The 57,671-nt window shown below is 45.6% G+C and carries 24 protein-coding genes (1 of these 24 running past the window's edge); 2 read left to right on the top strand and 22 right to left on the bottom strand.

Annotated elements, in window-relative coordinates; all coding sequences use genetic code 11:
• The 8 genes from ABDW16_RS20470 to ABDW16_RS20435 all read right to left on the bottom strand — a co-directional run.
• Positions 1–1,885: the 5' portion of a TonB-dependent receptor gene (locus ABDW16_RS20470; protein ID WP_343672316.1), read on the bottom strand. Its footprint begins 1,271 nt before the window's first position; 1,885 of the gene's 3,156 nt are visible here — the first part of the coding sequence; it begins with the start codon at positions 1,883–1,885; the stop codon falls past the left edge of the window.
• Positions 1,886–2,447: 562 nt separating this feature from the next.
• On the bottom strand, positions 2,448–4,040 hold the full coding sequence (locus ABDW16_RS20465; RefSeq protein WP_343672315.1) for a RagB/SusD family nutrient uptake outer membrane protein: 1,593 nt from the start codon (positions 4,038–4,040) through the stop codon (positions 2,448–2,450).
• Between the two features lie 17 nt (positions 4,041–4,057).
• The gene (locus ABDW16_RS20460; RefSeq protein ID WP_343672314.1) at positions 4,058–7,177 is read right to left on the bottom strand and encodes a TonB-dependent receptor; all 3,120 of its coding nucleotides are present in this window, start codon (positions 7,175–7,177) and stop codon (positions 4,058–4,060) included.
• 19 nt (positions 7,178–7,196) lie between these two features.
• Positions 7,197–10,049: a TIM-barrel domain-containing protein gene (locus ABDW16_RS20455; RefSeq protein WP_343672313.1), complete on the bottom strand. Its 2,853-nt coding sequence runs from the start codon at positions 10,047–10,049 to the stop codon at positions 7,197–7,199.
• Positions 10,050–10,166: 117 nt separating this feature from the next.
• Entirely contained in the window at positions 10,167–14,249 is a 4,083-nt protein-coding gene (locus tag ABDW16_RS20450) for a two-component regulator propeller domain-containing protein (protein WP_343672312.1), read from the bottom strand.
• 169 nt (positions 14,250–14,418) lie between these two features.
• Complete coding sequence (locus ABDW16_RS20445) at positions 14,419–14,754, bottom strand: L-rhamnose mutarotase (RefSeq protein WP_343672310.1); 336 nt, start codon at positions 14,752–14,754, stop codon at positions 14,419–14,421.
• 15 nt (positions 14,755–14,769) lie between these two features.
• The gene (locus tag ABDW16_RS20440) at positions 14,770–15,786 is read right to left on the bottom strand and encodes an aldo/keto reductase (protein ID WP_343672308.1); all 1,017 of its coding nucleotides are present in this window, start codon (positions 15,784–15,786) and stop codon (positions 14,770–14,772) included.
• A 60-nt stretch (positions 15,787–15,846) separates the two neighbouring features.
• The gene (locus ABDW16_RS20435; protein WP_343672306.1) at positions 15,847–17,493 is read right to left on the bottom strand and encodes an alpha-L-fucosidase; all 1,647 of its coding nucleotides are present in this window, start codon (positions 17,491–17,493) and stop codon (positions 15,847–15,849) included.
• A 246-nt stretch (positions 17,494–17,739) separates the two neighbouring features.
• Between ABDW16_RS20435 and ABDW16_RS20430 the strand changes: the two genes are divergently transcribed.
• Positions 17,740–18,621: an AraC family transcriptional regulator gene (locus ABDW16_RS20430; RefSeq protein WP_343672304.1), complete on the top strand. Its 882-nt coding sequence runs from the start codon at positions 17,740–17,742 to the stop codon at positions 18,619–18,621.
• Between the two features lie 130 nt (positions 18,622–18,751).
• On the opposite strand, the gene ABDW16_RS20425 is transcribed toward ABDW16_RS20430, so the two are convergent.
• From ABDW16_RS20425 to ABDW16_RS20405, 5 genes are read right to left on the bottom strand one after another with little or no spacing between them, the layout of a single operon-like run.
• The gene (locus tag ABDW16_RS20425; protein ID WP_343672302.1) at positions 18,752–21,130 is read right to left on the bottom strand and encodes an ABC transporter permease; all 2,379 of its coding nucleotides are present in this window, start codon (positions 21,128–21,130) and stop codon (positions 18,752–18,754) included.
• Positions 21,131–21,156: 26 nt separating this feature from the next.
• A complete protein-coding gene (locus ABDW16_RS20420) occupies positions 21,157–23,265 on the bottom strand; it encodes a hypothetical protein (RefSeq protein WP_343672301.1) in 2,109 nt (702 codons plus the stop codon).
• A gap of 18 nt (positions 23,266–23,283) precedes the next feature.
• Positions 23,284–25,041 (bottom strand): carbamoyltransferase, encoded by a 1,758-nt coding sequence (locus tag ABDW16_RS20415; protein ID WP_343672300.1) that lies wholly within the window; start codon positions 25,039–25,041, stop codon positions 23,284–23,286.
• Positions 25,042–25,081: 40 nt separating this feature from the next.
• Complete coding sequence (locus ABDW16_RS20410) at positions 25,082–25,855, bottom strand: hypothetical protein (protein WP_343672299.1); 774 nt, start codon at positions 25,853–25,855, stop codon at positions 25,082–25,084.
• On the bottom strand, positions 25,855–26,817 hold the full coding sequence (locus ABDW16_RS20405; protein ID WP_343672297.1) for an aminoglycoside 6-adenylyltransferase: 963 nt from the start codon (positions 26,815–26,817) through the stop codon (positions 25,855–25,857). The genes ABDW16_RS20410 and ABDW16_RS20405 overlap by 1 nt, the downstream gene beginning before the upstream one ends.
• A 64-nt stretch (positions 26,818–26,881) precedes the next feature.
• Here ABDW16_RS20405 and ABDW16_RS20400 point away from each other — a divergent pair, with 64 nt between their 5' ends.
• Positions 26,882–28,012 (top strand): hypothetical protein, encoded by a 1,131-nt coding sequence (locus ABDW16_RS20400; protein ID WP_343672295.1) that lies wholly within the window; start codon positions 26,882–26,884, stop codon positions 28,010–28,012.
• A gap of 1 nt (position 28,013) precedes the next feature.
• Here the strand turns inward: ABDW16_RS20400 and asnB are convergent, their stop codons facing one another.
• From asnB to ABDW16_RS20355, 9 genes are all read right to left on the bottom strand, one after another.
• Complete coding sequence (asnB, locus tag ABDW16_RS20395; protein ID WP_343672293.1) at positions 28,014–29,882, bottom strand: asparagine synthase (glutamine-hydrolyzing); 1,869 nt, start codon at positions 29,880–29,882, stop codon at positions 28,014–28,016.
• 11 nt (positions 29,883–29,893) lie between these two features.
• The gene (locus tag ABDW16_RS20390; protein ID WP_343672292.1) at positions 29,894–30,604 is read right to left on the bottom strand and encodes an alpha/beta fold hydrolase; all 711 of its coding nucleotides are present in this window, start codon (positions 30,602–30,604) and stop codon (positions 29,894–29,896) included.
• Between the two features lie 11 nt (positions 30,605–30,615).
• Positions 30,616–32,271 (bottom strand): cyclic peptide export ABC transporter, encoded by a 1,656-nt coding sequence (locus tag ABDW16_RS20385; RefSeq protein WP_343672290.1) that lies wholly within the window; start codon positions 32,269–32,271, stop codon positions 30,616–30,618.
• Positions 32,272–32,280: 9 nt separating this feature from the next.
• Positions 32,281–33,903 (bottom strand): MBL fold metallo-hydrolase, encoded by a 1,623-nt coding sequence (locus tag ABDW16_RS20380; RefSeq protein WP_343672289.1) that lies wholly within the window; start codon positions 33,901–33,903, stop codon positions 32,281–32,283.
• Complete coding sequence (locus ABDW16_RS20375; RefSeq protein WP_343672288.1) at positions 33,900–41,705, bottom strand: amino acid adenylation domain-containing protein; 7,806 nt, start codon at positions 41,703–41,705, stop codon at positions 33,900–33,902. Before ABDW16_RS20375 ends, ABDW16_RS20380 begins: the two co-directional genes overlap by 4 nt.
• Positions 41,706–41,726: 21 nt before the next feature.
• The gene (locus tag ABDW16_RS20370) at positions 41,727–46,130 is read right to left on the bottom strand and encodes an SDR family NAD(P)-dependent oxidoreductase (RefSeq protein WP_343672287.1); all 4,404 of its coding nucleotides are present in this window, start codon (positions 46,128–46,130) and stop codon (positions 41,727–41,729) included.
• Positions 46,120–50,607 carry a MupA/Atu3671 family FMN-dependent luciferase-like monooxygenase gene (locus tag ABDW16_RS20365; protein ID WP_343672285.1) on the bottom strand — a complete coding sequence of 1,496 codons (4,488 nt, stop codon included), beginning with the start codon at positions 50,605–50,607 and terminating at the stop codon, positions 46,120–46,122. The genes ABDW16_RS20370 and ABDW16_RS20365 overlap by 11 nt, the downstream gene beginning before the upstream one ends.
• Before the next feature lie 26 nt (positions 50,608–50,633).
• A complete protein-coding gene (locus ABDW16_RS20360) occupies positions 50,634–55,094 on the bottom strand; it encodes an SDR family NAD(P)-dependent oxidoreductase (RefSeq protein ID WP_343672284.1) in 4,461 nt (1,486 codons plus the stop codon).
• Positions 55,081–57,671, bottom strand: a 2,591-nt coding sequence (locus tag ABDW16_RS20355; RefSeq protein ID WP_343672283.1) for an amino acid adenylation domain-containing protein, incomplete at its 5' end; no start/stop codon positions are given. The genes ABDW16_RS20355 and ABDW16_RS20360, both read right to left, overlap by 14 nt.

Here is a 57,671-nt window from a genome sequence, read left to right as displayed (position 1 = left end):
TTACTGCGCTTACATCTTTCAGGAATGACTCATTATTTAATTTCCAGGCAAAAGCACCGGAGTAGGTTGTTACCCAGCGGTTATCAGAAGCAAATTTTGATGAACCATCTGCCCTGACGTTAACAGTAAACAAATATTTATCATTGATACCAAAGTTTATACGGCCAAAATATGACTCCTGGGCACTTTGTCCCTTGCTGCCGGAGTTGGTAGCAGTGGTAGGATCGCCGCTACTGATCACCTGCACATTGTTGGAGGGAAAGTTACTTCTGCCGGCGGAAGAGTTTTCATTGGTACCCAGTTGTGCCTCATGCCCCAACAATACATTCGCATTAAACTTTTTATTAAACAGATGCTGATAAGTCAGGAAATTTCTTACAGTTGTAAATACGCTTTGGGAAAAATTATAAACTGCACTGTTGGTATTATTCTTTACCAGACCGAATGTATAAGTTGGATTAAACTTATCTTCCGTGGCCATGGAAAAACTTCCTGTAACCTCATTTCTCAGGCTCAGGTCCCTGGTAAAGGCGATTTCAGCATATAAATTGCCGAAAAGCTGGTTTCTCTTTGCTTCATCTTTATTTATCAGAGCAATGGCATAAGGATTAACGGTACTGTTCACCCATCCATTAGGGTTATAAGCGCCTCCCCAGCTACCATCCTCGTTCTTCACAGCAATATCTGGGGTCTGACTTAACGCCGTATTAATGACATTGGAGCTGGTGGAATTAACATTTTCCTTAATATTAACCAATTGCAGGCTGGTACCGATCTTTAGCCAATTGGTTGTTTTATTGTCCAGGTTTAATCTCAATGATATCCTACGGAAATCTGAGCCTAGCGCAATACCTTCCTGTTTAAAATAAGAACCGGATAACAGGTATTGTGTTTTGGAATCACCGCCGCTAACGGTGAGGGTGTGATTAGTCATCGGCGCATTCCTGAAAAGTTCTTTCTGCCAGTCAGTACCATTCCCCAGGTATTGGGGGTTCGCAAATTCCGGGCGGGTATCAAACCCCCAGCCCAAACCTGTATTTCTTACATTTATAAACGTGGCATACTCTCTCAGGTTCATCAATGGCAATCTCTTTGGTATCTGCTGATAGCCAGTATACATATCATAAGTGATAGTAGGCGGAGCTACCTGTCCCCGTTTGGTTGTGATCACAATAACACCATTGGTGGCCTGAGAACCATAAATGGCGGTTGCAGAAGCATCTTTTAAAACATCTATAGACTCAATTTCGGAGGGGTTGATACCTGCCAGGGGATTCACACCAGCACCTAATGTTGCGGTCCCGCCTATAATGATACCATCTATTACATACATCGGCGAGCTTCCACCAAAAGATGACAAACCCCGGATCTGTATAGACACGGCTCCACCAGGCTGACCTGATATCTGCTGAGCTACTAACCCAGACACTTTACCCTGAAGGGCCTGATCAAAGGTTACTGGCTGTGTTTTACGGATTTCATCGCCGGATACAGAGGATATAGCACCGGTTACATCACGACGCTTTACTTTGCCGTAGCCGATTACTACAACATCCCCCAGCTGGGAAATATTTTCACTCAATCCAATTTCGATGGAAGTACCATTATTAACAACGACTTCCTTTTTCTGATAACCTATCATCGAAACAACCAGGGTATTCCCGGCAGCAGCGTCGATAGTGAACCCGCCGGCATCGTTAGTTATCACAAAACGATTGGTATTTTTTAAAGTAATAGTAGCCCCGGGGATAGGTGAACCATTAATTGCATTCACAACTTTACCTGTTATTTTTAATGTTTGGGCAGAGAGATTAGCACTAAGGAACCCCAAAAGAATACCCAATAGCGGCAATATTCGCGAGCGAATCATTTTGGTTGACTTCATTTTGTACTTTTTTTCTTGAATAGAAGGTAAATCTCAACAGAAAGAGGTAATATTTCATAGGTCAGCACATGCATGACCTGTAACTGCACATCGAAGCAGGTCACTCCGGCTGCCAGTTTTTTCGGCCCCGTGTTAATGAGGCCGGACGATTGCCGATTTAGTTGTTTGAGGTAAAAGAAATTGAAAGGAAATAATAACAGCGAAAAGAAGAATTGATTCTGTCCAACGAACAGGATCACCCTCCGGTAAATTCCTTAAAGGAAAACCGGCAGGCATGTGGAATGACAGCAATTGAAATTTCATAAACGCGGATTAAGAGTATTAAAGTTATAGCTATCATGGCGTTATACAGGGCCAGGATTGATTCAACTATGGGGTCCAAATGTTTCAATGAGTCAATTTTGTCCCCTGGAATTGACCGTTTCAGGGAATGTATTATAGAAATAATACCTACTATTAATAATCAGGAAAACCGGGTGTCGCCAGTTTGCATTCATCCAACAGCTACATTTTCCCCAACCCGGCTTTCCTGACTGTATTTTTTTGAATTATTATTTAAAACCTACCATCCGGCATTTTGTTTCAATACATTATTGGACAAGGTAATCTGGGAGTTAGGTACCTGTACCAGTCCTTTTGTTTCCTGGATCTTCGATGCCAAAATAGTTTTGGTAGTATTCACCCCTCCGTTTTGGACGGTTGTTGATTCAGCTATAGTCGAAGCGGCAACACTCACACCCTGCCGAAGCAAATCCCAATAGCGGATACCCTCCGCAACAAATTCCAGTCTTCTTTCATTCATGATATTTTCCTGATTAACAGGCACTTGCATAAAATCAACCCCATAGGCCCTCTTCCTCACATCATCAAAGTAATTCTGGGCACCGGCAGATCCCAGTTCAGCTGCCATCAACAATACATCTGCGTAGCGGATGGACACATAATCCTGGTATTGGCTGATCATAAAGCTGACCCCGCCCATTTTTTCTGCCAGACTTCGTCCTGCCTCGTCCGCCATTGGTGTATATTTCTTAATGGTATAACCTGTATATTCCCGTTGGTCTTTTATATTCTGAAAATCAAGTTTCTCATCATTAATGGAAATAATGGAAGCGGTTCTTCGGCTGTCGTTCGGCGCAAAGGCATTCCAAAGTTTTGGATCAATGGTAGCGCCTCCCCAACCCATACCATAAGGATAAATGCTTTGGATACGAATACCATATAATACCATCCAGGTATTTCCATCCACATTTCCGTTCCAGTTGCTGGTATAAGTATATTTGATGGCAAATACCGTTTCCTTATTATCTTCTCCCACATAATTATTAAAAGAAGCAGCAGGCCACAGATTGGCAAACTTATCCACCAGACCAAAGCCGCCGTTATTAATCACATCTTCCAGAAATGCCAGTGCCTGAGCCTTTGATATCTCTCCTACTACATCTGGTTGACTATAGTAGCCAGTGTAATACAGGAATACACGACCGATCAGTGATTCAGCTGCCCATTTGGTTACCCTGCCATGTGTAGATGGGTCCTGACTGCCATAGCTGGTTGCAGGAAGGTTGGCTGCTGCAAATTTCAGGTCTTCGGCAATAAGCTTATATACACTGTCTGCATTGGCCTGTGGTACGTTGTCAGTGGTCGGTTTGGTAATCAGTGGAATATTACCCCATAACCTGACCATATCAAAGTAGCAATAGGCACGTATAAACCTGGTCTCTGCCTCATACGTATTACGCAAGTCAGTATTTCCTTTCCAGTCCACACCATCAAGGTGTGACAACAGCATATTGGCACGGTAAATAGCCTTATAATAAAGACTCCAGGAATCACCGAACAGATCCTGATCAGAAGGAGAACGGAGCTTGTCAAATTCATCCATCATCTGAAAACCAAAACCATCCGCATTTCCTGTAGCTCCAAAAGCTTCATCAGACATTATGGTAGATGCAACAGGAAAGGCTATACCACCCGACCAGACACGTTGCAATCCATCGTAAACCCCTACCAGCGCTTTCCAGGCGTCATTGGGTGTTTTATAAAAATTCTGTTCTGTTGCTGTGGTTACATCTTCTGTATCCAGAAAGTCCTTTTTACAGGCTATCATGGATATTAACGCAGTAACCAGTATATAATATTTAATGTTTTTCATCGCCTATTCATTTTAAATTAAAAACGGATGCTTGCACCTAACATGAATGTTCTGGGACGCGGATAATATCCCAGATCTACACCTGATGAAAACCCTTCATTATAGCCTACTTCAGGGTCCATCCCCTTATATTTCGTGAAGATGAAGGCATTTTGTACAGCTGCGTATACCCGCAGATTACCCAGGTAATTATTCTTCAGCAGTTTGGCAAAATCATAACCCAGCGTGATATTGCTGATACGCAGGAACTTTCCATCATATACATACAGGTCAGAGAACTGTGCCCAGTTGGCACCATCTTCTGTTACTCTTGGAATCCTGTTGGATGTTCCCTGGCCATGCCAGCGATCCAGTATTTCAGTACTGTAATTGCCAAAGCCTCCCGGACTTCTCCAGGACTTTACCAGCTGGTTACCCGATACGCCGGAGGCCTGGACCATGAAATCAAACCCTTTGTAATTGAGGCCGATATTAAAACCAAAAGTGAAGTCAGGATTAGGGTCACCAATTTTTGTCTTGTCTTTGGCATCGATAACACCATCTCCATTCAGGTCAGCAAAGCGAACATCGCCAGGCCTAGCATCGGGCTGGATAGGCGCTCCGGATTTATTTTTGTAGGCCAGTACGTCATCGGCTGTCTGGAAAACACCGTCTGTTTTGTATCCCCAGAAGTAGCCTACGGGTTCACCGTTGGCAGCACGGTAAAACTCGCCGGCATTGGCATAGAGTACATTGGTATTACCATGCAGTACATGGTCGTTAGTAGGAATATTTCCGATGCGGTTCTTATTAATTGCTCCGTTTACACCTACAGAATAGTGAAAATCTTTACCTATGGTATTACTATAGTTCAATGCAAGTTCAACACCGGTATTTTTAACATCTCCGCCATTGATCAATGGGGCATCAGCACCGGCAGTTGCCAGTACAGGAACAGTGATCAGCCAGTCTTTTGTTTTTTTGACATAATAATCAAACGTTACATTCAAACGCCGGAAGATGGTAGCGTCAAAGCCGATATTGGTCTGTTCAGAGGTTTCCCACTTAACATTGGGGTTAGCAATGCGATTTGGATAGGCACCCTGGGTATTTGCTCCTTCAACCGGGCCGAAAATATAAGCAGCGTTACTGAAACTGATGGGAGATAAAAACTGGTAGGCAGCTACGTTCTGATTTCCTACCTGGCCCCAGCTTCCGCGGATCTTTAAGAAGTCGAGCCAATGAATATTATCCATAAATTTCTCCCTGGTTGTAACCCAGCCTGCAGCCACAGATGGGAAATATCCCCAACGACGGTCCGGCGCAAACTTTGATGAACCATCCGCCCTGAAGGTCACATTCAATAAATACTTTTCCCGGAAGTCGTATTGAAGTCTGCCGAAGTAAGACATCAAAGCACTGGCAGTTGGCCCGCCACTAACGCTCATGTAAGGCGCCCCCCTGTCCACGTTCTGTGCTACAGACAGATAAGCATGGCTCATATCTGCCACACGAAGGTCCCAGTTATTACCACTCATGCCTACAGTCTGCGTTTTTAGTGAAGAAGTACCTGCCATTACGCTGAAATGGTGCTGGTGCACATCAAAATCATAGCTGAGTAAGTTATCGAACTGAATGGTCCTTCCACTGCCCATTGACTGACTCACCTTAGCAGTATCGTTTAAGGCATAAATAGACAGGTGATATACCGGTGTATAGCCATGGCTTTGATTGCTGTTGTAGTTTAAACCCAGGCTGGACCGGAACTTCAGTCCTTTAACAGGTTCAACCTGGACGTAAACATCGCCAAACAAACCCTGGCTGCTGTTACGGTTCCTGGTAGTATAGTCCATTACAGCATAGGGATTCGCTTCGGTATTATTCCATGACTGGTCAGGTTTTCCGGGATACCAACCTTTGGTGTCACTGCTGTAATAGTTACCGTTAGCATCATACATAGGCAGGAATGGACTTGTAGTGAAGGCGCTACGTAATGTGTTGTTGTATAGTCCATCTACTAAAATACCGTGATTATTTTGATAGTTGAATGTAAGGTGCTCTCCAACTTTCACAATATTCTGATATATATTGTGTTCGGAGTTAATTCTGAAGTTGTAACGGTCGAAGTAAGAAATATCGGAGCCTCCTACTATCCCGCCCTGGCTGGTATATCCAAGAGACATAGAATAGGCTGAATTTAAACCGCCGCCCTGCACTCCCAAAACATAATTTTGGGTAGGAACATTCTTCTTAAACATCTGATCAAGCCAGTTGGTATTAACCGGCAGGTTGTTCACCACATCATCACTAAAGTATGGCGCCTTTCCGGAGTTTACCGCCGCTTCATTAATAATAGTAGCATACTCCTTGGCGTTCAGTAATTTTGTTTTACGGGCCACCTGCTGCTCACCGTAATATACATCCAGGGTGATCTGTGGTTTCTGATTGACTTTCCCTGTTCTTGTTGTAACGAGAATTACCCCATTAGCAGCCTGGGAACCATAGATAGCAGCAGAAGCAGCATCTTTCAGGATGTCTATAGATGCAATATCGGCAGGATTCAGGTAAGAAATATCAGAAGTTTGCACCCCGTCAACAATATACAGTGGCGCAAAATTACCCACAGTACCTTTACCACGAATAACAACATTCATTCCTGATCCGGGCTGTCCTGAATAGGAGGTAATCTGTACCCCTGCAGCTTGTCCCTGTAATGCCTGCAATGCATTGGTGGTATTCTGTTTCTGAATATCCGCCCCTTTAACCTGCACATTGGCACCGGTTACGAGCTTTTTCTTCTGTACACCATAACCTATCACAACTACATTTTCCAATTGGCTTTCTGCTTCCTGCAATTGAATTTTTAAATCACCGGAGGTTACTTTTACCTCTTTAGGGATAAAGCCAATAGAAGAAATCTGGAGTATATCACCTGCAGCTGCTGCAATAGTGAACTTTCCTGTTTCATCGGCAATAGCTGATGTGTGAGAACCTTTTACGACCACCGATGCAGCCGATACTGGCAAAGAGGTTGTTTGACTGGTAACGGTTCCACTTACCCGTGCAGTTTGTGCAAGGGTGGTTTTGCTAAGGGTACAAATGAAAATTATACCCAATAGCAGCAACATTCGCAAGCGAATAGTTTTAGCTAAGTTCATACGTGAGAATTTAAATTGGCTATTTTTTTATAACTAGTGATTTTCCTTCATAAACCACTTCTTTATCACATTTTGTATCGAAATCCAGCTGTCTGGCTTTATTAGGAGTAATTAAATTGATACGGAATGTTCTTTTCTTCAACATATTGTTGAACGAACCCTGACGGTCACTGATGGTAACAGTGGCAGTTTTCTCTTCATATTTTATTGGAATAATAGTATAAGCACCATTTTCATAGTTATAGTTGTTTCCCTCATCCTCATAGAGATTAAAAGATGCGTCAGCACCCGTATAAATATTTAAGGTGATTATATCCGGCTGCTTCTCTGAGGTATATTGCAGGGCTGGCCCGAAAGGAATGACAGATCCGGCTTTTATAAAAAGGGGAATGCGTTCATAAGGTGCTGCTGCCGCAATCTTCTGGCCACCAGCATACCATTTTCCAGTATAGAGATCATACCATCCGGCACATTCCGGCAGGTACACATTACGTTGGGTTTGCTTATACCCGTAAACTGGGTTTACCAGGATTGCAGGTCCAAACATATATTGATCCGGAATATTCAGAACAGCAGTATCATTAGGAAAGTCCATGGCAAGGCCACGCATGATAGTATAATCATTGTGATATCCCCAGCCAGCCAGCGAATAAATGTATGGGAGCATCCGGTAACGAAGCTTATCATAATAGAGAAAGCTTTTGTAAGCCGGATGATTTTCTGGTGCGGTATTAAATACTTCCCGGTAGGGGAACTGCCCATGCGAACGGAATAACGGAACAAAAGCACCAAACTGCGACCAGCGGGTCATTAGCTCTCTCCATTCTTCCAGGTTTTCGGCATCTGGCTGCTCAAATTTTCCTGGCACTACAAAACCACCTATATCCATTGTCCAGTAAGGGAGTCCGGACATTGAGAAGTTTATACCTGCTGCAATTTGTGCTTTCATATCCACCCAGGTAGCACCAATATCCCCGCTCCATATAGCTGCAGCATAGCGTTGAGAACCTGCGAACCCGGACCGGGTAAGCAAAAACACTCTTTTACCAGGATCAGTAGAGCGCTGGCCTTCATAGATTCCTTTAGCGTTCTGCAAAGGGTAGGCATTGAGGTATTCAGCAGCACTACCCAAAGCAGTAGGTGTCATCTGCAATTTTCTTCTTTCCGGATTTACATTGGAGAGGATATCCGGTTCACTGGCATCCATCCACCAGGCATCAATCCCTTTGCTATAGATCTTTTGACTGATCAGATCCCAGAAACCTTTCCTGGCAGAAGTATTGAAGGCATCGTAGAATGTAGAGATATAACCCTTGCCAATCCAATCTCTTTGCTGATCCGCTATATTTCTTTTGTATAGCCATCCATTTTTATCAAACTCATTATAGGCAGGAATTCCATCATAGAACTTCGGCCATACAGAAATCATGATCTGGGTGTTGTATTTTTTATGCAACAGGCTAATCATGCTGTCTGGAGATGGAAAACGCTTTTCATCGAACTCCTGGCTACCCCATTCCGCTTCCCTCCAATAACTCCAGTCAAGAACAATATTATCGATGGGGATTTTTCTTTTGCGGAACTCATCTACTGTTGAGATAATTTCATCCTGGGTTTTGTATCGCTCCCTGCTTTGCCAAAAGCCCAGTGCCCATTTAGGAACGATAGGGGCTTTCCCTGTCAGCATTCTATAGCCAGAGATTACTTCGTCCATATTTTCTCCATACACGAAATAATAATCGATCTGTTTACCAGCTTCAGAACTGAACCCGAAACTATTACGCTGATCTTCACTCAATGGCTCCTGCCATTTTAAGGAGAGATAGGATTCTCCTTCGGGTATCCATTCAATTTTTACCGGGACTTTTATTCCCCTGGCAAAATTCCACGGAACTACTGCTGAAGCCGGGTTCCAGGATTTCCGCCATCGGTCCAGCACCAAATTGCCATTCAGCCATACTTTTAGTGAACCACCATATACAAATCGGAACTGATGAATTCCTTCCAGGTTACTGGCCAGCATACCTTCCCAGGTAACCATGCCAGGGCCAGGTGTAAATTCAGCAGGGAAATGCATTTTTGACTCTCCCAGGAATTCCATGTTTATATTGCCTTCAGCCCTTTCCACGCTAATCTCCTGCGGTTTATGCAGATCATTGGCATAAGAGGCGGTAAGCCACCCCTGTTCTCCATTTTTAGAAAAAAGCTGCATTGCAGAAAGCGGATGGAGCGGTCTGATATCGCCTGCCCTGGTGAGGGAATAATTATCCCAGAGGATACCATAATTTTTACTGGAGATCAGGAAGGGGATGGCAACTTCAGTATTATTCTGGAAAAAGGTAACCTGCTGACCCTGATAATTCATAATGCCATCCTGGTGCTGGCCCAGACCATACCATGCCTCGCCGGGCGAGGTCTGAAAAGATTGTGTCAGCGCGTATTGTCGTTGCCCGTCGAAAATAGCAGGCTGGAAGTTGCGACCTAAAGTTTGCTTCTCTGCCAGTATTTTTTTGCCATCCAGATCAGTGAAGGTAACAACCCCGGTTTTACGATTGATAACTGCTATCAGCTTTTTTGTCTTTAGGATCAGGTTTTCCTCAGACGGGATGATATCCCAGGTAATTGCTGATTTTTTTTGATAAACAGTAATCAGGCTGTTCCCCGGTGCTATTTCTTTTCCAGGTGCAGTTATTACTCTTATTATATTATCAGCTATAACTTCAAGTTTCACCGCATGTGACAAATCTGTAAAGAGAGAGTCCGTATAAACAAGGACCCCGTCAGGAAGTTTGATGTAGGCAGGTGGGTCAGCCTTCAAATGAACAGGCATGACAAATGTCAATAGGCTAAACAGCAGCAATCTCAATTTCATATACGTGGATTAAGTGCTGTAAAGCTATCGCTATGTGGCCAGTAGCCGGGGGGCCAAATGATTCGACATGGGGTCTCAAATGTTACAAATAACCGGAGAGACACGAACAAAATTCATTTACGACCCCTTATTTTTTAAACCGGCAGCATAATCTGAAGGTGTAGTACTGAATTCCTCTTTGAAAAGCTTACTGAATATTTTGGGGTTGTTGAATCCTACCTGGTATGCAATTTCAGCGATGGACATCCCACTTTTCTCCAATAACCGGGCAGCTCTTTTCAGTCGAACAGAACGAATAAAGTCTAATGGAGATTTCCCCGTCAGCGAATTAATTTTCCTATACAGGGTGACCCTGCTCATGAACATCTCCTTACTGAACTCATCTACTGAAAAATCAGGGTTATCTATCTGCTTTTCGATTATATCCAATGCCTGTTTAAGAAATTTCTCATCTACGGGGGTGATAGTTACCTCCTCCGGGTTAACTTCTATCTGCTTCTGAAATCTTTTTTTCAGTACCTGTTGCTGCACCAGCAGGTTGTTTATCCTGGAAGACAAAATCTCGAAGGTGAAAGGTTTGGTAATATAGTCATTAGCACCCGCTTTCAGTCCGGCCAGGTGCTTCTCCTCGCTTCCCATGGCAGTCAACAAAATAATAGGAATATGCGCAGTAAGGGTTTCGGATTTCATTTTCCCGGTTAATTCAACACCATCCATAAGCGGCATCATAACGTCGCTCACCACCAGGTCCGGATTCAAACGCTTTATCTTCTCCCAGCCATCGACGCCGTTAGTGGCTTCCTCTACATGATACTGGTCTTTGAGGTTATCCTTCAGGTAAAAGCGCAGGTCCTCATTGTCCTCTATTACCAGCACCGTTTTTTTCTTACTTGCCTTTTTCCCTTCTTCCAGCATAAGCTGCTCCTCTTCAGTAGCAGTCACCTGTGTGGAAACAGGCTGAGGAGAGGCATATATCTTCCTTGCAGGCAGGGACACTGTAAAACACGTTCCCTGACCGGTCTCACTTTCAACATGGATAGTGCCGTTATGCAATTTCACAAACTCCTTAGTGATAGCCAAACCTATGCCCGTACCCTGGTTCACCATAGTTCCCGGCACTTCCGTCTGGAAAAACCGTTCAAAGATCTTTTCATGCTGATTTCGGGGAATACCAATACCCGTATCCTTCACACTGATAGAAATCGTACCATCACCATCTTCAGCAGTACTATATTTTAGATCAACACTTACTTTCCCACTGTCATAGGTATATTTAAATGCATTGGAAAGCAGGTTGAATAGAATCTTCTCTATCTTATCGTTATCAAAATAAATCTCCAGCTTTTCAATATTGCTGGAGAACGAAAGCTGGATCTTCTTGTTTGCAGCAATATCATTGAAAGACAGGGTCGATTCTTTGCAGAAACTGACAATATCCCCAATAGCAGGATGCAACTTAATCTCCTGTACTTCCATCTTTCTAAAATCGAGTAGCTGATTTACCAGGTTCAACAACCTGCCGGCATTTCGTTTTACCAGGTTTAATTGTTCAACCTGGGCCGGATCGCCTGTGTTTTTTATGATCTTGTTCAGTGGCGCAATGATGAGACTTAACGGCGTGCGGAATTCATGGCTTACGTTAGTAAAGAATTTAGTCTTCAACTGTTCCAGCGCATGAGCCCTTTCCACCTCCCTCCGTTGCTGCTCCACTTCAAATCGCATTTTTATCCTGTCCAATGTAATGCGCCGGATAAGCCAGAATAGTCCGGCAGCAATGAGAAAATAAACCAGGTAGGCAAAGGGAGTGCGCCAGAAAGGCGGCAAAATATTCAGTTGCAGTGTTTTAATTTCACTCCAGGCCCCGCTTCTGTCCAGCACCTTCACCTTAAACGTATAATGCCCGGGGTTAAGATTGGTATAAGTAGCCCGCCGCTGATTGTCATCAGTATACAGCCAGTCTGTATTAAAACCTTCCAGCATGTACGCATACTTATCATTGTGGTTGTGCGAGAAATCAATAGCAGCAAAATCTATGGAGAAAAAATTTTCTTTATATTTCAGATCAATGCTTTCCACCTGCGATAATGCACGCTCCAGCAGTACCCTATTATTAATACGTTCGCCAGGAGCTATGTTTTTATCGAGTATCTGAAATCCGGTAAAAACAATTACCGGGCGATGAATGACTGATTTTGTGGTAGCCGGGTTAATGATATTAAAGCCTGATGGCCCTCCAAAAATTAATTCACCAGACCGGGTTCTTAGTGCTGCGTTTTCATTAAACTCGCGGTTCTGCAGGTTATTGGTTTCATCATAATTGATAACCGAAAACGTAGTATGCCCATTTTGTTGTTTGGGAATGGCGTTGCATAATCCGCTGGGGGTAGAGATCCAGAGGGTTTGGTGGGCATCTTCCAGGATGTTCAGTATCAGGTTATCAGGAAGCCCATCTGATATGGTGAATGTCTGAAATTCCCCCGTTTTGGCATTAAATAAATTAAGTCCCTCCCTGGTCCCTACCCAGATCTGGCCTTTGCTGTCTTCTAACAGGCATAGAATTCCATTGTCACTTAAACTACTCTTCCTGTTCGAATGCTGATAGAAGACATTTGGAGATTTACCCTTTTTAAAAACAACGATACCCCCACTTGTACCAATCCATAAATCACCTTTTTTATCTTCCAGGATAGCAGAAATAAAGTTTTCTCCTCCCTGACGCTTATAGTGAAGAAAATGATTTCCCGTTCTGTCAAAGTGGTCCAGACCACTGCCCAGCGTACCTATCCACAGGCGATTTTCTCTATCTTCAAAAATCTCCCAGACTGTATCATCGGCCAAACTGGAAGAATCGTTTTCATTATGTAGATAGCGCGTAAACATCTTGCCATCGAAGCTGTTAAGTCCACCCAAATATGTTCCTATCCAAAGGATCCCCTCATGATCCAGGCACATGCTTACAATAACGTTACTGCTTAGGCTATTCTTATTCTGTGGATCAGCAAGGTATTGTCTGAAGGTATTTCTTGTCCTGTCAAAATATATTAATCCTCCACCGTTGGTACCAATCCAGATATTCCCATGCCGATCCTCAACAAACCGGTTGACATCATTATACTGCAAACTTTGTGGATCAGATTCCTGGTGACTGTAATAAGGAAACTGTACAATGCCACTGTTGTAGTAACTCACACCTTGTTTGTAAGTACCCAGCCACATTAAACCCCGGTCATCCTTATACATTGCAGTAATACTGTTTTGACTGATACTTTTAGGGTCATTGGGATCACTCAGCAGAAACGTTGTTTTGAACCCGTTCTTTTTATCAATTAATGCGACCCCTCCATGGTCTGTTCCTACCCAGATCAAACCATTATTATCCTGTGTAACCTCGCTAACCTGGTCGGACTTTAACTTTGCAGGAGACGAGCTTTTACCAATCCGTATGATATTATTATCTTTTGGAGTGAAAAGAAAAAGACCACTTTGGTAGCACCAGACCCATACGTCGCCATCTTTATCAATAAATAGTTTATAATAGTTTTCTCCTTTTCCCTGTTGTTTTAAAGCATTGCTATAGAAAATAATTTTTCGCTGCCGGATATCATATTCCTGCAGTTGCCCGGACCGGTATACTATCCATAGTTTTCCATCAGTGGTTTCATTAACCGTAGCAATATTATCCACAGGAGGAACAGTTCCCGGTGTAACAATACGTTTTACACTTTTATCACCGGATGAATACAAAAAAAGTCCCTGACTATCATAAATAAACCAATACCTCCCGGCATTCCCTTTTACAATGCCGGAAATTGAGCCGGCAGGCAACCCGATAGCCGTAAGGTACCCGTTGTAATCAGCATCAAATCTCTCCGTATCCGGATTATATATACAAACACCTCCCATCGTCGACAACCACATTCTCCTGTCAGGTAACGGGAATAAACTAATTATGTTGTTATGAATCAGCGATGTGCTGTCGTTGTGATCATTTCTGAAAATTTTACATGAATACCCATCGTATCGATTAAGCCCATACGTGGTACCAAACCATAAATAACCGTCACTGTCTTTCAGGATGGAATTTACCTGGTTATGCGACAAACCATTGTAGGTGTTAAGTCTGGAAAAATTATAATGTTCACTCTGAGACAAAGCCCGAAGAGATTGCAGTAACAGCACAATCCCCAAAAAATAACGCATTAGTGTAGGTTTTAGGTACGAATAATTATGCGCATACATTCCTTTTTAAAATTGCTACCGCCGTAATATACAATAATGGGAAATAAAAATGGCAATAATCAGGTTTGATCATTGCCATTTTTTAGTTTAATGATTAACGTCAGCTAATATTATCAACCAACAGTATATTTTAAAGGTGAAAAATTTGTTTCATCGGCACCCACTTCTCTCCTTCTTTTGCCCATGGCAACGGTTGCTGAAACTTCCACATTAATTGTTCCCACTCCTGCACTTTCGGATTTGCTGCATCGGATGCCGCTTTCAAAGATTCATTATACCAATCATCGGTAACCATTATCATCATCAGTCGGTTACCAGTCCTGTAGATATCCATTTCAATAATCCCTGCGGCGAGAATACTTTTTCTTACTTCGGGCCAACCATTTTCTGATTTATGCCAGTTTTCGTATTCTGCAATCAGCTGGGGATCATCTTTAAGATCCAGTGCGAGACAATGCCTTTTCATAGCGTTATAAAAAATTTATAAAAAACGGGAAACATAATCAGCATCAATCAAACCACTGTTTTTCATCTCCTCCCAGAACCCATCGGGAATAACGGAATCAGGCAATGCTACATTCTGCGCCACTCTTTCCACCTGTGTAGTATTCAAAGCTATACTGCTAACGCCTGGTGCTTTGGCACCAAATACAACACATGCTTCCACCGGCTTTATATTATAGTCATTACATAGCTGATAAAACCGCTCCCGCCACTTATATAAGGCAATATCTTTAACCGGATCTGTTAACTGATAATTGTAATAAGCAGATCCGGTCAGGAATCCACCATTGAATACCGATGAATTTATAATAGTAATATTACGTTCCTCCAGTGCTGACATGAAGTTCAGCAGCTGAGGTGGATGACTATGTATCGTCATACTATTTGCTATCATTACCCAGTCCAGCGCTACATCTTCCGCTATTCTTGCTATAACACGCCAATCCTTCGCCCCTACTCCTATAGACTTCACCTTCCCCTGGCGTTTCAAATCATGAAGTGCACGATACGCTCCTAAGATATCGAGGTAACGTCGTTGTTCGTCTGTTTCATCTTCCGCTGCCAGCAGGTACTCATCAGGATCATGCACCGAAACCAGCTCCGCATGATAGTCGCCTAACAAATTATTTCCCTGCTCATAGCATTCCAGAATACCATCATAGCTTATTTTCTGAATGGCATCATGTTTCAGATTACGCCATACCCCAGGCTCAAATGTTGGTTCATCGGTTTTTAATTCGGTACGTAGCCATCCCAGCTTATTGCTGATCAGCACGTCATCCGGACTGACACCCAATTTTTTTAAACTACGCCCTAATACCTCTAAGGCCAGTCCGGCACCATATTTACCTGCTGTATCAAATACAACCTGGTCAGGGGAACACTTTATGCATTCATCAACGATAGAAAGCTTAATTTCATCCGGAAGCGCCACATATAAATTCCCCAATCCGCTGGTACCAAAAATTACTTTCGGCAATGTCGTTCCATTCATTTCAGGAATTATTTATGTCAAAGATTTATATAACATTATAACGCAAAAGAGGTAATTGCTTTAGACAATCGCTCCTTCAATCTTTAATACAAAGGCTTCTTTACATGGACGGTTATCCGGCAACTGTACCTTTAATCCTTCCGGAGTCTGCTCAAATTTCAGACGGCTGTTTCCCAACAGACTTACCTGGTTCACTTTTCCTACCTCGTTATTCTCTGCAAGCGCCTTTACAGTAATAGTATTGTTCTCAGGCCAGCCAAGCATTGTCGCATAGAGTGTTTTCCCTTTGGTAGTAAAGCGGATATCCGCTGCTACATATGGTTTACCTTGTCCTTCATTAAATCCATAAGCATTCAAACCGGTTACTGATGCAGTAGCTGGCCCCTCTCCAAATATTTTCCACGGACGTGTGCTGAAGATCGCTTCACCGTTGACTTTCATCCAGTCGGCAATTTGTTCTACAACTGCGCGTTCTTCACTGTCAATACTACCATCACCGCGCAAAGGAACATTCAGCAGGAGATTACCATTTTTACTTACAATATCCACGAGAGAATGGATGACTGTTTTCGCGGTTTTATAGCCTTTCCTTTCGTAGACACGGCGATCATAATGCCATTCGCCAATACAGGTATCCGTCTGCCATGGCAGGGGCTCTATCTGGTTGCTTTGTCCACGCTCAATATCCCATGCCATGCAATTCCGCTGCTGCCCATTCAGGTGTTTTCCAAACAATACAGCCTGCAATTTTCCATGTTTCCTGATATTGGTATTATAGAGATGAGCTGCGATTTTAAGTCCCGCATCATTAATTGGCCAAAGCGGCAATGCGTTATCATCAAAATACACCAGGTCAGGGCCGTATTTGTCAATAAGATCAATAGTACGGTTTAAGAATGCATCACAATATGCCTTATCCGGTACATTAGCACCGTTTCCCCAGTCCCAATAACCTACCATACTATTATCATTCAAACTATCCTTGCTTAAAGGGTGATTTTGCGCATATAAACTTTGTGGATCATACCCACTCCACCATTTACCATTACCATCTGCGATCGTCAGTTTACCATCATAAGGAATGCCTGCATAAGGTCCATTTTTATCTGAGCGCTGGGCCACCTCATACCATGTCCAGGCATGAGAAGCATGTACAGTAACACCGAAGCGCAAACCTTGTTGCTTTGCAGCTTTTGCCCACCCCCCAACGATATCTTTCTTAGGTCCCAGCTTAGTGGAATTCCAGGCATGATACTGGCTATCGAACAGGTCGAAGTTATCGTGGTGATTCGCCAGGGCCATAAAGTATCTGGCACCGGCTTTTTTGTATAAGCTGAGTAGTTCTTCGGGATTCCAGTTCTCTGCCTTCCACTCGTTTATCACGTCCTTGAAGCCAAACTTCGAAGGATGGCCATATTTCTGGATATGATAATTATACTGATCACTACCTTCCTGGTACATGCCGCGTGCATACCAATCGCCACGTTCCGGCTGGCACTGCGGCCCCCAGTGAGCCCATATGCCAAATTTGGCGTCTTTGAACCAATCTGGTACATGGTATTGCGCTAATGAATCCCATGTTGGCAGAAATGGACCTGGTGCCATACGTGGATTTGGTTGAGTCAATAAGCTGTTGGCATAAACTTTAGACAGATATAGTGAGGTGAGCCCGGTGGCCAGGCCCTTTATCAGCGTTCTTCTTTTCATGGAATTTATTTTTTATCGATTGATCATACAGCCTATATTGTTGACCATGTAATCAATTAATCAAACTTACTCCGAATTAATTGCTCAACATTTAATCAAAATGGACCTTTTTTTATACAAATCCGACAATTTGAATAATATTGCTACCAGGAAATAGTATTTTCATCAACCAGAGATAGGCATAAAAACATATAACAGCAAAGGATTAAAAACATTTATGCAAAAGCTGCTAACCATTTTTTCCACATGATCAAAAGAGTTCTAAAACATACATTTACTTTATTAAATGTTGACCATGTAAAGCTTGGCTCCAAATGGAACTACAAAAATGTGATCAGTCCTTATTTCAGGATATATTATATAGATGAAGGGGAAGGCGAGATCTGGGATGCTGCTAATAAAATCAGACTGGAACCAGGCTATCTGTATATTATACCAAGCTTTACGTTATGCAACCTGGTATGCCCACAGTACCTAAGTCAATATTTCGTTCAGTTTTTCGAAGAATCTTCGGATGGTATTTCAATGTTCGAAAACAACAGATCTATATTGAAGGTGGCAGCGACCAATATCGATATCCTGAATTTCCAAAGACTGCTGGAAATAAACCCTGGCAGAGGTATTAATGGGTCAGACAATCCTACGGTCTATGAAAAAAACACTTTCTACAAAGCTTTCCAGGACCTTAATCACCGTCAAAGTATTGCTGTATTTACGGAGACGCATGGCATTCTTCTACAGCTGGTTTCACGATTCCTTACGCAGGAAGTATTTAAATCCAATGATGTACTACAGGTACCCCCTAAAATTCTAAATACCATCAGCTATATTCAGCTAAATCTCCAGCACGACCTATCAGTAACCCTGCTGGCGCAAAGGTTGAATCTGCATACTGACTATTTCTCCCGTCTCTTCTTTCAGCACACAGGCGAAAGACCCGTCTCTTATGTACAGGAAAAGAGAATTGAGCGGGCACAATATCTGATGATTACTACCCAGATGACCTTCGCTGAAATTGCCGTGCAAACTGGGTTCGAGAATGTATTTTACTTCTCAAAAATTTTCAAAAAAATAACTGGAATGTCGCCAGGGAATTACAGGAAGCAAATGGATGTTGTTGGATTTTAGGGCCACTTGAATGCGCTATTGTGCCAATATGCACAAATGGGTCAAATTAAAAAAGGCGACTTAAAGTCGCCTTCCTGTGATCCTTATGATACAAAACTTGAATCTCTTTATTTTTGATCTCCGAAAACAATTACTCTGATCTCAAACTGCTAATTGGATTTGCTGCAGCAGCTTTTATGGTATGATAGCATACCGTGAACAAGGCGATGCAAAATGCAAAAAGGGATGCTATTAAAAAGATCCACCAGCTTAATGAAATACGGTAGGCGAAATTCTGCAGCCAGTAGTTCATGAATATATATCCTAAAGGTATGGCAATGAATATAGCTATTACAATAGGTCTTAGCAGATCTTTTGCCAACAGCAGCACAATTCCGGATACGGACGATCCCAGGGTTTTTCTAATACCGATCTCTTTGATCCGTTTGGTGGTCACAAAGGAGGACAATCCAAACAGGCCCATGCAGGCAATAAAAATAGCCAGACAACTAAAGATGCTAAGGATTGTTTGTTGCCGTAGGTCCTTTTTATACAGCAGATCAAATTTCTGGTCCAGGAAATCAAATTCGAAGGGTAGCCCCGGTGCTACTCTCCTATATGCTTCCCGAATGGCGGCTACCCCTGTTTCCAGGTGCCCGGGCTTGATCCGCACCAGTATCACCCTGTAATCTTTTACAGGGGCAATTACCAGCGGGGATACCTTTTCTTTGAGAGACATATAATTAAAATCCCGTACTACACCTACGATCACTCTCCTTACACTATCCCTGAGGCTATTCTTAATCCATTTTCCCACTGCCGTTTCAGGAGTAAATCCCAGCTCAGTGGCAGCTGTTTCATTGATCAGCGCGGCACTTATAGTGTCCGTAGAAAAGCTGGCTGAAAAGTCTCTTCCGGCTACTATTTTCAATCCAAGTGCCTTTACGTAGTCCAGGTCTGAAAATTCCGTCGACGCCTTCCAGAGCAATCCATCTTTCCCTTCTACATCAAATGTCATTCCGTCAAAAAAACCACCCGGCTCTCCCGACATGCGGGACACAGCCATGATATTGTCATTGCCATTCAACTCACTCTTAAAAGCACTTTGACCACTGATCAGGGCCCTGTTATCCATTTTCAGAATAACGGTTTGCTCTTTGTTATAACCTACATCCTTATGCCTGATATAGCTCATCTGGTACATGATAATGATAGTACCAATAATCAGCAGCACAGAGATGCTGAACTGTACCACTACCATGGTCTGACGTATGAAAACGCCTTTTGTTCCGAGATTGAGCCTCCCTTTCAAAGATGCAATAGGAGAAAATGAAGAAAGAAAGAACGCAGGATACAGGCCAGCCAGGAACCCTACTACCAGGATCACCAGCGGTATGAATAACAGGATATATGAAAAAGCACCTGTAAAGGTCATTGACTGGTCCAATACATTGTTATAAAGGGGCAGGAATATAAATACAAGTATTATGGACAACATACATGCGAATGTCGTAAGGATAATCGATTCGCTGATAAACTGCCATCTGAGCGCTCCTTTCATAGCTCCCATCGCTTTTCTTACCCCTATTTCCTTCGACCGGTCCAGTGCACGAATGGTACTTAGGTTCACAAAATTGATACAGGCAATGAGCAGAATGAGAATCGCCACAGAAAGGAAGATATAAACAATATTCTTATCTCCATGCTTTACCCTGTCAGAGATAAATGGTTCAAAATAGATATCGTGCAAAGGGGTCAGACTAAGCTCAAAATGCATTCCCATTTTTTCCATAGCATTTCCCATATATTTCTCCATAAAGGATGGGAAATTCTTTTCCACCTGTGCTTCTGTTATGCCATCATTCAGCTCCACATAGGTATATAGCCGGTTGCGTGTCCAGTCAGTAAAAGTGCTGACATTGGAATAGTTGGCCAATGGCACGATCATATTGAAATCAAGGTGTGAATTGACAGGCACATCTTCCATGATACCTGTTACTTTAAGGGAAAGATCCTGATCCATCGTCACCACCTTTCCGATTGGGTCATGATTCCCAAAATATTTCTTTGCGGCAGATACCGTCATGACAACACTTCCGGGATCGCTTAGCACCGTTTTCGGGTTACCTTCCAAAAGCTTGAATGAGAAAAAGCTGAAGAAATTAGGGTCTGCCATCAGCACTTTCTTTTCGTTGAAGGGTTCATTATCTACCGTTATGACAGCGGTGGACATTTCTACCCTTGTAGCCTGTTTAATAGCATAAGGATAATCATTTTGCAGAGCGGCAGAATAAGGCGGCGATACTGAGGGAACACTTCTTCTTAAACCATTGTCATCAAAACTGCGCATTACCCGGTAAATGTGATCTCCATTCCTGTGGAACCTGTCATAACTGAACTCAGTGATAACAAACAGGAGGATCATCATACATACCGCAATACCAATGGCCAGGCCCAGGATGTTGATACCAGAAAAGACCTTGCTTTTCATCAGGTTTCGCCAAACAATTTTCAAATAGTTGAGTTTCATAGCGCTTTATTATTTTAAGGAACCGGTTACGCAATATAACTTTTTTTAGAAGGAGTTGCTATCGCACTGAACCTTATTATTTCACCAGCTACCCAGAATAATTTATCGAGCATTGTATTAGAAGAGATAAACAGCAGGGATGTCGGCAGCTCGGGCCCTTTATCCGAAAAGGGGATGGGCCATTCTATTGTCAGCTCATTGATCCCCTGTACCAGCTGATCTGCTGCTATCCATATCACATGGTCGCTCCAGGAGGCATTGACCATGATAGTTTGAACCATTGTACCATTCACACGTACCAATGCACTGCCATTGCCGATTTCCTGTGCAGGGACACGAAGGGTCAGGGTAAGCATAACCGGGCCAGAAACAGCCACCGGCAGCTGAAAGCTTGAAACAGGCTCACGTGATTGATAATAAGCCGGCCTTGTTCCCTGGTAATAATCGTAAGAGCGGACATGGTAATGGCTGCTCAACAGGTTGATGGGGGAATCCGTTATCCCATGTTCCTCCAAACGAAGGGTATCGAACTGCTCAGACGGATCCCCGATACCGGCATGCTTCAGGGCATCCGTCATGGCTGTTACAAGGGGTAGCTCGAATCCTTTCATTTTCACATGGCTCCTAAACGCATGAAAATGCCGGCTATGCCTGAAGTCAAGCAATAATTCCCGGTAAGAGGCACACAACATATTGGAGGTCCTGCGGGTCACCATATCACAATACCGCATCATATTTTCCTTCATGTCTTGCCCATAGTCCAATGAGCGCATGCAATGATAGAACAGAATCTCATAACCCTGGCCCCAATGTGCATTGTGAATGGCCGCCAGCAGGTGAGCACGGGCATTTACCTCATTGTCCGGATGGATGGCGGCTGCCGGGAGCCCAGGTGAAAGTTCCTTTCCATAGAGAACAGCCAACACCTGACAGGCAACAGCTTCCATCGCTATCTGCAGCCCTCTGGCGGTTAAATGACAATAGTCAAAAAATAAGGTACGACCTGGCAGTTCATTGCGCAAATGATGAGAGAATATAAGAGGCAGGTCCACTATCTGCAATTGGTATTGATGTGCTTTTGCCAGGATCGTATCACGGATAACCCGGTACATCCTGGGCTTGCTATTGGTACGAAAATAAAGACCGCAATCCCGGGCTGTTTCCAGATCGATCCGGGCACCGGGCAAATCCAGCTGTGCCAGTTTACAGTCGGCCAACAGCTCATATCCCAGCGGATGAGTAGGATCAAGGACAGTCATGCGTGCAGCATAAATAGCTGCCTCCGCCATCTCTCCAACAGAGATCAGGTCTTTTGCTTTACTCATCGCCTGTATCCATTGCTGGCTCCCATTTCCCTTCAGGCGGGTAAGGGCCCTTTCTCCCGCTGTACTACGGTAGTCCATCAAATTATATTCAGGCACCACAAACAGGAGCTTCACTTGCTGCCTGACAGCCTGTGTATGCAAACCTGCCAGGAAAGTATCGATCATAGAAGCAAATACTTCTTCAATGATACCTTTCATGCCGGCAATGTGTTGCTTACCCAGCACTTCTCTGGCCAATTGTTCCTGCACCAGCGGGTCCCGCTGCAATTTTACTTCAATATCCGTACGCCAATTATTACCTGCAAATAAAATAATCATGTCAGGTTGCAATACCAGGCATTCCCGATATCGCTTCTCCAACCCTTCCAGGCTAAGATTGGTCTCTGCCAGGTCTATCACTTCCAGCTCCTCTCCCGCAGTATTACTGTTCAATAAGGTACTGAGCAATTGGGCAGGGGTATATTCAGGGTCCAGCAGAAAACCTCTTGCCACAGATTCTCCCAGTAGCACAATGCGCTTAGAGGTACGTTTCGGAGGAATACTGTCTATATCTGCAAATCGATCCCATCTGGCCCTGAATGACTCATTGCGGCGGTAATATATTTCTCCGTCTATCAGACTGGGGGTATAGATACCAATAGCATGGTCAGTTGTTTCAGGCAATTTAACAGTCCCCCTGTTAGCAGGCAATTCATATCCCAGCGCAGTAAACAGATCCAGTACCTGTTCCTTTCCGGCCGATCCTGAGGCCAGTGTATCAGCCAGCATAGTAGCCAGCGCCTTACGTTCTTCATCAGGTCTTATAGACATAGTATATATTGTTTATCATCAAATAAAGGTGTACACATTGGGGCTCAGTTCGGGCAATGTCTTTTCCAGGATAATGCTGCTGATCAGATCAGTTATTCCTGCATCCAGGTCCTCTTTCTCCAGGAAGAAATTTTCCAGTACCAGGCAATCAATATTGGTTGTAATAAAACAAGCCAGCGCATCTTCAGGCGAACAAACGATTGGCATATCCCGCACATTGAAAGAGGTGTTCAATAATACAGGGCAACCTGTGATCTCATAGAATGCCTGCAATAATCCGGCAAACCATGCATTGGTTTCGCGGGTTACCGTTTGCACCCTGGCCGATCCGTCTACATGCGTAATGGCTGGTAACGCTATATCTGCTATTACCTGACAGGTTTCCAGCATAAAAGGAGAGGCATGATCAATATCGAAGAATTTACCCGCTTCGGTTACAAGAATAGCGGGAGCAAAGGGGCGAAATGCTTCTCTCAGTTTGACCATAGCATTGATCCTGTCCCTCATCTCCGGGTTTCTGGGATCGGCCAGAATGCTTCTGGCGCCCAGAGAGCGGGGGCCAAATTCAAGCCTGCCGTGGAACCACCCTATTACTTTTCCTTCCGCAATTTTTTCTGCTGTCTGCCGTAGCAATTCGTCTTCCCTGCCGGTAAAATCCTGGTGCTTCAATCCTGCTGCATCCAACAGGGGGCGAATACTATTCTCCCCATAGGCGGGCCCAAGGTATACATGCTCCAGACGACGCTCCATCCATTCTCCTGACAGGCTCACATGCGCCAGTGCAGCGGCTCCCAGGCAGCAACCGGCATCGCCCGCAGCCGGCTGTACGAAAAGCTTTTTGAATGGGCCATCCTTCAATATCCTGGAATTAGCGACACAGTTCAATGCCACCCCTCCGGCCATACACAGGTTTTCCATACCCGTCTTCTCATGAAGATATATTGCTTTCTCCAGGAGTATCTCCTCCAGCACTACCTGCAAACTTTTAGCTATATCAGTATGTACCTGCAATATCTTCGTATCTTTTTTCCTTGCAGCCACTCCCAGCAATTCTTCCAGCAGGGAACTATACATTTTATTGCCTTCCAGAAATTCAAAATAGCGCAGATCCAGCTGATATTGCCCGTCTGGCCCGGAAATGATCATTTCCCTGATCTTATCTGCAAAACGGGCTTCCCCGTAGGGTGCCAGTCCCATCACCTTATATTCGCCGCTGTTTACGCTAAAACCCAGATAACTGGTAATAGCACTGTACAACAAGCCGATCGAATCAGGGAAGACCACTTCTTCAAACAGCGAGAGGTCTTTTCCATTTGCTATACCATAGGTCGTGGTAGCCCATTCCCCCACCCCATCTACAGTAAGGGTAGCCGCGTTCGTAAAACCGGAATAATAATAACTGCTCGCAGCATGAGAAAGGTGATGACTATAATAGTGGATAGGTCCTTCATAGCCAAGCCGGTTGCGCAATTGCTTTTCAACAAAATTGGGATCCCTGTTCAGGAAAGTGGCGAAATCAATATTCTTATTTCCGCTCCAGAGCTGCCTGGCCAGTTTCTTCACCGGCTCTTCATAGTAGGCAATGCAATGAATATCTGTAATACTTAATGAGGCTTCTTCCAGGCAATACAAAAAAGCGGATTCCGGTAAGCGGGAATCATTCTTCTTTCTGGTAAAACGCTCTTCCTGTACGGCTGCCGTTAGCACACCGTCCTGTAGTATACAGCAGGCGGCATCATGATAATGGGCTGAGATGCCAATAATATTAAGGCTCAAGTGGAATATTTTTAAATGTGAAGAATAGCTTTAAAAACTCTTAGGAAAAAGAACGGGGGGCGCCCACCAGCGCTGCAATAAATGAGGACAATAATTGCTTTAGCTGCCAGGAGATCTCGTATACGGCGGGCTTGCTGCCTGCATCCCCCGTATTAACAGTTACATGGTCCCTGCGTGCATAGCACTCATGCAGGTATTGCACCAACTGATCGCTCAGGGTATTCTTGTAATAATATTCAGTATCTCCTGTCTGGTCCTCAGTTCTGATGTAAGCCGGAAGTGCTTCTCCTACCTGCCTGGTCATGCTGTTCGGCCCTCTCGCTTTCCAGGCCATTGCTGCTATAAACTCATCATCCAGTTGCGTATAGAACTGGAGTATCCTCCTGATCAGGTGTTTCTTGATACCATAAAAACGCCTCCATTTAGCGCTTCTCTCTTCTTCCGGGGGCAATTCACTATACACATATTTTGCAAAAGTGTCTTCATCAATATTCAGGAAATTGAGTATTCTTCCGCTCAGGAGTATGGGGAACCTTATTTTATTGGCAGGGCTGACACCAAAGATGCCCATCGGAAAACGCAGTTGCTCTCCGCCGCCATCAAAGCAGATAAGAAAACACTGGAAATGTCCTGCCGGATCATCCAGCATGCCTGCATAATAGGGATGAGTGAGCTGGTGGGCATGAATATCTTTAGGACACGTCATTTCAGAAGGCGCTGCTATCATAAAAGAAAACTGGTCCTTTTTGATAGCCTGGGCAAAGTATCCTATCTCATCCAGGGAAAATTCATCCAGGGAAAGTATGGTTCTCATCAGTCGATCGTTTGAGGGGTTGACCAGAGCGCTGGTTGAATATTTTGTAATTGTTTTCTAAAATGCTGTTCGGGATTGCTGAATTTTAATTCCGGAAATTCAACCCTCACCCGTTCCAATATGAGTGAGAATAAATTGACCGTCTCCCTGAGCGATCTCCAGGCATCTTCCTGTTCATACAGCCCATAGATGTCCTCCAGTCTACTGGTGATAAAATCAGGCGCCCATTGCTCCAGGTAACGACCATTCTCAAAAATGTCATAGTCCCTTCCTTTATCCAGCTTGACATACATTTCTATTACCTGCAGCAAGTGCTGCTTCATTATACGGTCTCCCACTGTTTTTGAGCACATTAGTTCCCCACGGTAAATGTAGATAGCCGTGGTCAGTGCATGAGACCAAAACCGGCTGATGGTATACTGGAATTTTTTAAGCGAAAAGGGGTCCTGTCTGTATTTGCAATGCTGCTCCATATAGGCGAGCTTAGGACTTAATCCAACCTTATCGTTAATAGTTATAAAACCACGGCTCACGTATTTTGTAAAGAACCTGAACTGGGCTTCAATGATCTTACTTACTATACCCGGCAGCACGCTGAAAAGAATGGTCTTTTCTTTGAGTAAGACATAATGATAACCCAGTTTCATCTTGCTGATCTTCCAGAAAAACAAATCCACTCTTACCCCATTTGAGAAATAGATCTTTAAGATGTGCCACACTCCTATTACGTCTGTGGGTTCCTGGTAATAATAAGCCACATCACCCAGTTCACTGAGCCACTCGTGATGCTCATCATAATAGTTCTTCCGTCTGGCATATATGACCACATCCAGATCGGAAAGGTCATCTGCTATCTTATTCTTATTGCCAGAAGAACCGGCACAGATCACACAATCCACATCCTTGTTCTTTTCAGCCCATTTTTTAAGATTCGATATGATCTCATTTTGCGCAGCATTCATACAGAAATATTTTAAGCGTATTTAGGTAATTCCTTAATTTTATAGTATAAAATAACCAACCCCTATGGTCAACGTCAACCCCGTATCTTCTCCCAGGAACATTCTGATCATCTTTTATGAAGAGAAAATGTTTATTGGCGACAGTTATATCCTGATCAACAAATTAAGCGCCTGCCAGTCTTACTTTCCCGATGCAGCGATTGACATTAACTGCTGTAATAAAAAATATACTGGTCTTTGCGCCGCATTGCTGAAGCATAATCCCTTTATCAGCAATTTCAATAACATGGAATGGCATGAGCTGGACTACTCAGCTTACGACATTGTATTTTGCATTTTACCGGATGAGCAAAAACTGTTGCAGGTATTGCAGGATAAATACACAGATGCAGCTTATTGGCCTACAACCATATATTCATTGACGGCACAGTTTATCAACACCCATCTCAACCCCAACATCATTTCAGCCTTTCCTCCCTTTACTGCAATGCTGAATAACCAGGACCTGGTAACACAGGAGCATGCTATGGAGCTTTATATTAGCCCGGAAGAAAGGGACTGGGCTTACAACTGGCTCAGGGAACATGGGTTAAAAGAGCACGAGCGTCTTTTCATCATATTAGACAATACCTCTGACAGAGAGAAGCTAATGACCATGGATACCTACTATGGAGTGCTTTCTTATCTGCTGAACCAGGATGCGGTAAAAGTGCTGATCTATGATGAAACAGGTGTTGGCAAAGAAAGTTTCTATCGCACATGGATTGGGGAGGACAAGCTTTCTAAAATGATCTTTGCCAATAAACTGGGACTACGCCAGGATATCTGCCTCTTAGGCGCAGAGCAGACCAGGCTTATCTTAGGCCCCTGTACCGGCTTGATGCATTGTGCTTCGGGGATCTATAATTATTTTGTCCGGACAGGTAGGCCTGTTGCCAGCCTCCCTTCCATCATTACCTATACGGGGAAATATATCGATGCAGACGACACCCCTGATCACTGGTGGGGAAATGCTCCACTTGTCACTTGCCTGATAGTACGTCAGGATGAAAACGACGGGAAAGAAGTAGTGGTACTCCATCAGCTATCTGAAGACGAGAAAAAAGATGCCACACGTTTATTACCCTGCAAATACTTTAGCGCAGATATGCTGATCAGATTCCTCCCTGCCATCAGAAATGAGCTCCTGATCTGAGTCAGGAATAAGCTGGCAGATCAAATATCTCCTGTAACAGACCGAAGGTGAGAATAATCATCAGAAAATCGGTCTCAAATACCTGGTGTAAACGGAAGCCATCCTGCATATAAGTTTTCTTGAGCCTTTCCACTGTTTCCACGTTGAAATAGCCCTGCCGTTTTATCGTGCTTGCCGAGAGCAGGTCATTGACCCACTCTATGTTCTTCTTCATCAGGTAGTGGCACCCTGGTGCCACAAAACCAAATTTTTCCCGGTTTACAATACTGGCCGGTAGATATTTTGCTGCGCATTTCTTTAACAGGTATTTCTCTACCAGTCCATTTAGTTTAAGGTGGGAAGGCAAAGATGCGGCAAACTCAATGACATTGATATCTAAAAATGGATACCTTGCTTCTACAGAGTTAGCATACGCAACACGATCCCCATGATCGGAGATCAGGTGATCAGCCAGCCTGAGCTTGAAGTCCAGGTAAGATCGTTTCTGCAGGAGGTCCCATCCCGAAATCCGGGCTTTGTTCACAATGGTATCCGTAAAACAATCAAAGTGCTCATACTGCTGATTCACACGGTCAGCAAATACAGCCCGCTTAATATCCCGGAAGGCGTGGTAATTCTTTTCATAGAGTAATCCCCGGTCGCCCCACATCTTCTCTCGCAGCTCTTCTTCCAGCACCATCTCTGCACCAGCAAAGTCATCGGAAGTACGGATACGATCAAAGCGATAACCTACATATCCTGCAAAAAGCTCATCGGCCCCTTCGCCGGTGAGGATCACTTTAAGCCCTTTCTTATTCACCGCTGCTGAGAGGGCAAGGCTGCAGGTGTTGTAAGACTCCTTTAAAGGGCATTCAGCAAAATAGATCGCCTGCCGCAACCTTTCGGCTATATCATCCGGCGTGAACATGACCTCATGGTGAAAAGCCTCCTGCCCCAAATGAGCGCATACCTGCTGCTGGTAGATCCTTTCACTGATCTCATGCTCCTCAAATGCAACGGAGAAAGAATGCATATTGCCACCCTTTAAGCGGTGGATCATGGCAGCAATGAGTGAAGAATCGAGGCCACCGCTCAAATAGAAACCTACAGGTACATCGGCATGCAGGCGGTATTTTACAGCCTGCAATAACAGTTCCTCCAGCTGGTCCACATAATATTGCTCGGAATGCAGGTTGAGCTGATCTTCCCGGGCTGTAAACTTAATATCCCAATATTCGTGGCAGCTCATTCCATGCCTGTCCACATACAGGTAATGGCCGGGCTTCAAACTATGAATATCCTTAAACATAGTGGCCGGGCTTACATAACCGGGGAAAGAGAGTATCTGGTCCAGGCAGGTCAGGTTCACTTCCTTCCTTATACCAGGATATTGAAGGAGCGCCTTGATCTCGGAAGAAAAGAGGAAATAGTCATTCACCGTAGTATAGAATAGGGGCGCTATACCTACCTGGTCGCGTGCAGTTATCAGGCAATCCTTTTTCATATCAAATATGGCAAAGGCAAACTGCCCGTTCAGCCGTTTTATAAAACCAGTGCCTTCTTCCTCATACAGATGCAGAATCACTTCCACATCACAATCTGATGCAAAGCGATGCCCTTTCTGTATCATCTCTCTCCTAAGCTCCTTATAGTTGTAAATCTCTCCATTGCAAACGAGTGCCAATGTGCCATCTTCATTGTACATGGGTTGACGGCCCCCGGAGAGATCAATGATGGATAGCCGCCGGAAGCCCAATCCTGTACTGTTATGGATAACGTATCCTTCGTCATCCGGGCCTCTGTGAAGAAGGCAGGATGTCATTTTCTCAAGGTACTGGCGATTGACCAGCCGCTGTCTTGTCTTATCAAAAATTCCTACTATGCCGCACATATGGAGGGGTATTAAATTTCCTGTTGTATAGGCTTTGCCTTTTGATAGCAATACCGAATAATGTCTGCAATACGCTGAGGATGCTTATAGATAAAAAAGTGATCTCCCTCAAGCAGCTCATGATCAAAGCGGGAACTGCTGAATCTTCCCCAGTTGGCTATCTTTTCTATTCCTTCTTCCTGCTCTCCCATCATAGCAAACAGGGGCGCTTTCACCGGGGCCTCATTCTCCAGCCCATTCTTTTCCGCCAGCTCAAAATCTGCTCTGAGAATTGGCTCAAACAGGGAAAACAGCTCCGGCTCATTCAGGAATTCCTCTGGCACGCCACCCAGCATCTTTAGCTCTTTGATAAATTCCTCCTGTTCCATCAAATGCCTGTTCTTCATTTCTTTGGCCCCCGGCCCCGGATTACCGCTTACCACCAAACTGGTGGGAAATATGCCGTCATTTTCCAGCAGTCCGCAGATCTTAAATGCTATATAAGCCCCCAGACTATGCCCATAGAGTACAACGTTGTTACCGTTTACCCTCTGGGATACCTGGTGATAGATATCTTTTGCTGCGGCTTCAAACCTGGTCAGCAGCGATTCATCCATTCTACGCCCTCTGCCTGGCAGCTCAAGGGGAATCACCTCAAAATCTGTTAACAAGGGAGCGATGAACTGGAAAGAATAACGGTTGCCACCCGCAAAGTGGAACAAAAACAATTGTGGTTTATCCATTTAATTGGTGCTTAATAAAAATTGGTTGTGTAAGTATCAATGGGTTGCTCAGTAAGTCTGCCATCTTCCATTTTAAACAGCTTGTCCGCACAATGGTAGTATTTATCGTCGTGGGTAATAGCGATGATAGTAAACCCTTCCTGTTTCAGGGCAGGAATGATTGCAGTATAGAATTTTTTTCTAAAATAGGGGTCCTGGTCGGCAGCCCATTCATCAAGTATCAACACAGGTTTCTCCTCCAGCAGGCTTACTATTAGCGCCAACCTTTTGCGCTGCCCCATAGAAAGATCGGTGGTAGACAGGCTTTTGCCTTCCAGCGTCACTTTTCCTTCCAGCTCAAACAAATGCAGATAATGCTCCCATTTGCCGATATCCAGGTTGCTGATCCCGAATAGCTCCTTAAAGAGATAAAAATCACTGAAGATCACAGAGAAGAGTGTTTTGTATTCCGGATAAAGCGCTGGTGTCACGGGTTTTCCATTCACCTTTATCTCACCGCCAGTGTGTACATTCAGTCCTGTCAGCGTATATAGAAAGGTGGTTTTCCCGCTGCCATTTCCTCCATAGATAAAAATGGTATCCCCTTTTCTGATCTCCAGGTCAACGGGGCCTATACTAAATCCCTGTTCTATCGAGGTATACTGAAATGACAGGTTACTGACGATTATATTATCAAACTCCGCCCTGCTTATATATTCCCGCGGAAGACGATTACGTATATTATTCCCTTCCAAACTGATGGTAAGGTCCAGCAGACGGTCTGAAGAGATTGTGGCCCGCATAATACCCGGCAGGGAGGTCAGGATCGTTTCGAGGGCGCCTAACAGGTAGAGCAGTGTCAGTACAAAACTGACAGTATCCTCCATTTTGATATGGATGACTACTCCCAAGAGTAATAAAATGGAGGAAATGAGCATATAGAAAAGTACCTGTCCGGTAACCTGGTTGTTCAGGAACATAGTCAGCCCTTCTACGCTGTTCTTAAAGCCTTCCCTGGAAATGGAACGGATCTTTTCATCATAGATGGCTTTGCCCTTCCGGGGCTCCATATAGATCTCCCTGAACCCATCCAGGATCGCATTCATGCTTCCCAGGAAATTGCGTTCCAGCTTGCGCGCCTGCTGAAAACGGCGGTTGATCTTCTTCGACCCGAAATGATATATAAGTGCACCAGTTATAGCTACCACCAGGGTAGCTGCAAACAGCACAAGCGAGATACAGGCAAGGTAGATAAGCGTACCTGCTACGAGAATGGAAGATGTGAAAAAACCGATGAGGGTCAGGGAAACATTGGTCAGCACATTCACATCCGCAACTATAGCGGCCTGGATTTCCATTTTCTTTTCCTTCATCTGCGCATAACCAGCACCCAGTACTGTACTAAGTATCTGCTTTCGGATATTCCAGAATAATGACTGTGATAGATATATAATACCCAATGACAGCATCCTTCTGGCGATGATGAACAACAGAATGATCCCTGCAAAAATAAGGGCATATTCCAGTCGCCTGGACCCAAACCGGTCTTGCAAAATTAAGCCGATCGCTTTATTGATAAAATGTAAAAGCAGGAAACTGGACACACCGGAGAGCATTCCAAGAACTATAAATTTTATAAGGCCGCCTATTCCCAGCAACGGCATAACCGCTTTTAATAATCGCCGCATGCAATTGGTTTAAGATATTTTTTCCACTATCTGTGCATATGAGTACAAGAGCTCCTTCTCGCCATACAGCCTTTCTGCGATCAGGCCACGACTGATACAATCATTCACCAGTTTATTTGACTGTATGATGGGATTAGATGCTTCTGTATATCGGACCGTACTGATAAATTCCAACCATGGCTCCTGCCCCATTGCATATACATATACTTCCTTTGGATGAAAAATATCAACGAGGTGAATGCCCCGTTGGTAATCAGAGCCGGAAAGTCTCCTCGACTGGTCCTTATCCCTGGGCATCTCTTCCGTGAGCAAAGGCCCGTATAGCCATGTAAGTGGTGCGCCATCACACTCCATGCCAAGGAAGATAACATCCACATCCCCCGTAATCCGTTTCACATGTTCATAAAGGCGGGCCTCCACTATCCTGGAATCGGCCATGAACAGCAGCGTGAATTTATCGATAGCTACATGAAAACAGGTCTTTGCATTTACATTCAGGTCGCTGTGCTCTCCTGTAAAGGGCAGGCCGGTTATTACACAGTTCTTGAACCTGATCTTTTCCATATCATCTATTTCTATCACATTCTTAAACCCTGCATGATTGAAGGTCAGCTTGAGGTTAGGGTCTTGCAGTGCCCCACTGGTGGTTCTGGGCACAATGATATTGCGTACCTTATGGCGAAGCGGTAGCAAGGTCTCAAAAAGAATATGGTCCTGGTGGTTATGAGTGATAAGCACATAATCGATCACATCCGGAAGATCAATATCAGAGTAATGCGTTACACTGGACTCATAGCCATAATAGCTGATGAGAGGATCTACGAGTATGGAAAGGTCCTTTGTTTCTACCAGGATGCAGGCATGCCCAAAATACCGCATTCTTATAAACTCTCCTTCGTATTTCCTGTAAGCAGGATGTTCCTGCTCAGTGAAGAAGGTCTCGAACAGCGGTAGATCGCTTTCCTGGACATGCAGCATGGCTGCGATCTCACTGATAGATCCCGGCGTCCGCTTCATTCTGCAAAGCATATCTATACCTTCATGGTCAAACGGAATATTCAGGTGCAGCACATGCGGTTCATCCAGCCTGGCCGTGCTCAGGCAAAAGGGGCGCTCGTCATTATCAGTAACCCATAAAGCAATACTTTGCAGGGAAGGATCGTAAAATTCACTGTTATATAAAAGGCTTTCGAATATCCGAAAGGACGGGTTATTGTTCAGGTCATAAGTAAGCTCTACATATCCTTTCAGAATATCGGGCACTTTTTCATACAACGCTTCCAGTGCGTAACCCTTTGCCTGGCTTTTCAGCATCTTGTCAAGGTCCTGAATAGCCTGCGCCAGCTCTACAGAACGAGCTTGTTTTATGAGGGTCTCATTTTTAAGCTTTTTAACGTCTTCCACTCTATTCTCCTTGTAGTCCATAAAAGGCCCGCCCAGCATTTTAGGGTTCAATACAGCGGCAGCATGGATCTGGGGAGACTGTATGTAGGAGTTCATGATCTTCAGATGCCTGCCTACCACATTCATGGCTGCTGTGGCTGGAGATATAAGATGAGACCATGCATACCATCTTTCGATCAATGGTTCGATTACTACATTTGGTTTTAAATACCATTTTCGCTCATTCATAAAAAAGGAATTTTAATATTAGGGTTTGTACAGGCTAAGTGTAAAATATTGAGATAACGTGTATAAATGTCGTTGACAGCTGAAAGATCGAAACGCCGGTGGTCAAAGAAAAATTCCGGTTTCAGGCAATTCTGGTATTCCTTTACTGCGAGCCCTAAAGGCATCTGCAACCATTGCTTCCGGGAAACAATACCGTTCCTTTCTACTTCCGTTAAATTGTAATGATGATTGCTGAGATGATCATAATTATGATAATTGAAAAAAGGAATTTCATTCATGAAGGCAACTGGTGAAACCTCCGGGTTGTCTTCCAGCAGTTTTTCTATGGGATAGGCGCTGTGGAGGAGGTCATCCAGGAACCCCTGCTGTACCTGTTGACAGTGCTCAGTAAAGGATTGGGTATCGTCCACTCTATTACTTACGATGAGGGCATTTGCAAAATAACCGATCAGACCACTCAGGTCCAGTGCTCCATAATGCGGGGAATTACGCCCAGAAACAGTGACCAGCAGCGAAACCTCATCAGGGCAGCCCAACTGCTTTAGCAGGAGCACCCAGGCGCCCATTAAAAAGGCTGCCCTTGTAATACCGGTGGTGATGGCTACCTTGTCCAGCGCTTTCAGCGTAGTACCCTCGATCAGGCCACTGATGCAGAAGGATTTTCCCTTTGTATCATTTAAAGATTTATGATTGCCGAAGATATTGGCGCCATGCATAAAACCTTTCAACCGGTCCATCCAGTATTCTTTATGCTGCAGGCCTTCCCGGGATAAGAGGAAATCTCTTTGCCAGTTCACAAAGTCGCTATACTGAAAAGCCAGGGGTGGTAAATCGGGGGAACTTTGTTGTAAGGCAGCGATATAGCATGCCATCAGCTCTGACCGGATGATGCCATCCGAATGCCCATCTGTGAGAGCATGATGCATGGTCAACAGTACAAGATATTTGCCGTTGTACAGGCTGTAAACATCTATCAGGATCAACGGGGAAGAAAAGGGATCAAGCTGGCGCTCATGTGTCATTTCGATCAGCTCATCAAGCTGTTCCTGGTCTGAGATGAAAACAGGAGCAGATATATTTACCTGGAACGCTGCTACTGGCTGTACTTCCTGCATGATCTGCCCATCTGCGGTTTTTACAAAACGGGTCCTCAGAATGTCATGCCTGCTCACCAGCTGTTGTACGGCCAATCTGAAAGCATCCAGGTCCAGGCTATCAAATTCGTAAGGCGTTATGACCAGGGGACTGGCCAGTTTCCAGCCTGTAAGGAAGCTAAGCTGGTTGTAGGAGGTCCATGACAGGGGAGCCTCCTTTTTAAGCACCTGCTCAGGTGACGCCGATAGAGATGCCGTGGCTATATAAGCGGCAACCCCCTCGACCGTCTTTTCTTTAAAGAATACTTTGACAGGTACGGTTACACCTGTTTCATCCTGCATCCTTTTGATGATACTGATCACTTTCAGAGAATTGCCCCCCAGCATGAAATAATCGTCCTGCACACCAATGTTTGTTCTATTCAGCAGGGCTTCCCATATCCTGACAAGCCGATGCTCTATATCATTGCGGGGTGCTACATATACAGCTCCATCCGGCATATCAGGCAGACCTGGATCAGGCAATTTTTTCCTGTCCACTTTCCCATTGGGCGTCAGCGGCAGTTTGTCCAGGAACACGAAATAAGTGGGCAGCATATAAGCCGGCAATATTGCAGACAGGTGATCCCGTAAGCGGGAGAAGGACAACGGTTGCCTGCTTACGATATAAGCTATCAATTCTTTTTCATTATTCTCCGCTGTGCTGACCTTTACAAAGGAGGCGTCAATATCAGGATGATCTCTCAGGGCCTTTTCGATCTCTCCCAGCTCTATACGATATCCTCTGATCTTTACCTGGTCATCCTTCCTGCCAAAAAATTCGAGGGTACCTGCTGCATTCCACCTTCCGAGATCGCCGGTTCTGTACATCCGGTCGTTTTCCGTGAAAGGATTGGGCACAAAACGTTGTGCAGTCATGTCAGGGCGGTTGATATATCCTCTGGCAAGACCTTTTCCCGCAATACAGATCTCTCCGATCACACCGGGTGGGGTTAACTTTTGCTGCTCATCCACTACATATACGGCAATGCTGCAAAAAGGCCGGCCCAATGTTACTGTTTTGTCGGAGCTGATATCTACGTCATTGATCACTTTGCCTATAGTCACCTCTGTAGGACCATAATGATTGAACAGGCGGCAAGCGCTTCCACTTTTTCTGATCATCGCTACAATATCCGGGGTCAGTGGCTCTCCCCCCATGATCATACATTTTTCAGGAAGATATGTTTTACCGGTAGTCTGCAACGATTTCCAGTGAGAAGGCACGATCTTAAGGAAATCTATCGGGGTCGCAAACATCTTCTCCGGTTCCATTAGTACTGAGCGGGGAAAGAGGAGCAGCGTACCGCCTAAGAGCAAAGAAGTATAGATAACCGTATTCCCCAGGTCAGCAGCGAGTGTGGAAGCCATCGCAAAGGTACGGCACTCTTTCAGATTTGTATGATCAGTGATCCCGTAGAAATAGTCTACCAGCGAAGCATGGCGGATCATCACTCCCTTGGGGAGGCCCGTAGAACCCGATGTATAAATTACATAGGCAAGATCCTGCATGTTGATGGGTATGGCAGGAGCGCTGGCAGGACTTTGCGCCACTGCTGCTGCCTGGTCCATGCAAATGATCGCCCCGGTATAATTTTCAAGTGCAGGCAAAAAAGCCGTGGTAGTCAGCAATACTGCTGCGCCAGTATCCTTCAATAGGAATTCAATCCTGGAAGCAGGCAGCTCGGGATCAACAGGCACATAGGCACTGCCTGTTTTCAGCACTGCAAAAGTAGCAATGATCATTTCTGCGGAAGGGTCCATTAAAATGGCTATCAGTTTATCAGCGCCCAGGGGATAATGTTTCAGCAGATAATTAGCCACCCTGTTGATCCTTTCATCAAGGGTCCTGTAATCCAGACGGGTATCTTCAAAGACCAGCGCCGTATGATCCGGCGTACGTAATACCTGCTCTTCGAACAGCGCTACTACTGACTTGTCTTCAGGATAGTCTTTAGCAGTTGCATTAAACTGCACAAGTAGTTGTTGAATTTCTTCGGCATTTAAATAATCAAGGTCTTTGACAGGCTTTTCAGGATGCATAAGCATGGCTGACAAAAGCGCCTGCAGATGCCTGGCCATCCTGGTGATAGTTTCCGGAAAATAGATATCACTGTTGTAATGCAGCAAAAGCTCTATTTCATCTCCACGCTCTATGAACTTAAAGTACAGGTCAAATTTGCACAGCTCTATTTTTCCTGTCCTGTACTCAAATATTTTTAGGTCATCGGGCCCTGTCGCCTGCAGCATATCTGCCTGCTGCCATTCTATGACCACATCGAACAGGGCATTCCGGCTGGGATCTCTGGGAATGGCAAGCTCACCTACCAGTACATCAAAAGGATAGATCTGGTGCTCATAGGCTTCAATAGCCACCTGCTTTGTTCTTGCCAGCAGCTCAGGGAAATTGTCTGTTCCGCTGAACCTTGTTCTCAACGCCAGCGTATTCAGGTACAAGCCTATCTGACCGGTTAGGTCTGTATGCTCCCTACCAGCTATAGGACTGCCAATGATAATATCTTCCTGGTGCGTATAACGGTATAATAAGGCGTTTACAGCTGTAAGTAGCCCCATGAACAGGGTTGCTCCCTGCGCAGTGGTATGGGCCTTCAAACGGGCCGTCAGCACTGTATCGATCATTACCGAAACAGCACCGGCGTTATAGGTTTTGACAGGAGGTCTCAATTGGTCTCCCGGCAGCTCAAGGATGGGCAGCTCACCTTCCAGCTGCTTTAACCAGTAAGTCCTGTGCCGGAGGTTAGTTTCATCCTCCAGCTGCATTTGCTGCCATGCAGCATAATCCCGGTATTGGATCTTCAGTGGAGCAGGTGAGGAAGCAATGCCTGCCCGTATCGCCTTATAAGTTTCAAGCAGCTCAGAGAAGAGTATCTGCATAGACCAGCCATCACTGACGATATGATGAATGACAAAAATGAGCACCCATTTCTGATCCGTGAGCTGTATTACAGATGTCCTTAACAAGGGAGCTATAGTGAGATCAAATGGATGCAGGCATTCATCCCTTATCAGTGCCGCTGCCGGATGATCAGGCTCAGCATGCTGCCGCAAATCAGTATATCGGATATTAAAGTCCGGTTCATCCTCCCCAAGTATATATTGGCGTACCTGCCCCTGTTCATTCTTCCGGAAGGCAGTACGCAGGCTCTCATGCCTTTGCAGCAGCTTTGTGCAGGAAAGGCGCAATGCCTCCTGGTCAAGATGGCCTTCAAATAAATAAACTGCAGGAATATTATAAGCAATGTTACTGGTATCAAACTGACAGGAGAACCATAATCTTTGCTGAGCAGAAGACAAAGGATAATCCGGCGCCTCCGGTACAGGCGTAATCTCCTTATATACCTCTTTCCTGGCCGCTGCTATAAAGCATGCCTGCGCTTCCAGCGTCGTATGCTCAAGCAGGTCCTTCAGGCTTAATTTCACTTGAAAGGTCTTGTAGATCAGACCTGCCAGGCGGATGGCCTTAAGGCTATGGCCACCCAGGTTAAAGAAATCATCCTGCAACCCGATGGTTTGTCTTCCCAGTAGCTGCGTCCAAAGCCCGGCCAGCACGATTTCGGTGCTGGTGCCAGGAGCTATATACCCGGAAGAACTGTCTTCCTTAAAAGCATCGGGATCGGGCAGCTGCTTTCTGTCTACTTTACCACTGGCACCTAATGGCAGTTTATCCAGCTGTACATAATATTGTGGTATCATGTAAGCAGGCAGGCGCTTTGCCAGTTGGTTCCGAATCTCAGCAAGATCAGGAATTTTCTTGCTTATCAGGTAAGCCACCAGGAAATGATCCCCATTCGGGTGTTTCCTCACAGCCACTATTGCATTATCCAGTATTTCCATCTCCATCAGCAGGCTTTCTATTTCACCCAACTCTATCCTCAGCCCACGGATTTTTACCTGGTCATCCATTCTGCCCAGGAATTCTATATTCCCATCCCTCAGCCATCGGCCCAGATCACCAGTCTTGTAGATACGTTGCACTCCTGGCAGTGAGGCCGGTACAAACTTGCTATTCGTCAGCTCCTCCTGGTGCAGGTATCCTCTTGCCAGTCCTGCGCCTCCTATACAGATCTGCCCGGGAATACCTACAGGTACAGGGTTTCCCAATGGGTCCAGTACGAACATGCGGGTATTCCAGATAGGCTTTCCTATTGGTATCCTTTTATCATGGAGAGAAGTAGTATAATGAGTAACGTCCACTGCAGCTTCCGTAGGTCCATATAAATTATAGAGCGGTGCCTGCATACGATCGTACCATTGCATCACCGTTCCGGCAGCAAGCGCTTCGCCGCTGGCAAATACACATCGAAGACTATCTAAAGACCCGGCAATATCATTTTCTGCAAACAGATGATGCATAAAATCCTGAAGTATGCCGGGCACAAAATGCAGACAGCTTACCTGCTGCTCGCGGATCAATGTCAACAGCCCTGACGGAGACGCAGCTATTTCCTTTGGACAGATCACCATTCTTGCACCAAAGCACAGGGGCATAAAGATCTCCCAGACGGATACATCGAAGGTATAGGTCGTTTTTTGTAAAATAACATCGCGGGTGCTGAACTGGTAATGTTCCCACATCCAGCTGATCCTGTTCACGATACTGGTGTGTTCCAACAGGCAGCCTTTGGGCCTTCCTGTGGAGCCTGAAGTATAAATTACATAAGCCAGGTGATGCGCTGTTATTTCCAATGGGAGATCATCCTCTTCCGTTTCGGGTATAACAGCCAGCAGCTGTTCATCTATCAGTACTTTACAGCCACTATCCTGCAGGATATAATCGATACGCTCCTGTGGGTAATCAGGATCAATAGGAATATAAGCGGCGCCCGATTTAAGTATGCCCAGTAAGGCAGTGATCATGGCGCTGCCTCTTGCCAGTTTTACGGCAATGAGATCATCTGGTTGGATAGCATACTGTTCTCTCAGGAAATGGGCTAGCCGGTTGGCCATAGCATTGAGCGCTGCAAAACTGGTATCTTTCCCTTCAAAGGTCAGGGCAACCGCTTCAGGTCGGCTTTTTACCTGTTCTTCAAATAGCTGCACGAGAGTTTTGTGATGCGGGTAAAGTTTGTCTGTACTATTAAAGCTATCCAATTGCTGCTTTTCTGCCAGGTCCAGGTAGTCCAGTTCCTGTATAGGAGTAGAGGGAGATTGCACCGCTGCTTCCAGCAGGTTTGCCATATGCTTTCCCAGGCATTCAATAGTGGCGGGCTCATAGAGGTCAGTATTATACTCCATCTCTATGCGGATGCCTCCATCCGTTTCTATAAAATCCATCGTCAGGTCAAATTTGCTGACCCTTTCATTTTCCCGGCCAAACCTGCTTACTTTAATATCCTGTAATGTGGCTTGCTCTGCGCTGCTCACGTACCTCACATTCTGCATCACCACCATTACGTCAAACAGGGGATGACGGCTTATATCTCTTTTCAGATCTAATTCACTGACCAGTTCATCGAAAGGGTATTCCTGGTGCTCATAGGCTTCCAACGTAACCCGTTTTACCTTATTGAGCAGCGTTTCCATACTATCACTCCCCTTTAAACAGGTGCGCAGGGCAAGTGTATTGATATAAAAACCGATCTGGTTTTCCAGGGCGGTATGGTCCCTGCCAGCTACCGGAGTGCCCACTATAATATCTTCCTGGCCAGTATAGCGGTAAAATATGCTCTTCAATACAGCCAGCATCCCCATGAACACAGTACATCCCTGTTGCCGCCACAAGGCTTTTGCAGCAAGGGCCAGCTGGCTTCGGATCTGTGTAACGACTACCGCTCCATGGTAGGTCTTTATAGCAGGACGGGGTCGATCTGCAGGTAGGTCCAATACCTGCAGCCCTGCTGCAAACTTTTGTAGCCAGTACTGTCGGTGCGCATTCATGCGATATCCGCTCAACTGTTCCACCTGCCACACTGCATAATCCTTATATTGGATACTCAGAGGCTGCAATGGGCTTTTTATACCCCTGATACGTGCATTGTACAGCAGCAGCAGCTCTTTCACAAGTATGCCCATAGACCAGCCATCGCTAATGATGTGATGCATCACATACGCCAGCACCCATTTATACTGTTCTGTGCGAAAAAGGGCGACGCGGATCAGCGGCCCCCTACTCAGATCGAAAGGAGTTCTGAGAATGGCATGGGTCTTATGCCTGAGCAACTGCTCCTGTTCTTTTTCATTCCGCAGGTCTTCGTATACCAATCCTTCCCCCTCTCCACTCAACACCACCTGCCTGATGGCTCCAGCTTCATTTTCACAGAATATGGTTCTCAGTATCTCATGCCTGTTGACCATGATCCTAAAAGCTTCATCCAAAGCTACAGGATCAAGCGGGCCCTCCATCACATGCATTTCCGGCAGGCTGTAGAAAGTACTCTCCGTGTCCAGCTGATGGAGCACCCACATCCTTTTCTGTGAGGAAGACAGGGGGTAATCACTTTGCAGGGCGGCAACGGGGATGTCCATTTCCCTGCCCATACCGGCATTTTTCAGGAAATCAACAATACCCGGTTTGTAGTACCTGATCTCCTCCAATATTGTATGCGGTAATTCGTGGCCATCAAAGCTGATCTCGAGGTCGGCGCCAGAAAGAGAGATGTCTATATTGTGATCCCGGAGCCGGTTGATCAGATTAGCAATAGTATCCATTGTGGGTTATGTATGGGAGCATCAAATAATAATTCGGGAAGTTCTCTGGGGTACATCTGTTGTGGGTTTCAACCGCTCTACCAGCCCTGCGCATAATCCGGGCTTGTCATGATTGAAAAAATCGGTCAACGACAAATTGATATCAAATTCATTCTTGATCCGTTTTACCATCATCATTGCTTTCAGGGAATCGCCCCCCAGCTCAAAGAAGCTGTCTCCGGTGCCTATGCCAGCAATGCCAAAAAAGCGCTCAAACAAGTGCACCATCCGTTGCTCCATTTCGTTCTCCGGCTGGGTGTATGCAGTGGATAATCCAGGTCTTTCTGTTTTTTGGGAAAGCTCGGTTTCGGGGTCATCTTCATCCAGGTAAGCTGTTTTTCTCACCTCATATACTCCGTGATGGCGTGCTGCAAGGTCCTCTACTGTTTGAATGATGACGGGGCTTTCCTGTATGCCAAGGCTCCATACGAACAGGCGGCAAAGCTCTTCAGGTTTTAAAAGGAAGCGGTTCCTGCCACTTTCCTTCGCGATGTCCCCGGCTGTAAATGCCATACCCGCCAGGTTGACGGAGCGCCAACGGGTGGGCCCGGCAGGAAGTGATAATACAAAATGGTCCATGAACAGGTTGGCAGCGGCATATGCGCCAAAGCCCAGGCCTCCTAATACGGACGACAAACTGGAACTAAGCCAGACAAAATCCGGCGCCCGCTTTTTAAACACTTCATGCAGGTGCTGTACACCTTGCACTTTCGGCTCAAACAGTGCCTGTACCTTTGCCGGTGTCATATCTTCCACCAACTCAAAATACTCGTCTGTAATGATACCCGCAGTATGGATAACGCCAGATATCCTGCCCCATTGCTCTTCCACAGTAGCCACTACCTGTTCCAGCATGGATGCATCCGCTACATTCACTTTATAATAACAAACATTTCCGCTGACAGCCTTTAATTCTTTATAACGCTGCCTGGCCTGCTCTTTGAGTGCATTTTCATCACTTCTTCCGGTCAGGACGATCTTTGCATTGTAATTTTCCAGCAGGAAACGGCTTAGGATATATCCTACATTTCCCAAACCGCCCGTGATAAGATATACACCTTCCTGGCGAAGGGGATCGTCCGTAGTCAAAACACTGTTTTTCTCAAACTCTCTGATCCAGCGATGGCCATTCCTCAGGCCGGTTATTCTGTCTTTGCGCCCGCTATTGCATATCAGTTCCCTGACCAGCAGGGGCATAGTGCTATCCAGATCCTCCTCCAGCGAAAGATCAATATTGAAACAAGTGACAGAATATTCCTGGGGCAGCACATTGACCAATCCCAATAACAGGGATTGCTGATAATTCCCGGCTTCTTTCCCCGTGATCTGGTACAACCGGTCAGTGAGCACAGCGATCCGCAACTCTTTCAGCATATTATTGGAGCGAAGAGATTGTACCAGGTACACCAGGCCCCAGAATTGCTGCATATATTGATGCCGGGTGGTTTGAATACCCCAGCCATAAATAAGATCTGTAACAAACAATTTTTCCCGGGCCAGCTCCTGCAACAATTGGTCATACTCCGCTCCGTGAACCACCTCAATGACCACACAGTCAGGGTCCTGCGCTATCAACGCTGCTTTTATCTTTATTGAGCTCTGCGCATCAAATGACAGCAATAACCATACTCTTTTCCCATCTTTGGCACGTGGTATTGCAGGACCTGCAAAGACCCTTTTCCAGGAAGTATAGAAAAGCCAGTCCTTCAGCTCAGATGTTCCTTTAAGCCCCAGTAGCGCATCAGGAACGCCAGCCGCAAATGGATTGACCTCAGTGGGATAACGAACCGGCTCAAAGGAATAGGTAGGCAGGGATACTTTATACCTGGTTTCTCCCTGGTAATAAAGCTCCCAGTTAATATTGACGCCATAAGCCCATAATTGGCCCAGGCCTGCTGTAAAATGCAGGTTATCTTCGACATTTTCCTTTGCGCCAGGTAAGAGGCTCAGACCTTTCACGCCCGGCTGCTGCTGGCGCAGGAGACTCAATAAGGAATGGCCTGCGCCTACTTCTATGAATATAAGGTCCTCTTTTTGTTTTAGCAAGGTGGCAATGCCATTGGAGAACTGCACCGTTTCCCGTGTATGGCGCCACCAGTAGCTGATGTCCAGTACTTCCTGCTCGCCTGTGAGCTTGCCGCTCAGGTTAGAGACAAAGGGGATGGCGGGTTTGCTGAACCTGATCTGCTCCAATGCTTTACAAAAATCGGTACGTATCGGGTCAAGCATATAAGAATGGAAAGCATGGGAAGTATGTAACTGTACAAATGGAACATCTTCTGCGTGCAGCCTTTCCTTTAATGCTTCCATGACTGCCATACTTCCGGATAATACTACCTGCGAAGGGCCATTTACGGCTGCAAGCGAGACCTGCTCATTCAGATATGGGAGCACCTCCTCCTTTGCCAAAGGGATGCTGAGCATAATACCTTTTTCAGCCATGCTCATTAAGCTGCCTCTTTGCATCACCAGCCTGAGCCCCTCCTCGAAGCTGAACACACCACTGATACATGCAGCCACATACTCGCCTATACTATGACCGATCATATATTGGGCAGTGAGGCCAAAGCTTTGCAGCATCATGGCCAGCGAATATTCGAATAGGAATAACAGCGGTTGGGCATACCGGGTATTATTGATAAGTGCAGCATCAAAAAGGAAGCCTTTGAAAGCGGCTCCGGTCCACTGTTGTAACAGTGCAAAGCCTTTATCCATCTGTGCCCTGAATACGGCATTTTCGGCATAAAGCTGTTTACCCATGCCGGCATATTGTGACCCTTGCCCTGGAAACATGAATACGATAGCTGGAGAATGACCGGATGCTTTTGTAATCCCTGACTGAAGCTCAGGATTTTCTAACAGGGATTTTAGCTCATCGTTGTCCCTGAATGCGACGGACAAACGATATGGGAATGCTTTACGGCCTGTGTGCAGGGTATAGCACATATCAGATCCGCTTACTTTCTCCGGGCCTGCAATAAAGTGTTTCATTTTTTCCAGGTACCGTATCACCGACTGGCGGCTGCGGGCGGAAATGCTCATCAGTTTATAGCTGCGTTCTGCCCCGCTCTCCGAAGCCGGCGCTTCTTCCAGTACCAGGTGGGCATTGGTGCCCCCGATCCCAAAAGAGCTTACCCCGGCCCTCAATGGCCCAGCGTCTGCAGATTCCCATGATTTCAGGCGGGTATTTATATAAAAAGGCCCATTCTCAAAATCCACTTCCGGGTTAGCCTGTTTGAAATGCAGGCTGGCAGGTAGTTGCCGGTATTTCAGGCAGAGTGCTGCTTTTATCAATCCTGCTACCCCCGCCGCTATATCCAGGTGGCCAATATTTGTTTTTACGCTGCCTAGCGCACAACGGTGCGCTTTATTATTATTGAACGCAATGTTCAGCGCTTCCACTTCAATAGGGTCTCCCAGTCTTGTACCTGTACCATGTGCTTCTACATAGGAAATACTTTCGGGAGCTACCTTTGCGAATCGGTGTGCCTTGCGGATACAATCGAATTGCCCTTCCACACTGGAGGCCATGAACCCTACTTTCCTGTTCCCATCGTTATTGACTGCTCCTCCCTTTATGATGGCGTAAATATGATCTTTATCCTCAATAGCCTTACTTAACCTTTTTAAGACTACAATACCGGCGCCCTCAGTTGCTACCGTACCACTGGCGTCTTTGTCAAAGGCCCGGCAATGCCCATCTGCAGAGAAGATCAGCCCCTCTGAGTAAAAGTATCCAAGCTGAGGTTCTGATCGTATGGTAAGACCTCCTGCCAGGGCAATCTCTGCCTCTCCCAACAGCAGGCTTTTACAGGCCTGATGAATGGCCACGAGTGAAGTTGAACAAGTGGTGTTTACTGACACAGCAGGCCCCTTCAAATTTAATTTATAAGAAACAAGCGTAGCGAGAAAGTCTTTGTTGGCGATATTATTCAGGCTAAAATCGTCCAGCTCCTTTTGTTGATTTTTAAGCCTTGCGTACAGAATCCAGTTAGAATCATCCCCTGCTCCTGCGTAAAGGCCAATGGGCCCTTTAATGTTGTCAGGATTATATCCTGCGTCTTCCAGGGCTGTCCACACCATTTGGTGAAAAACCCTGTTAGCAGGGTTCATAAGGGATGCTTCAAGAGGCGTATAGTCAAAAAAAGCCGCATCGAAAAGATCCTTATCCCTAAGATCCCCTCTGGCAGGCACATAACGCGGATCAACAATTGTTTTCTCCTCGAATTCCAGTGCTTCCAACTCTGCTCTGGAGTAGAAACTGATACCTTCTTTTTCCTTTACCAGGTTATCCCAGAACGCCCGCCAGTCAGTTGCGCCAGGCACAACGCAGGTCATTCCGGTAATAGCAATCTCCAGCCCTGAATATTTAGGATCAGCTTTCATGGGCATTTTCATTTAATAGCGTGAATGTATCTTCCATAATATCCACTGCCTTGTCCAGCTCCTGTTCCGATTCAGCGGAAAGATGCTGATGGCCCGTATAGAGATAGGCAGCCAACGCACGGATATTGGTAAACCTGAATGCCATTGCTACGGTGAGCTTCCTGTCAAATTCCCTGTTACACAACATCACCATCCTGACTATTTTTATAGAGCTGCCACCCAGATCAAAAAAGTTATCTGTAGTACCAATATCCTGTCTTTCCAACACCAGCTCCCATATCTCCAGTAGTTTCGTCTCTACCTCATTTTCTGCCATCGTCAATGCTTGTATAGGCTTAACAGGCGTAATGTCTGACTGTAACAATTGCTTCCTGTCTATCTTCCCGTTAAAGGTCAAAGGCAGGGAGGATAACTGGATACATTGCTGCGGCAGCATATATCCCGGCAGCTTATTGGCAAGTGCTTCCCTGATCTGCTGGGATGTAAGCTGCGTTTTGGCTACAAACCATGCCACCAGTGTCTTTTCTCCGGCGGGAGATTCCTTTACCAGCACTACCGCGTCATCGATACGTGTATCATGTAGCAGGGCAGCCTCAATCTCCTTCAGCTCAATACGATGACCATGTAACTTAACCTGGTCATCTCTGCGACCCAGGTATTCTATATTCCCATCCGGCAGCCATCTACCGAAATCCCCCGTCCTGTACAACCGTTCTCCCGGCCTGAAAGGATCTGGCACAAATCTTTGTGCAGAAAGCGCTGGCTTGTTGATATAACCAGCAGCCACTCCCCTTCCCCCTATACAAATTTCTCCTTCTGCCCCCATAGGAAGCAGTTGCATATGTGCATCAAGGATATAGATCTGTGTATTCAAAATGGGCTTTCCAATCAGTATCTTTTCTGTATGCCGGTCAATCAAACAGGTGGCAGACCATATGGTAGTTTCTGTCGGACCGTACATATTGTAAATGCTGGTATCAGGCAATTCTGCATAGAGATCCTTCACCAGGGATAGATGAACCCTTTCACCGCCCAGCAGCAGCTTTTTCAGGGACCGGAGCGGGCCAGTCTCTGATCTTAACAACATAGCCATTGAAGGAGTGACCTGCAAATGAGAAACCTGGTGTGCCAATAGCTGGGTATGTACAGCATAATCTTCCATTTCCCTCTCCTGCAAAGCTTTGGCGTAAGTACTTTTTAAAGCAGTGATATTTTCAAGGCTTTGCATGGCCTCCTGGTAAGGCACACCAAAATCAATAAGACAAGCTATCTCATCCACACCGATATCTGAAAGCTTTTCCAGCATTTTAAAACAATTTTCTCTGCTGCCGATCAGGCTTGCAGAAGATACATACCTACTATATGCATGCTCTAAAAGGCTTTGCATATCCTCTTCTGAGAAATTCTCTGCATCAATATTCATGTTCAGATCTGCTGCGAAGTTTTTCATCAGGCCGGCGGAGGTACGCAGATAATTCATAAACGGCTGGCGGGCGCTTTCATAAGTACTGGCCTCATCTTCCCCTACAAAGGCATGAAGCATGAGGGCTACTTTTTGTTTGGTGGCATCATGGCCGCTTTCAGCAAAAGCTTTCCTGTAGGCATTGATCTTTACGGCCAGCCCCTCAACCGTTTCCCCTAATAAGTGGGTCAATACGCCAGCACCCATTTTGCCGGCTGTGATAAAGGTATCAATACTATTCGCGGAAGTAATCCATATTGGCAGCTCCTGCTGAATAGGACGTGGAAACACAGCGGTTGCTTTCTGATGCCCGGTGCCATCTTCAAAGGCAATGGTATCGCCTTTCCACAGGCCCTGTACCATTCGTATATGCTCATACATAACCGCATGGCGGTTTGCATAGCTGGCAGGAGAAAGCACAAAATCTCTTGCGTGCCATCCAGAGGCGCAGGCAATACCCACCCGACCACCGGAAAGGTTATCTACCACAGACCATTCCTCTGCAATGCGCAGCGGATGATGCAATGGTACTACCACACTTCCTGCCCGGATGCTTACCTTGCTGGTAATGGCCGCCAGTGCAGCCCCAAGTATTGCAGGGTTGGGATATAAGCCGCCAAATTCATGAAAATGGCGCTCTGGCGTCCAGATAGCAGCATACCCGTTTTCATCAGCATACCTGGCACCATCCAACAATAATTTATATTTCTCATCATGCCGGCCTGTATCAGCGTTCCCAAAATAGAACAGGCTGAAATCAAGAGGACGCAGCGCTTTCCGGGGGCGACTGACAATATCTGTAATTTCCTGTTGCAGAACCACTTTGTAACCCTTGGTAAGGGTCCAGATAAGCTCCAGTACGGAAATATCGAAGGTATTATTTGTAAGGGATAGCAGGGTGCCTGGGGTTTTTGTAAACACCTGGTCCATACCATAGAAGAAGTTCACCACATTGCTATGTGTGAGCAAACAACCTTTAGGCATTCCCGTAGTACCGGAGGTATAGATGCAATAAGCAATATCATGTGGCTGCACAGTAAGCGGCCGGGCCACACTGTCATTTTCATCTATTGCGGCTTTCATTTTTCCCAGTGCTTCCGTGTCTATTACGCCGATACAATTACTATCTTTCAGTATATAGGAAATTCGCTCCTGTGGATAGGCAGGATCAATGGGCACATACCCCGCCCCGCTGCCAAGAATGCCCAGCATGGAAAACACCATCCATTCATCACGTTCCAGCTGAATACCTATGAGGTCATTGGCTTTTACATCGAAAGTACGGCGAAGGTAAGCGGATACCTGGCTCACCTTTTCATACAGGGCACTATAAGTATAACTTTTATCATTTACTACCAGCGCAATTGCCTGAGGCGTTTTTTGTACCTGTTCCTCAATTAATGAGCAGATGGTCTCACCTGCCGGCAACAATGCAGTTGTTTGGTTAAATGTTTCCAGCAGCATATTCTTTTCGGCATCGCCTATATAATCCAACATGGAAATGGACAACGCGGGTTGCAATACGATCGCCTCCAGCAATTGCTCCAGGTGACGCATCAGCTGTTCTGCTGTTGCTTTATTATAGATATCGCTGTTATATTCTAAAGTTACCTGCAGTCCATCCTCAAGCTCCACAAAGTCGAAGGTGAGGTCCATCTTGCTAACCTGGTGCTCGCTTAGCACATACCCGCTTACCTTCACATCACCAAACTGCAGTTTATGACTGTTACCTTTTACATCCGTATTCTGCAACATAATCATCACATCGAACAGCGGGCTTCTGCTCATATCCCTTTTCAGGGCCAGGTCATCTACCAGCTTTTCAAAAGGGTATACCTGGTGCTCATAGGCGCTCATGGTTACTTCTTTTACAACTGCCAACAAGGCTATAAAACTTTGAGTTCCGTTAAAGCAGGTACGCAGGGGCAATGTATTCAGGTAAAGACCTATCTGATCTTCAAGATCTATATGATCACGGCCAGCTACCGGAGTACCAATGATTATATCTTCCTGTCCGGTATATCTGTACAGCAGCACATTGATTACAGCCAGCAATCCCATAAAGAGAGTAGCCTCCTGTTGGTTGCAAATTTTCTTTAGTCCTTCTGCCAGTGCGGCATTTATACGTCTGCCAGTGGCATCACCGTGGTGGTTCTTTACTGCAGGTCGTGGATGATCTCCGGGGAGCGATAATACAGGTATTTCTCCGGAGAACTTTTCCTGCCAGTACGATCTATGCGCTTGCAGGGTGGCGCCGCTCAGTAGTTGGTTCTGCCAGAAAGCATAGTCTTTATAATGAATTCGGAGCGGACGTAGATCAGCTGCACTATTGCTGATAGCAGCGTTATAAAACACAGCTAACTCCTGGAAAAGGATGTTCATGGACCAGCCATCACAGACAATATGGTGGATGACATAAGTGAACACCCATTTATGTTCCTCCATCCTGAATAAACGGGCCCTTAGCAGGGGCCTGGAAGACAGGTTAAATGGTGTGATGATCTCTTTTTGTACTTCCTCCTTCAATACCTGTTCTTTGTCAGACAAGCCCCTGAAATCCATTACAGACAATACGAAGGGGTTGTCTTCTTCCGGGTAGATAAACTGCCTGATCTCCCCCAGTGCATCATCCCTGAAATACGTACGCAGTATTTCATGACGGGCCATCAGCGCCTTCAGTGAAGCTTCAAGCGCGGCCGGATCCAAATGGCCTTCGAATACGTACACGCCCGGCATATTATAAGCATGGCTGTCTCCTTCGAACTGGCTCAGGACCCATACCCGTGACTGTGATGAGGAAAGGGCGTAGCTTTCCCGATATAATTGGGGACGGATCTCTTCGCTGTTTACAGCTTCTATCCCGGATAAATAATTTACGATCTTTTCCTTATTCTCTTTAAGCTCACTGATCAGTTCTGCTGGCAGACCGGAACCATTAAACCCTATTTTCAGATCACGGCCCTCAATGGAGATCACGATGTTCAGGTCCCTTAATTTTTTTAGTAATTGCTCCATGGTATATAAGTAAAATAATAGTAAGGTTAGATAACTATTTCGTTGTCCATTTTCCCCTTCCTGCTCAACCACAGCAGTTCATCGATCTTCCCACCTAAGGTATTGATGCTGGTATTGGTCAGGAAATCTGTTAAAGTGAGATGGAGATCCAGCTCGTTATTGATCCTTTTCAGGAGCATCATCGCTTTCAGGGAATCACCTCCCAGTTCAAAAAAGTTATCGGCGGTGCCTATGCCCGCTATCCCAAAGAAGCGCTCGAACAGCTCTACCAGTTTGAATTCTGTTGGGGTGGCGGGCACCCGGTAAACAGTGGATAAACCGGGACGCTCTGTTTTTTGCATGCCCGCTTCTACCTGTACCCCATCGTCGAGATAAACAGTCTTTTTTATTGCATACACTTTATGGATCAGTGTAGAAAGCTCTCCCACTGTTTGTATGATCACAGGGCCTCCTTCTACAGTAAGACTCCAGTTGAACAACTGGCAAAGCTCTTCTGGCTTCAGGCGTAGCCGCTGGCTGGTGTCTTCCCGTTGTATATCTTCTCTGCTGAATGCGATTCCTCCCAGGCAAACGGCTTTCCAATAAGGGTGTATCGCTGCAATGGACTGTACAAAATGGTCCATATAAAGATTGGCGGCAGCATAAGCTCCAAAACCAAGTCCTCCCAGTACAGAAGACAAGCTGGAGCTGAGCCATACAAAATCCGGACGCCTTTTGGCAAACACCTGATACAGGCTTTGAACACCACCTACTTTAGGATGCAGCATCGCGAGCACCTTATCAGGGGTTATTTCTCCTACCGGCTCAAAATATTCTTCTGCAGTAATACCGGCAGTGTGGACCACGCCATTGATGCGGCCGTATTGTTCTTCAGCCATAGACACTGTTTGTTCCAGCAACAAGGTATCTGCAATATCTGCCGCCACGTAAACCACTTTCTTACTACGCTGAAGCAGGGACTCATAATGTCTACGGCTTTCAGCCTTTAGTAAAGCTTCCGGCTGGCGGCCGATGAGTATCACACAGGCATTATACTTTTCCAGCAGGTAGCTGGCAAGAACATACCCGGCATTGCCCAGACCTCCGGTGATCAGGTAAACCCCTCCCGGGGTAATAGGATCAGCATGGATCGTCACTTCCTGCTGATTTTTTTCATAATCCTGTACCCAGGCGTATCCATGACGAAGGGCTATTATGCGGTCACCTGTACCATTATTAGCTATCAGTGCTGCAGCTAGTCTTTCTACAGGTTCATCCAGCCTGATATCGATATTCACACAGGCAACAGGGTATTCCTGGGGCAATACATTCGCAAGTCCCAGCAGGAGAGCCTGGCTGGCATCTCCATGCTCTGTGCCTGTTACGTGATGCAATTGATTAGTAATGATGCAGAACCTGCGATCTTTTAAAAGGTTGTGGCCAAGCATACTCTGTACCAGGTATACCAATCCGAAAAAATTTTGCTGCAGAGGCGCCTTATCCGCATCCATTCCCCAGCTATATATAATGTCAGTAACAACATAATCCTGGGCAGAAAGGGATTCCAGTAAGCATTCATAATGTTCCCTGGTACCTGGATGGATAATATAACTGGTAGCAGAAAGCTGCATATAGCTATCCCCTGCTGATATTGTTATGATGGCCTGGTCCGCATCCTTCAGTAGCAGTGCGGCACTCAGGCTGTCCGAAAAGGCAGCATTGCAGGAAAAGAACAACCAGCATCGTGACGTTGCTGCTGAAGCGGGAGTTAGGGGCCTTTGCCTTTTCCATACGGGATAATATAACCATTCTTTTAGAGTGGTACTGCGGAGACCATCCAACAATCCTCCTGTAATACCGCTAACAAAAGGATCTACTTCTGTGGGGAAACGGACTGGCTCAAAGGCATAACCTGGTAATGAGACTTTGTATCGCTCCTGCCCCTGGTAATAACTATCCCAATCAACGGGCAGACCATAACACCATAATTTGCCCAGGCTGGCGGCAAAGCACATGCCATCATCCGGCTGCTCCTTTGCACTACGTAAAAGATGAACGCCTGCTACAGAAGATGCACTTTGTCGCAATAAGCTCATAAGAGAATGACCGGCACCGACCTCAATGAATACAGGATGCGATGCACTGGACAGGATCGTTTCCAGCCCCTGTAAAAAACGCACTGGTTCGCGCATGTGCTGTAACCAGTAGTCCGCTGAGCAAACAGCTATATTTGCCGGCATTCCTGTTAGATTGGACAGGAACGGAATGCTGACCTTTCCGAAAGTAACCTGTTCCAGCTCTTTCCTGAAACGGTCCATCACAGGCGCTACCATCCAGGAGTGAAATGCATGTGAAGTATGCAGCAATACACAGGGAATACCTTTTCCTTCGAGATGGGTTTTGATATGATGGATGGAAACAGTATCCCCGGATAGCACTACCTGCCCGGGTGCATTAATGGCTGCTAAATTCACCTTGTCATTGAGATAGATGCATATTTCCTCTTCAGATAGCGACACGCTTAACATGGCCCCTGTTTCCGCAAGGCTCATTAGCTGGCCACGTTTTATAACGAGCCGCAGGGCATCCTCAAAACTAAAAACACCACTCAGGGAGGCAGCCACATATTCTCCTATGCTATGGCCAATCATATAGTCTGGCTGTATGCCCAGTGATCTGAGCAATACGGCCAGTGAATATTCTACCAGGAACAACAGGGGTTGTGCATAAAAGGTATTCCTGATCCTGCCGGACGTGTCATCTTCAAATAAAATCGGTTTATAAGATTCCCCTGTAATGGTTTCTATTAATGCAAACCCTTCGTCCATTTGTGCACGGAACACAGGTTCTGACATATACAGCTCCTTTCCCATTCCGGTATACTGGCTTCCCTGTCCGGGAAACATCCATACTATGGTAGAGCGCTGTTCCCGTATCCTGGCTATTGGCAGGTGTTCTGTTCCTCCTGCTAACAGCTCTCTCAGCTGGCCATGGTCACGGAATGTAGCTGACAAACGATATTCAAATGCATTCCTGCCCGTTTGTAACGTGTAGCAGAGGTCTGCCAGCTGTATTTGTTCTTTCTCTGAAAGGAAAGCAGATAGTTTCTCTATATATCGCTCCAGCGAACGAGCGGTGCGTGCAGATAAGCATATGAGCTTTGCCGGCCGGCCATCATCACTTGCAGGTACAGGCGGCGCTTCTTCCACTACCGCATGTGCATTTGTTCCGCCTATACCAAAAGAACTTACCCCGGCCCGGAGCGGCCATTGACCACGAGACTTCCAGGGTTGCAGGGAAGTATTCACATAAAAGGGCCCTGCAGCAAAATCAATTTCCGGGTTGGGCGTCTGGAAATGAAGACTTGGCGGCAGCTGCCGATGTGCTAAGCATAAGGACGTTTTGATCAGCCCTGCCACACCTGCCGCAGTGTCCAGGTGCCCAATATTAGTTTTTACAGCTCCCAGCGCACAGAACTTTTCTTTTCCGCCTACGCCAAAAGCTTCATTGAGTGCTCTGATCTCCACAGGATCGCCCAGTCTGGTGCCTGTGCCATGTGCCTCTACATAAGTGATACTTTGAGGAGGAATATTTGCCAGCTTCTGGGCTGTAGTGATACAATCTACCTGCCCTCTGACGCCTGGAGTCGTATAACCAGCTTTATGGCTACCGTCATTATTAACAGCCGTCGCACGGATCACAGCATAAATATGGTCCTTATCCCTGATGGCATCACTTAATCTTTTCAGTACTACAATACCTGCTCCCTCACCGGAGGCCGTGCCGCTGGCTGCGGCGTCAAATGCACGGCAATGACCATCGCTGGAGCTTATCTTTCCCTCCTGGAAAAGATATCCCTTCCTGATCTCTGTACGCATGGACACGGCACCTGCCAAAGCAATGGCGCATTCCCTGGTCAACAGGCTACGGCAGGCCAAATGCACTGCAGTGAGCGAGGTAGAACAGGCAGAGTCTACATAAACTGCAGGACCTCTCAGGTTTAATTTATACGCAACGATAGTAGCGATGAAGTTGGGGGAGGTGATCATTGAAAGATACAAAGGATCCACAGCAGCATTTTTTGCTTTGGAATGCGTATATATCTTCCAGTTAGTATTGGCGGAAGCACCGGCAAAGAGCCCTATCTTCCGCTTTTCAATAGCTCTTGTACAACCTGCATCTTCCAATGCATGCCAGCAATGCTGATGGAATAACCTGATCTGTGGGTCCATAAGGGCTGCTTCATCAGGCGTATAACCAAAGAACATATGGTCAAAATGGTCCTTGTCATGTACTCTTCCGCCGCCGGTTGGCACGTACTGCTCATTTTGCAACAGGCTTTCCGGCACGCCCATTGCAAGCTGTTCTTCCCGGCTATAAAAAGTAAGCAGCTCCCTTCCTGCCGCCAGGTGTTTCCAAAACTCCCTGTGGTCAGCACTTTGTGGAAATTGCGCAGATATGCCGGTGATGGCTATCTCGAGACCGTTATATTGCTCACTGGTAGTCATCTTCGGCTGCATTAAATTTATTGAGTGTACCTATTATCTCGTCGGAATCAGTCTCTTCCTGTACAAAAGCAGTAGCAGGCTCACTGCTGAGATGATCTGCCTGCGATTTAATACTGGGATACTCAAAAAGCATGGCGACTGAAATTTCTCTGCCCAGCAATTTGCTGACCAGGTTAGAAAGCCTCACAATACGGAGAGAGTTACCTCCAACATCAAAGAAATTGTCATTGATACCGATCTTATCTCTTTCAAGTACCTGCTGCCAGATGTTCACCAGCTGCTCCTCCAGCTCATTGCGGGGCGGTGCATAAGAGGGGTCCGGCGCATGCGACACTCCTTTAGGATCCGGAAGTCTCCGTTTGTCTATCTTCCCGTGTGGGGTCACAGGGATTTCCTGGAGCTGGATAAACCAGGCTGGTACCATGTAGAAAGGCAAATGAGCTGCCAGGAAAGCCCTTAGCTCGGTAGTCGTAAGAGGCTCCTCACCAGTCACGTATGCGGCCAATTCCTTTTCCCCATCTTCCCTTTCCCACACAGCAATCACCGCATTGTCTACCCCCTGGCAGGCCAGCAGCGCTGTTTCAATTTCACCTGGCTCTATACGGTATCCATTGATCTTAACCTGCTCATCCATACGGCCAGTAAAGATCATATTCCCGTCGGGTAACCATCGTCCAAGATCCCCGGTACGATACATTTTTTTACCTGGTCTAAAAGGATCACGGACAAATTTTGTACTTGTCAATTGTTCTTTGTTCAGGTATCCTGTAGCCAGGCCTTCACCTCCTATACAGATCTCCCCTACCCCTCCTATCGGAACCAGCTCATTATCCTTCGTCAGGATATAGGCCAATGCTCCTGTGATAGGTTTTCCTATCAATATTGGCGCTCCTTCTTCCAGTGCTGTTACAATGCAACCTACGGTAGCTTCCGTTGGGCCATATTCATTATATACCCTGATGAAAGGATTAATATCTTTTAATGCAGCTACCTGGTAGCCACTTAGCTGCTCTCCTCCCACGATTGCTGTCATCAGGGTGGAAGATGTAAGCTGGAGCTGTTTCAGATAACTGATATGAGAAGGTGTTAACTTAATACTGTTGATGCCCATTCTTCCTTCAAAGCTTTCTTTCAGCACGGTGCTGAGGTCTGTACTTTGTTCGAATATGGTTAGGGTACCGCCCTGTGTAAGGGTACAAAATATGCTGGTGACAGTAAGGTCAAAAGAAAGAGAGGTGAATAAGCCAAAATTAGGGATCGTACCATCATTAAAATAATAGCTGTTTGCCCAGCTGATATAGACAGAGAGGCTATGCCGCGTAATGACGCATCCTTTGGGTGTACCGGTAGAACCGGAGGTATAGATCACATAGGCCGTGTGTTGCGGAGCAACCACATGTAATGGCAGTACCTCCTTCATCTCTTCTAATTGTACATCCAGCGCAATGATGGCGCCCTGGTAAAAATCCAGGCCAAAGAGATAATCTGTCTGAGTAAGTAAAACCGATATGCCCGCATCTTCCATAATATATCGCTGTCGTGCTGCGGGATAACCTGGATCAATCGGCACATAACAGCCTCCGGCTCTCAAAATGCCAAGGATGCTGATGATCATCATTGGGGAGCGGTCCAGGAGTATACCTATCCGCTGATCAGGGTCTACTTTATGATGGCTGATGAGATAAGCCGCCAGCCTGTCAGCCTTGTCTACCAGCTCCCTGTAAGATAGCCGTACATCCTTGTATTGAATAGCAGGATGATCTGCCTGGCGTATCGACTGTGCTACTATCATCTCCTCTACTGTAAGATATGTTGCCGGAGATATTGCAGACATACCGCTGAAGGTGTTTAACAGTTTATACTGCTCTGCTTCGTTTATACAATGAATGTCTTGTAGTTTTGTTGTAACCTCAGCGATGGCTTGCTGAATGATCTGGATGAGATTTTCCCTGATACTTTCTACCTGTTCATCCGCGTATACATTACGATTGTAGTCAAAACGGATAGTGAACTTTTCTGCCGGGAACACTGTGACGGTAAAATCAAAGCTATTCTGTCCGAATACATTTGCAGATACCATCCTAAGGTCTTTTGCACCGGATTGTACACTTTCTGCTATCAGCTCCTGTATAGGATAATTCTCAAACAAAATGATATGATCGAACAGTCCCTTTCCTAACGTTGACTGGGACTGGATTTCTGACAAATGTAAATGATGATGAGGCAGGCCTGTTATAAAGGATTGTTGTACGGACAATAACAGCTCTTTCACACTCATCTCCCCTTCCAGCTGCATACGCACTGGGATCGTGTTGATGAACAATCCTATCATCTCCTCTACACCTTCCAGCTCCGCAGGACGGCCTGATACGACTGAGCCATAGACCACTTCCTCCTGAGCACTATAACTCCCCAACAAGATGCCCCAGACTGTCTGCAGGAAGATATTCTCCGTGATACCCAGGCTCATGCATAATTCCCGAAGACCTGATCGTAACGGGGATGGTAAACTAAATCCCAGACTCCCGCCTGCAAAAACTCCCTTATCCCCTACTACCTGTTTTGGCAAGGCACTCA

The sequence above is a fragment of the Chitinophaga sp. genome (genome assembly GCF_039596135.1).
Classification (GTDB): domain Bacteria; phylum Bacteroidota; class Bacteroidia; order Chitinophagales; family Chitinophagaceae; genus Chitinophaga.
Note: the sequence above shows the minus strand (reverse complement) of the source record. Positions and strands in the feature narration are given on the sequence as shown.

What these genes read in the sequence shown, in the direction of transcription:
- ABDW16_RS20420 (WP_343672301.1), bottom strand. Translation starts at nt 23,265, where the DNA reads ATGTCTATAAGACCTGATGAAGAACGTAAGGCGCTGGCTACTATGCTG.
- ABDW16_RS20425 (WP_343672302.1), bottom strand. Translation starts at nt 21,130, where the DNA reads ATGAAACTCAACTATTTGAAAATTGTTTGGCGAAACCTGATGAAAAGC.
- ABDW16_RS20385 (WP_343672290.1), bottom strand. Translation starts at nt 32,271, where the DNA reads ATGCGGCGATTATTAAAAGCGGTTATGCCGTTGCTGGGAATAGGCGGC.
- ABDW16_RS20390 (WP_343672292.1), bottom strand. Translation starts at nt 30,604, where the DNA reads ATGGATAAACCACAATTGTTTTTGTTCCACTTTGCGGGTGGCAACCGT.
- ABDW16_RS20435 (WP_343672306.1), bottom strand. Translation starts at nt 17,493, where the DNA reads ATGAAAAGAAGAACGCTGATAAAGGGCCTGGCCACCGGGCTCACCTCA.
- ABDW16_RS20460 (WP_343672314.1), bottom strand. Translation starts at nt 7,177, where the DNA reads ATGAACTTAGCTAAAACTATTCGCTTGCGAATGTTGCTGCTATTGGGT.
- ABDW16_RS20360 (WP_343672284.1), bottom strand. Translation starts at nt 55,094, where the DNA reads ATGACTACCAGTGAGCAATATAACGGTCTCGAGATAGCCATCACCGGC.
- ABDW16_RS20400 (WP_343672295.1), top strand. Translation starts at nt 26,882, where the DNA reads ATGGTCAACGTCAACCCCGTATCTTCTCCCAGGAACATTCTGATCATC.
- asnB (WP_343672293.1), bottom strand. Translation starts at nt 29,882, where the DNA reads ATGTGCGGCATAGTAGGAATTTTTGATAAGACAAGACAGCGGCTGGTC.
- ABDW16_RS20455 (WP_343672313.1), bottom strand. Translation starts at nt 10,049, where the DNA reads ATGAAATTGAGATTGCTGCTGTTTAGCCTATTGACATTTGTCATGCCT.
- ABDW16_RS20410 (WP_343672299.1), bottom strand. Translation starts at nt 25,855, where the DNA reads ATGAGAACCATACTTTCCCTGGATGAATTTTCCCTGGATGAGATAGGA.
- ABDW16_RS20370 (WP_343672287.1), bottom strand. Translation starts at nt 46,130, where the DNA reads ATGAAAGCTGATCCTAAATATTCAGGGCTGGAGATTGCTATTACCGGA.
- ABDW16_RS20365 (WP_343672285.1), bottom strand. Translation starts at nt 50,607, where the DNA reads ATGGAGCAATTACTAAAAAAATTAAGGGACCTGAACATCGTGATCTCC.
- ABDW16_RS20465 (WP_343672315.1), bottom strand. Translation starts at nt 4,040, where the DNA reads ATGAAAAACATTAAATATTATATACTGGTTACTGCGTTAATATCCATG.
- ABDW16_RS20380 (WP_343672289.1), bottom strand. Translation starts at nt 33,903, where the DNA reads ATGAATGAGCGAAAATGGTATTTAAAACCAAATGTAGTAATCGAACCA.
- ABDW16_RS20445 (WP_343672310.1), bottom strand. Translation starts at nt 14,754, where the DNA reads ATGAAAAGGCATTGTCTCGCACTGGATCTTAAAGATGATCCCCAGCTG.
- ABDW16_RS20430 (WP_343672304.1), top strand. Translation starts at nt 17,740, where the DNA reads ATGATCAAAAGAGTTCTAAAACATACATTTACTTTATTAAATGTTGAC.
- ABDW16_RS20450 (WP_343672312.1), bottom strand. Translation starts at nt 14,249, where the DNA reads ATGCGTTATTTTTTGGGGATTGTGCTGTTACTGCAATCTCTTCGGGCT.
- ABDW16_RS20440 (WP_343672308.1), bottom strand. Translation starts at nt 15,786, where the DNA reads ATGAATGGAACGACATTGCCGAAAGTAATTTTTGGTACCAGCGGATTG.
- ABDW16_RS20405 (WP_343672297.1), bottom strand. Translation starts at nt 26,817, where the DNA reads ATGAATGCTGCGCAAAATGAGATCATATCGAATCTTAAAAAATGGGCT.
- ABDW16_RS20375 (WP_343672288.1), bottom strand. Translation starts at nt 41,705, where the DNA reads ATGGATACTATTGCTAATCTGATCAACCGGCTCCGGGATCACAATATA.